General features: G+C 43.3%; 42 protein-coding genes and 3 pseudogenes. 32 read left to right on the forward strand and 13 right to left on the reverse strand.

Annotated elements, in window-relative coordinates:
* Positions 1-234: 234 nt before the first annotated feature.
* Positions 235-771, reverse strand: a complete 537-nt coding sequence (locus tag F6K64_RS30765) for a hypothetical protein (protein WP_008189846.1) — start codon at positions 769-771, stop codon at positions 235-237.
* A 195-nt stretch (positions 772-966) separates the two neighbouring features.
* Here F6K64_RS30765 and F6K64_RS30770 point away from each other — a divergent pair, with 195 nt between their 5' ends.
* The 9 genes from F6K64_RS30770 to F6K64_RS30810 all read left to right on the forward strand — a co-directional run bounded on the left by F6K64_RS30770 (position 967) and on the right by F6K64_RS30810 (position 11,280).
* Complete coding sequence (locus F6K64_RS30770; protein ID WP_502708088.1) at positions 967-1,926, forward strand: YihY/virulence factor BrkB family protein; 960 nt, start codon at positions 967-969, stop codon at positions 1,924-1,926.
* A 397-nt stretch (positions 1,927-2,323) separates the two neighbouring features.
* Positions 2,324-3,619, forward strand: a complete 1,296-nt coding sequence (iscB, locus tag F6K64_RS30775; RefSeq protein ID WP_071102596.1) for an RNA-guided endonuclease IscB — start codon at positions 2,324-2,326, stop codon at positions 3,617-3,619.
* Positions 3,620-3,712: 93 nt separating this feature from the next.
* Complete coding sequence (locus tag F6K64_RS30780) at positions 3,713-4,189, forward strand: DUF4112 domain-containing protein (RefSeq protein WP_287267366.1); 477 nt, start codon at positions 3,713-3,715, stop codon at positions 4,187-4,189.
* Between the two features lie 199 nt (positions 4,190-4,388).
* Positions 4,389-4,730 carry a CU044_2847 family protein gene (locus F6K64_RS30785; protein WP_287267368.1) on the forward strand — a complete coding sequence of 114 codons (342 nt, stop codon included), beginning with the start codon at positions 4,389-4,391 and terminating at the stop codon, positions 4,728-4,730.
* Positions 4,731-4,746: 16 nt separating this feature from the next.
* Complete coding sequence (locus F6K64_RS30790; RefSeq protein ID WP_287267369.1) at positions 4,747-5,604, forward strand: trypsin-like peptidase domain-containing protein; 858 nt, start codon at positions 4,747-4,749, stop codon at positions 5,602-5,604.
* A gap of 20 nt (positions 5,605-5,624) precedes the next feature.
* The gene (locus tag F6K64_RS30795; RefSeq protein WP_287267370.1) at positions 5,625-6,641 is read left to right on the forward strand and encodes a hypothetical protein; all 1,017 of its coding nucleotides are present in this window, start codon (positions 5,625-5,627) and stop codon (positions 6,639-6,641) included.
* Between the two features lie 3 nt (positions 6,642-6,644).
* Positions 6,645-7,610 (forward strand): AAA family ATPase, encoded by a 966-nt coding sequence (locus tag F6K64_RS30800; RefSeq protein WP_287267372.1) that lies wholly within the window; start codon positions 6,645-6,647, stop codon positions 7,608-7,610.
* A gap of 935 nt (positions 7,611-8,545) precedes the next feature.
* On the forward strand, positions 8,546-9,598 hold the full coding sequence (locus tag F6K64_RS30805; protein WP_287267374.1) for a VWA containing CoxE family protein: 1,053 nt from the start codon (positions 8,546-8,548) through the stop codon (positions 9,596-9,598).
* A gap of 5 nt (positions 9,599-9,603) precedes the next feature.
* Complete coding sequence (locus F6K64_RS30810; protein WP_287267376.1) at positions 9,604-11,280, forward strand: formylglycine-generating enzyme family protein; 1,677 nt, start codon at positions 9,604-9,606, stop codon at positions 11,278-11,280.
* 182 nt (positions 11,281-11,462) lie between these two features.
* Here the strand turns inward: F6K64_RS30810 and F6K64_RS30815 are convergent.
* Positions 11,463-11,960 (reverse strand): annotated as a pseudogene (locus F6K64_RS30815) (transposase family protein); the annotation flags it as partial.
* Positions 11,961-12,077: 117 nt separating this feature from the next.
* Positions 12,078-12,359, reverse strand: a complete 282-nt coding sequence (locus F6K64_RS30820) for a helix-turn-helix domain-containing protein (RefSeq protein ID WP_008190145.1) — start codon at positions 12,357-12,359, stop codon at positions 12,078-12,080.
* 229 nt (positions 12,360-12,588) lie between these two features.
* Here F6K64_RS30820 and F6K64_RS30825 point away from each other — a divergent pair, with 229 nt between their 5' ends.
* The 8 genes and pseudogenes from F6K64_RS30825 (at position 12,589) to F6K64_RS30860 (ending at position 18,391) form a co-directional block, all read left to right on the forward strand.
* Positions 12,589-12,762: a transposase family protein gene (locus F6K64_RS30825; RefSeq protein WP_287255204.1), complete on the forward strand. Its 174-nt coding sequence runs from the start codon at positions 12,589-12,591 to the stop codon at positions 12,760-12,762.
* Positions 12,763-12,824: 62 nt separating this feature from the next.
* Positions 12,825-13,672 (forward strand): annotated as a pseudogene (locus F6K64_RS30830) (ISAs1 family transposase).
* A 125-nt stretch (positions 13,673-13,797) separates the two neighbouring features.
* Complete coding sequence (locus F6K64_RS30835) at positions 13,798-14,133, forward strand: hypothetical protein (RefSeq protein WP_287255206.1); 336 nt, start codon at positions 13,798-13,800, stop codon at positions 14,131-14,133.
* Positions 14,134-14,247: 114 nt separating this feature from the next.
* Complete coding sequence (locus F6K64_RS30840; protein WP_502708090.1) at positions 14,248-14,748, forward strand: REP-associated tyrosine transposase; 501 nt, start codon at positions 14,248-14,250, stop codon at positions 14,746-14,748.
* Between the two features lie 137 nt (positions 14,749-14,885).
* Positions 14,886-15,068: a hypothetical protein gene (locus F6K64_RS30845; protein ID WP_287255209.1), complete on the forward strand. Its 183-nt coding sequence runs from the start codon at positions 14,886-14,888 to the stop codon at positions 15,066-15,068.
* Positions 15,069-15,277: 209 nt separating this feature from the next.
* Positions 15,278-16,171 (forward strand): formylglycine-generating enzyme family protein, encoded by an 894-nt coding sequence (locus F6K64_RS30850; RefSeq protein WP_287267397.1) that lies wholly within the window; start codon positions 15,278-15,280, stop codon positions 16,169-16,171.
* 324 nt (positions 16,172-16,495) lie between these two features.
* On the forward strand, positions 16,496-17,602 hold the full coding sequence (locus tag F6K64_RS30855; RefSeq protein ID WP_287267379.1) for a glycosyltransferase family 47 protein: 1,107 nt from the start codon (positions 16,496-16,498) through the stop codon (positions 17,600-17,602).
* 576 nt (positions 17,603-18,178) lie between these two features.
* Positions 18,179-18,391: a hypothetical protein gene (locus tag F6K64_RS30860; RefSeq protein ID WP_131826862.1), complete on the forward strand. Its 213-nt coding sequence runs from the start codon at positions 18,179-18,181 to the stop codon at positions 18,389-18,391.
* A 196-nt stretch (positions 18,392-18,587) separates the two neighbouring features.
* Here F6K64_RS30860 and F6K64_RS39205 read toward each other — a convergent pair.
* The 5 genes and pseudogenes from F6K64_RS39205 to F6K64_RS30885 form a co-directional block, all read right to left on the reverse strand.
* Positions 18,588-18,899 (reverse strand): annotated as a pseudogene (locus tag F6K64_RS39205) (type II toxin-antitoxin system RelE/ParE family toxin).
* Positions 18,896-19,126, reverse strand: coding sequence for an addiction module protein (locus tag F6K64_RS30870; RefSeq protein WP_287267380.1), 231 nt, complete (start codon positions 19,124-19,126; stop codon positions 18,896-18,898). The pseudogene F6K64_RS39205 and the gene F6K64_RS30870 overlap by 4 nt, the downstream one beginning before the upstream one ends.
* 412 nt (positions 19,127-19,538) lie before the next feature.
* Entirely contained in the window at positions 19,539-19,928 is a 390-nt protein-coding gene (locus tag F6K64_RS30875) for a type II toxin-antitoxin system death-on-curing family toxin (RefSeq protein ID WP_008189890.1), read from the reverse strand.
* Positions 19,925-20,431, reverse strand: coding sequence for a hypothetical protein (locus tag F6K64_RS30880; RefSeq protein ID WP_008189891.1), 507 nt, complete (start codon positions 20,429-20,431; stop codon positions 19,925-19,927). Before F6K64_RS30880 ends, F6K64_RS30875 begins: the two co-directional genes overlap by 4 nt.
* 172 nt (positions 20,432-20,603) lie before the next feature.
* Complete coding sequence (locus tag F6K64_RS30885) at positions 20,604-21,860, reverse strand: ATP-binding protein (protein WP_008189893.1); 1,257 nt, start codon at positions 21,858-21,860, stop codon at positions 20,604-20,606.
* 349 nt (positions 21,861-22,209) lie between these two features.
* On the opposite strand from F6K64_RS30885, the gene F6K64_RS30890 reads away from it, so the two are divergent.
* The 12 genes from F6K64_RS30890 to F6K64_RS30945 all read left to right on the forward strand — a co-directional run bounded on the left by F6K64_RS30890 (position 22,210) and on the right by F6K64_RS30945 (position 37,393).
* Complete coding sequence (locus F6K64_RS30890) at positions 22,210-22,545, forward strand: cation:proton antiporter subunit C (RefSeq protein ID WP_044495399.1); 336 nt, start codon at positions 22,210-22,212, stop codon at positions 22,543-22,545.
* Complete coding sequence (locus F6K64_RS30895) at positions 22,542-23,978, forward strand: cation:proton antiporter (RefSeq protein WP_287267382.1); 1,437 nt, start codon at positions 22,542-22,544, stop codon at positions 23,976-23,978. The genes F6K64_RS30890 and F6K64_RS30895 overlap by 4 nt, the downstream gene beginning before the upstream one ends.
* Entirely contained in the window at positions 23,975-24,364 is a 390-nt protein-coding gene (locus tag F6K64_RS30900; RefSeq protein WP_287267383.1) for a Na+/H+ antiporter subunit E, read from the forward strand. The genes F6K64_RS30895 and F6K64_RS30900 overlap by 4 nt, the downstream gene beginning before the upstream one ends.
* Positions 24,361-24,636, forward strand: a complete 276-nt coding sequence (locus tag F6K64_RS30905) for a hypothetical protein (protein ID WP_008189901.1) — start codon at positions 24,361-24,363, stop codon at positions 24,634-24,636. Before F6K64_RS30900 ends, F6K64_RS30905 begins: the two co-directional genes overlap by 4 nt.
* Before the next feature lie 183 nt (positions 24,637-24,819).
* Positions 24,820-25,896, forward strand: a complete 1,077-nt coding sequence (locus tag F6K64_RS30910) for an RRXRR domain-containing protein (protein WP_008189903.1) — start codon at positions 24,820-24,822, stop codon at positions 25,894-25,896.
* 408 nt (positions 25,897-26,304) lie between these two features.
* On the forward strand, positions 26,305-26,583 hold the full coding sequence (locus F6K64_RS30915; protein WP_008189907.1) for a monovalent cation/H(+) antiporter subunit G: 279 nt from the start codon (positions 26,305-26,307) through the stop codon (positions 26,581-26,583).
* Positions 26,576-27,250: a DUF4040 domain-containing protein gene (locus F6K64_RS30920; RefSeq protein WP_287267385.1), complete on the forward strand. Its 675-nt coding sequence runs from the start codon at positions 26,576-26,578 to the stop codon at positions 27,248-27,250. Before F6K64_RS30915 ends, F6K64_RS30920 begins: the two co-directional genes overlap by 8 nt.
* Positions 27,250-27,912: a Na(+)/H(+) antiporter subunit B gene (locus tag F6K64_RS30925; protein WP_071102633.1), complete on the forward strand. Its 663-nt coding sequence runs from the start codon at positions 27,250-27,252 to the stop codon at positions 27,910-27,912. Before F6K64_RS30920 ends, F6K64_RS30925 begins: the two co-directional genes overlap by 1 nt.
* Before the next feature lie 231 nt (positions 27,913-28,143).
* Complete coding sequence (locus F6K64_RS30930; RefSeq protein WP_071102634.1) at positions 28,144-28,593, forward strand: DUF29 domain-containing protein; 450 nt, start codon at positions 28,144-28,146, stop codon at positions 28,591-28,593.
* Between the two features lie 204 nt (positions 28,594-28,797).
* Positions 28,798-30,177: an RNA-guided endonuclease InsQ/TnpB family protein gene (locus tag F6K64_RS30935; RefSeq protein ID WP_287253910.1), complete on the forward strand. Its 1,380-nt coding sequence runs from the start codon at positions 28,798-28,800 to the stop codon at positions 30,175-30,177.
* Between the two features lie 524 nt (positions 30,178-30,701).
* Positions 30,702-32,078, forward strand: coding sequence for an ATP-binding protein (locus F6K64_RS30940; protein WP_287267387.1), 1,377 nt, complete (start codon positions 30,702-30,704; stop codon positions 32,076-32,078).
* 461 nt (positions 32,079-32,539) lie between these two features.
* On the forward strand, positions 32,540-37,393 hold the full coding sequence (locus F6K64_RS30945) for a WD40 domain-containing protein (protein WP_287267389.1): 4,854 nt from the start codon (positions 32,540-32,542) through the stop codon (positions 37,391-37,393).
* A 267-nt stretch (positions 37,394-37,660) separates the two neighbouring features.
* Here the strand turns inward: F6K64_RS30945 and F6K64_RS30950 are convergent, their stop codons facing one another.
* A complete protein-coding gene (locus tag F6K64_RS30950) occupies positions 37,661-37,912 on the reverse strand; it encodes a hypothetical protein (RefSeq protein WP_287267390.1) in 252 nt (83 codons plus the stop codon).
* Between the two features lie 452 nt (positions 37,913-38,364).
* Complete coding sequence (locus F6K64_RS30955; protein WP_287267393.1) at positions 38,365-38,772, reverse strand: hypothetical protein; 408 nt, start codon at positions 38,770-38,772, stop codon at positions 38,365-38,367.
* A 742-nt stretch (positions 38,773-39,514) separates the two neighbouring features.
* Between F6K64_RS30955 and F6K64_RS30960 the strand changes: the two genes are divergently transcribed.
* Entirely contained in the window at positions 39,515-39,745 is a 231-nt protein-coding gene (locus tag F6K64_RS30960) for a hypothetical protein (RefSeq protein WP_071102638.1), read from the forward strand.
* 151 nt (positions 39,746-39,896) lie between these two features.
* Positions 39,897-40,445: a hypothetical protein gene (locus F6K64_RS30965; protein WP_137985254.1), complete on the forward strand. Its 549-nt coding sequence runs from the start codon at positions 39,897-39,899 to the stop codon at positions 40,443-40,445.
* 147 nt (positions 40,446-40,592) lie between these two features.
* On the opposite strand, the gene F6K64_RS30970 is transcribed toward F6K64_RS30965, so the two are convergent.
* Positions 40,593-41,882 carry a glycosyltransferase gene (locus F6K64_RS30970; protein WP_287267396.1) on the reverse strand — a complete coding sequence of 430 codons (1,290 nt, stop codon included), beginning with the start codon at positions 41,880-41,882 and terminating at the stop codon, positions 40,593-40,595.
* Between the two features lie 330 nt (positions 41,883-42,212).
* On the opposite strand from F6K64_RS30970, the gene F6K64_RS30975 reads away from it, so the two are divergent.
* Positions 42,213-42,998 (forward strand): Uma2 family endonuclease, encoded by a 786-nt coding sequence (locus F6K64_RS30975; protein ID WP_008189940.1) that lies wholly within the window; start codon positions 42,213-42,215, stop codon positions 42,996-42,998.
* 319 nt (positions 42,999-43,317) lie between these two features.
* Here the strand turns inward: F6K64_RS30975 and F6K64_RS30980 are convergent, their stop codons facing one another.
* Together F6K64_RS30980 and F6K64_RS30985 are read right to left on the reverse strand one after the other, a co-directional pair.
* Entirely contained in the window at positions 43,318-44,385 is a 1,068-nt protein-coding gene (locus F6K64_RS30980; RefSeq protein ID WP_008189942.1) for a M42 family metallopeptidase, read from the reverse strand.
* A gap of 319 nt (positions 44,386-44,704) precedes the next feature.
* A complete protein-coding gene (locus F6K64_RS30985) occupies positions 44,705-45,775 on the reverse strand; it encodes an SGNH/GDSL hydrolase family protein (protein ID WP_008189944.1) in 1,071 nt (356 codons plus the stop codon).
* Between the last annotated feature and the right edge of the window lie 555 nt (positions 45,776-46,330).

The following is a 46,330-nucleotide window of genomic DNA, read 5'->3' on the forward strand; positions in this document are numbered from 1 at the left end:
TCAGCTATCAGCTATCAGCTATCAGCTATCAGCTATCAGCTATCAGCTATCAGCTATCAGCTATCAGCTATCAGCTATCAGCTATCAGCTATCAGCTATCAGCTATCAGCTATCAGCTATCAGCTATCAGTTTGTGAATGAAAGAGGTAACCATTTTTTGATCTGAGTGAAGTCACGAAGCTGACCGCTGACCGCTGACCGCACCTCAAGTAGCACCTCAAGTAGCGCATATACTTACCAACTATCTTCATTGTCGAAGCTGGGAAGATCGGGAGATGGGGAATACTCGCTGACGGTAACCTCCTCTACCTGGGACGGTTTACTCTTTCTTTCCTTAGCCAGTTGCTCAACAGTATCACTAATCACAACCGTTAAGTTTTCCCGGGTTTGAGCATGGTTGGCTTGCTCAGTCTTTAAGGCATCGATTAAGCGATCGCGTTCTGCCATGACTGACTTAAGGGTTGCCCTTAATTCCTCAACCGTTTGCAGTTGTTCCACATTCTGCTCAATACTCGAAACCGTCTCCAGTTGATCTGATTTGAGTTGAAATCCGTCTTGTTGTAATTGTTGCAGTTGAGCCTTGAGAGTTTCGATTTGCTCTTGAGCAAGTTGGCTTTCGATACGGCGTTGCTGAGCTTCAGTATTATATAACTGACGCCAATGAGCTGCACTTTTATCCGCAGCCTGGCACTCTTTAATGCTATCGGCCAGCTGCTGCTTCAGTTCCTTGATTTGGGCTAACCATTCGGTAAGCGACCCATTGTTGCTCATCAACAACTACTCCATCGGCTATAGCACTAATCAAATTTAATCAAATTTAATTATGGTTGAGGGGGTCGGGTTAACGGTAAACTGTCAATAAAATATTAAAGTGTGTCAATTGAACTACTGAACACTAGTAATGGGCAAACTACGGGTAAAATTGGCAAATTAATTTGTAGCAAGCCCCTGCTCACATCAGAACCTATGCTATCTAAGCGTTTTTTTCGTTTCTTCCGTTTCTTTGGTTACCTGAATCTGGTAACCCTCAGGAAGACTTTCAAGCGTGCGATGGAACGTCGCTTAATGGGTCTATCTGCTGAAATGGCATATAACGCCATGTTAGCGCTTTTTCCAGCAATTTTAGCAATTCTGACAGCGATTGGCTTGTTTGAATATTCCTTACAATTAACCTGGTACCACCACCCTCCCGAGCTGAGTGAAGTGGCACAGAATCAAGCTCTGAAAATGATGAAGGAAGTAGGTCCGGCTCAGGCGGTGCAGCCAATTCAGGAATTTACCGAGCAGATTCACCTCAGCACCAATAGCAGTCTATTTTCCCTGAGTTTTATCATAGCCATTTGGGTATCTTCTGGGGCACTGAGTGCAGCGATGAATGCCCTTGATCACATCCACCACATCCCCCGAGAGCAACAACGACCGTTTTGGAAAGCTAAGTTGATTTCTCTAGGCTTAACCATTGGTAGTATCATACTGCTAGTGATTGCATCTTTTTTGGTATTTATCAGTCACTGGGTGCTAAAAACAGTCGTTGATACGAGTGGAGCTTCCATCTTGTTGACACTCTGGAGTCTGTTGACCTGGCCCGTAGCCCTGAGTATGGTGGCAGCATCCTTTGCCTTTATCTATCGCTACGGACCAAGTCGTTGGCAGATCGGAACACCGATATTGCCAGGAGCAGTTTTAGCAGCCATTTCCTGGGCAGTGGCTTCAGGCTTGTTTCGGCACTACGTTACTGCCAATTTCAGCAATTACAACAAAGTCTATGGTACCGTAACAGCCGTGATTATCTTACAGCTTTGGCTTTACATGACTTCTCTGCTACTGTTATTAGGGGATCAGTTGAATGTGATAGTAGGAGAAGCAATGCAAGCATCCCATCGCAGACCTAGACCAAGAATAAAATTAGCTAAGGCCAAAAAATAATCACATTAGCTGAAACACTTTTGAGAATTGAGAATTTAGAATTGAGAATTTAGAATTGAGAATTTAGAACTCACCATTCTGCCTTCTGCCTTCTGCCTTCTACATTCTACATTCTGCCTTCAACCTTCAACCAAACAACCTATTTAAGCCCGTCACGAACCCACCGCCCACGCCTAACGGCTATAACGGGGGCTTGAAAAAGTCCATGACGTGACCAGCCTAAGACTATTGAGTCTACGTTTTTTGAGCTATCACACCTTTAGATGCGTCGCTAGTCTTCTGCTCTGTGGTTAATAGTTAAACAGTCATAAACGGGTTAAGACAGTGCTATTAACAAGACAAACTCAAAAAACATTGGCTAAGCGAACTCACCCTAGCAATAGGAGAAAACACAATTATGCGTGTATTTGTACTTGACAAAGACTTTAAACCATTAGACCCTTGCCGTCCGGCTAGAGCCAGACTATTGCTCAAGCAAGGTAGAGCCAAAGTGTTTAGAAGGTATCCATTTACAATTATCCTAAAAGATTTGGAGGTAGGAAACTGTACGACTCATAATCACCAGTTAAAAATTGACCCAGGCGCAAAAACAACAGGCTTAGCAATTCTACAAGACAACACTGTTATCTGGGGTGCTGAAATAATGCATCGTGGATTTAAAATTCGAGACGCTTTAACCTCAAGACGGCAATTAAGACGTTCTCGCCGTAACCGCAAAACTCGCTATAGAAAACCTCGTTTTCTTAATCGGAAACGTCCTTTGGAGTGGCTAGCACCCAGTTTAATGTCTAGAGTTCATAATATCCTGACTTGGGTTAAAAAGCTAATTCGGTTTTGTCCCATGACGGGTATTTCTCAAGAATTGGTACGGTTCGACACTCAAAAAATGGAAAACCCAGAAATCTCCGGTACTGAGTATCAACAAGGCACTTTGTACGGCTACGAAATTCGAGAGTACTTGCTTGAAAAATGGAACCGTAAATGCGCCTACTGTGGTGCAACAGATACCAGGCTAGAAGTCGAACATATTAAACCAAGATCTAATGGTGGTTCCGATAGGGTTAGTAACCTGGCAATAGCTTGTCACGATTGTAACCAAGCCAAAGGAAACCAGGATATCAAACAATTCTTATCAAGGAAGCCTGATGTATTGAAGCGAGTCCTGTCTCAATCTAAACGATCATTAGCTGATACCGCTGCGGTCAATTCGACTCGCTGGAAGCTGTACAAAGAACTCAAGTCTACTGGATTGCCAGTAGAAACGGGTTCGGGAGGCCAGACTAAATATAATCGACGTCGGTTTAACCTAGTTAAAACACATTGGCTTGATGCCGCTTGTGTGGGGAAGGTTGAAGCCATTTATGTCGAAAATTGCCAATTTTTATTAATTATGGCCAAAGGTCATGGAACTCGCCAAATCTGTCGAACAGATAAATTTGGGTTTCCGAAGCGTTATTGTTCAAGAACTAAGATCCACAAAGGTTTCCAGACCGGAGATATTGTCAAAGCAATTGTTACTAAAGGCAAAAAGATCGGAACTTATGTTGGACGTGTCGCCACTCGTAAAACTGGCTCGTTTAACATTTCGACTGCCAACGGATTGATTCAAGGAATCAGTTACAAGTACTGTACACCAATTCACAAAAAGGATGGATATTCATATCAAATTAATACCCTGTCCTCCCTTTCCTGAGTGCCTGTCACCTGGGGTTTCCCCAGGTGTTTATATGCCACGTCCTTTTGCTAACCTTTCAGGTATAGCGGGGGTCTCCAGGGAGGCGGAAAGATGAGGAATGATCGCAAAACATCGACCTTAAGGCGTGTACGTCGGGTAAGCTACCTACTGGACAATGCTATTCCTATCCCAGGAACACGTTATCGGATTGGTTTAGATCCCATCATCGGTCTGTTACCAGGGGGTGGTGATTTTGTGGGAACTATCATTTCATCATACATTGTCGTAGAAGCAGCACGACTGGGAGTGTCTCGATCTACCTTGGTGGAGATGGTGCTGAATATCCTTCTTGAGACAGTTACTGGGTCTGTACCGGTGTTAGGGGATCTGGTGGATGCGGCCTGGAAGGCAAATGTCAAAAATGTCGAGCTGTTAGAGAAAGAACTAAATGTATCATCATCAACACCACAAAAATCCGATTGGTTGTTTCTTATCTTACTGTTGGCAGGGTTGGCTGTAGTGTTGGTAGTTGCGGTTGGAATTAGTCTTGCGATCGTAGCGTGGGTGATCACGGCTATAACTAGCTGAGCAACAATGTCTGGCATTTGTGAATGGGACTTGTGTAGGGTGGGACATGAAACTGGCAAGATGCCAGTTCCACAGGGTGGGAAATGAAACTGGCAAGATGCCAGTTCTACTAAGATGCCTATTCCAGCCACGGCTCAAACAGCTAAAATAAGATTCACCCTGTCTGGAATTGGTGAATGGGAGTAAAAAGACACAAACAATGGAAGAAAAAAAATTAGCGCAATTTTCTCTAGCGGATGGAACTACATTTCTGGTAGAAGTGGAAGAACCAGAAAGCCGTGGTATTGAGCGAGTCTCCCTGGGATCGGGAAAAAAAGTCCTCAAGGCACGGCAGACCTTTGAAGAAGCTCTAGATCAAATCAAACCGGTGGCTTCTGCGGTGATCACCAAATTGCGTGACCTCAACCAACCTGCTGATGAAGTGGAGGTAAAATTTGGTTTGAAATTGACGGCAGATGCGGGAGCCGTCTTTGCCTCTGTGGGTGGCGAAGTGAGCTATGAAATTACCTTAAAATGGAGTAATAAGAATCAGAGCAAGTAGAGGATGAATTAAATAAATGGATTTTAATGTCCATAAGAGTTCAATTATTAGGCTCTTTTATCAAGACCAAGTAGTTGGTATTGGCTTTCTGGTATCCGAACACTATGCGTTAACCTGTGCTCATGTCGTGGCAGAGGCATTGTTAATTGATAGCAGGACACAGAGCTCACCTGAAGGAGAAATAAACGTTGATTTTCCTTTACTTAATGGGACTAAATTTTCGGCCAGGGTGGTTTGCTGGCATCCTGAATCTCCTTTAGAAGATTCTGAGGAAGCCATAGAAGATATTGCAGTTTTGAAACTTGATCACCTTCCTGCTTCTGCTAACGCGACTCGCCTGCTGTTATCAGAAAATCTTGCAAATAATCCATTTCAAGTATTTGGTTGTCCGGCAGGAGTTCCTAATGGGGGTTGGGCAACTGGGGTATTGTCGGAGCAAAATGCTAAACAATGGATTCAACTGGAAGATCCTAAGGTAACTGGATACAGGATTGAACCAGGATTTAGTGGTTCTCCGGTTTGGGATGAAAAATTGCAGGGAGTGGTGGGGATGGTAGTTGCTGCAGATACCAAGCGACAAACGGCAAAAGTTGCCTTTATGATTCCTGCACAAATTTTAGTCAAAGCTTGGTCACAGTTGGAGTCAATTGTTATCCGAACTCAGGAAATAGAAAAGCGAGTTAAGCCACGTTTGTCACCATTTAGGATAAGGTTTCTTGAAAAACAAAAGAGAGAGTGGGAGGAAAGAGTCGAAGAGGTGAGAAAGCAAATGGGTTTTGAGTCCAATTTAGCTAATTATCTAGATTTGGAAAAACGAGCGAATATTTATTTCGATAAGATCGAAAAAATTAAACGAGAACTTTCTGGTTTTTAGATGATGATGTGAATCGAAAGATGACAAGTAATACTCAAATTCGTAGACAAGCCTTTCTAGAACAACAAAAACGATTAATTAATGAACATATTGAAAAAATCAGTAACCAAATGAGTTACTCTATGTCAGATTTACCTAAGTATAGTGATTTACAAAGGCAATCTGAAGAATACTTTAAGAAGCTTGACAAAGTCGATAATGAACTCGATTTATTAAAAACTAAGAGCGATTCCTCCGTTAGTTCCAATCGAAAACCTACTATTGCTCAAAACTTATCTAAGATTAACTTCCGTAAACAAAAAAAAATAGTCAATTTTATTATTGAAAATTGTTTGGGTAAACAAGGAGGTTTGGCTTTATTTTTACTGCAAGATACCTCCTCAATGCGAGGAGATTTATGTGTTGCAGAAATTAAATACAATCTTAGTCGTAAAAGTTATGGTAAACTTAAGTATTGTCCCATAGATCCCTTGTTAAGACCTGATATTTCTGATGAGCGAAGTTTGCTAAATGCGATCGCGGATTATTTTAAGCCAATTGAAGCTCATCCCAATGACCAACAATACATCCAGAACATTATTAAAAAGATCGGTGACAGTGTACAGGGAGGAAGTGTTGTTTTTTTGGATTTTAGCAACTGGGATTCTATTACAGAAAATGATGATAGACTTTTATCTTGGTTTATTGATTCTTTTTGGAATCTTTTGAAACAAAAACATTACCAAGAAATTTCTAAAGATTATTGTTGGGTAAATTTTTTATTGTTTTGTTCTCTAAGTTCAACAATAACTAAATCTTATCAAAAGCTTAGTTATTGTTGTAGTTACAACGATTTTGATAGTTTAAAAATTATCAAATTGTCTTTGAGTAAATGGAAAGAAAGTGATATTGATGATTGGCTGCAACAAGTCTATGGATTACGTAAATTAAAAAGCCAAGAAATAGCCAAGAAAATTTATAAATTATCTAATCGCGGTATTCCTAGTACAGTTTGCTCAAAGTTAGAACAATATTTATCTAAATTAGTCAAGGAATAGTTGATGAATCCCCCTAAATACATCTTCCAGGGCAATCCAAAACATCGACCTAAACAATGTCATCCAGAGTCTCCCACAGAATTAGAACCCTATATTGCCGACAGCGAATTAATTGAAGCTGTGAATTTGGCAATTTTTATGAAAAGACCCCTGTTAATTGAAGGAGAATCGGGATGTGGTAAAACCCGATTAGCAGTGGCAGTGGCTTATGAATTAGGGTTGCCCTTTTATCGCTGGGATATTCGTTCAACCACCAAAGTCCAAGAAGGATTATATGAATACGATGCGATTTTGCGGTTGCATGATGTCCAAACCAAAGACTTAACCCCGTCAATTAATCCGAACACTGGACAACCGAGAAATCCTAAAGTACCAAACCATTACCGTGAACTAGGTCCCCTGGGAAAAGCGTTTCAATCCCACGACTATCCCGCAGTGTTGCTTATTGATGAAATTGACAAGGCTGATGTGGATTTTCCCAATGATTTACTGTCGATATTGGATAAACCTTGGAAATTTTTTATTCGAGAAACCGGAGAAACCATTGAGGCGAATCAAGAGCAATTACCAATTATCATTATTACCAGTAACAAAGAAAAAGGCAGTCTCCCCTCTCCCTTCTTACGTCGCTGTTTATATCACTATGTGCAATTCCCTAGTCAACCGGAAGAGTTAGAGAAAATTGTCGAGGTTCACTATCAACAGAAACAGAAACCAGAGACAATGGCAATGCCTAAATCCGATTTAGTGAAGACTGCGGTCGCTAAATTTTTAGAGATACGACAGGATAAAAGTCTATTTAAACTTCCGGGAACCAGTGAGTTTCTGGATTGGCTGGCTGCCTTACATCACTTTAAATCGGAACCCTATCCTGTGAGTGAACTGCAGCAAGACAATACAATTCCCTATCGAGATTTAGTATTTAAATTGCGGCAAGATTGGCAAAATCCTAATTATGCAGGTTCATGATACCAATTTCCTTTAATGAGGCTACAGATCAGATCCCCCCTAGCCCCCCTTGAAAAAGGGGGGAACTGGACTTAAAGTCCCCCTTGAAAAAGAGTGAAAGTCCCCCTTGTTAAGGGGGATTTAGGGGGATCCCCCCTAGCCCCCCTTGAAAAAGGGGGGAACTGGAGTGAAAGTCCCCCTTGTTAAGGGGGGAACTGGAGTGAAAGTCCCCCTTGAAAAAGAGTGAAAGTCCCCCTTGTTAAGGGGGATTTAGGGAGATCCCCCCTAGCCCCCCTTGAAAAAGGGGGGAACTGGAGTGAAAGTCCCCCTTGAAAAAGAGTGAAAGTCCCCCTTGTTAAGGGGGATTTAGGGGGATCCCCCCTAGCCCCCCTTGAAAAAGGGGGGAACTGGAGTGAAAGTCCCCCTTGAAAAAGAGTGAAAGTCCCCCTTGTTAAGGGGGATTTAGGGGGATCCCCCCTAGCCCCCCTTGAAAAAGGGGGGAACTGGAGTGAAAGTCCCCCTTGAAAAAGAGTGAAAGTCCCCCTTGTTAAGGGGGATTTAGGGGGATCCCCCCTAGCCCCCCTTGAAAAAGGGGGGAACTGGAGTGAAAGTCCCCCTTGTTAAGGGGGATTTAGGGGGATCCCCCCTAGCCCCCCTTGTTAAGGGGGGAACTGGAGTGAAAGTCCCCCTTGTTAAGGGGGATTTAGGGGGATCCCCCTAGCCCCCCTTGTTAAGGGGGGAACTGGAGTGAAAGTCCCCCTTGTTAAGGGGGATTTAGGGGGATCTCCTCGGTGTTGCCCCTTGAAAAAGAGTGAAAGTCCCCCTTGTTAAGGGGGATTTAGGGGGATCTCCTCGGTGTTGCCCCTTGAAAAAGGGGGGAACTGGAGTTAAAGTCCCCCTTTTTAAGGGGGATTTAGGGGGATCTTCTACGTGTTACACTGTCTTATGAAATTGCTATGAGTAACTTTAATCCCCGCCCTCTCTTAACTCGCCTCTTTTACCGCTTGCGCCGGGATGGGTTTGCTTTGGGAATTAATGAATATTTAGCTGCCTTACAAGCTATGGAGGGCGGCTGGGGAGTGCAGGATGCCAATGCTCTCAAAAAACTTTTGCGGACGCTTTGGTGTCATTCCCTAGCCCAACAAGACCATTTAGAAGTCATTTTTCGTTCCATTAGCGCAGAAGAGAGCCAAGAGCCAGCAAAACCAAGGGAATTTCCATCAGAATCACCCGAATCATCGTCCTCCCCTAAGAATCCTCCTGCTGTATCCTCTGAGGAACAAGTTACCTCAAGGGTAGACTCTCCGACTCCAGTTCCTGAATTATCCTTACTGCCGGTCAAATCATCAATCAATTTATTGGAACAGACAGAAGACAGGGATTTCCAAGGGTATTATCCCATTTCTCGCAGGTATATGGTTTATAGCTGGCGTTATTTACGGCGGATGGTGGCAGATGGTAGAGAAGATGTTCTAGATGTGGAAGGGACAATTGCCAAGGTCTGCCAACAGGGATTTTTTTTAAAGCCCAAATACAGCCGAAGGGAGCAAAATCACGCTGATTTGCTCTTGTTGCTGGATCACGAAGGCTCTATGACTCCCTTTCACCGCTTTACCCGAGATTTAGTGGAAACCGCCCAACACGACAGTAATATCGAACGGGTGCGGGTGGGCTATTTCCACAACGTTCCACCAGAGTATGTTTATAACGACCCTTATCTAACCGAAAAGGTAAAGTTTGAGTCAATTTTGGCAGAGTCCGATGGGGATACCAGTGTTTTAATTGTCAGCGATGGGGGAGCAGCTCGTGGCGATCGCCGTTCGGAAAGATTTTCAGCAACTGCTGAAGTTTTGTGGCACATTAAACAGCATACCAAGTTAATTGCCTGGTTGAATCCCGTTCCCTCTGAACGCTGGCAGGGAAGCACTGCCCAATTTATCGCTCATTTAGTACCAATGTACCCCCTCGATACTCATGGGTTAAATCAAGCGATCGCACAGATTCGTTAAGATCTATGACAACTTCCTCATCTGACCAATTAACGGGAGAATTAGCCAAACAACAAATTGAACGGTTTGTGGCCAGGTTTGAGCCCAACTATGGCTATCTAGCTTGTCATTGTGCCTTGCCCTTGGTTTTGACTCCGGAATTGGTGAATTATATCCGAGTGCAATTTTTACTGAACCAGGAAGTGCCTTGGATAGCAGAAGCGGATTTACTGTTATCGGAGTTATGCCGTCCAGTTGGTTATGAATTATATGCCATGACTCCGGCGATACGGTCTCATTTATTGGCACAATTTGAAACATCAGAATTTCAACACAAATTTGGCAGAAATCGCCTCAAATCGGTAGCCCAATTGCTGATGGATTACGTGACTTATTTAATGGGAACCCATCCCCCTAGCCGACAGGGAGAATTCCAGGCACAACAATGGGCAGCCATGGTGTATTTAGATCAACATCGCACTCAAGCAGAAGAAGAGATTGCCACAGCCCTACAAGGATTGGTTAACCGAGGAAAAAATGGACAGGCAGAATTAGCCCGATTACAGCGTCTAATTCAAGAATTTAGACCCCAGTTGAGTCAATATGACTCCTTAATGAAATTTGCTGAATCCCTGGGAATGTGGCTCAAAGGTAAAATTCCCCCTGATGCTAGTCAATCCTATGGTGTTCATGGGGTAAACCTTAGCCTTAATCCAGTCACTCAGCTTGAAGGTTTTCCAGCCATGGAAACCTTTGAATTTGAGGTGGTAACCATTGGGCTGGGAGCAGGGACAGAGATTGAGCTAGAACCTTTTGAGTTTGAAGTGACAACTATTGAGTTGAAACCAACAGGCTGGTTCAGAAGAAAACCAGAACTAATAATCAACCGTCATCAGCAACAAGCTTATGGTTTTACCGAAGACTTAGGGAATGGAGTTGAGTTAGAGATGGTTGCCATTCCTGAAGGGAGCTTTATGATGGGTTCCCCAGAAACCGAACAGGGGCATAGAGAGGAAGAAAGTCCCCAGCATCAAGTCACGGTTAAATCCTTCTTGATGGGCAAATACCCAGTCACCCAAGCTCAATGGCAAGCGGTGGCAGCCCTACCCCAAGTCAACACAGAACTTAAACCCAATCCATCCTATTTTAAAGGGGAAAACCGACCTGTAGAAAGAGTCTCTTGGTATGATGCGGTGGAATTTTGTGAGCGACTTTCCCAGTATACGAAACGCCAGTATCGCTTGCCCAGTGAAGCCGAGTGGGAGTATGCTTGTCGAGCAGGTACAACGACTCCGTTTCATTTTGGTGAGACAATTACAACGGACCTAGCTAACTATCATGGCAACTATACTTATGGCTCTGGTTCCAAAGGCAAATATGCCCAGGAAACAACCCCAGTGGGGAGTTTTGGGGTAGCCAATGAGTTTGGACTCTACGATATGCATGGGAATGTGTGGGAGTGGTGTGCAGACCATTGGCACTCAAACTATGAAGGTGCGCCGACAGATGGCAGTGCCTGGGAAGATGAGTCTAAAAATGATAATGACAATGATAATAATTGGCGGCTGTTGCGGGGCGGTTGTTGGGGCAACGTTCCTGGAAGCTGCCGTTCTGGGTCTCGCTTCATCTATGTTCCGGCCCTCTGGCACAACGTCTACACTTTTGGTTTTCGTGTGGTGTGTGGGTGTGCGTGGACTCTTTAGCCCTTGACCCTTTTGCCCTTTTGCCCTTTACCCTGTTTTTTTTATTCTTGTGGAACAGGCTTCTAGCCTGTTGCGGGCATAGCTTGCCTGTGTCAAGCTCAATCAACTAATAATATTGGTCACTGGCAAGATGCCAGTTCTACAATTAATAATAATATCACTGGCAAGATGCCAGGGCTATTTCATTCTAGATGAGACCTCTTGCAAAAGTAGCGATCGCTAAATTTTTTCTTTGTCCTTCGGACAGGCTTCGCCAACAAACAAAGTTCGTAGTTGTATATAGCAGCAATTAAATTAAAGCGCAAACCAAATCTTTTTCTTCTGTTACGATATCGCTCTGAAAATATTTTAAATATTTTGATATGCCGATAGACATGTTCAATCACAATTCTTTGTGAAGCTAGCTGACGATTCTCTTCTTTTTGGAGAGGTGATAATTTACTCTTGGGAGGTTTTTTATGAGGAATATGACTCATTTTATGTATTTTTTGAATTCCTTGATATCCCTGATCTGCCAGACATTTAGTTTTTACCGAGAGATTAGTTTTACTCTTTTTGAACAAATTCAAATCATGTTCTTTTCCTTTACCGTAAGCAATACAGATTATCTCTTTGCTATTTTCATCAATGATAACTTGAGATTTTAAGGTGTGCTTTTTCTTCTTACCACTGTAGGACTTTTTCGGTTTTTTTTTGGACGCTCAATCGGAGTTTCCGTTACATCAATAACTGCTATCTCGATTTGGTTACCTGATTTCAATAATTGTTTTTTTCCTGGAATTCTAAATTCGAAGGACTTAATTAAAATATTTTCTATAGACCCGAATTATTCGGTACACTGTTGATTCATTCAGTCCCCAATGTTGACCAATATGAAAGTAAGTTCTGTATTCTCGTAAGTATTCCAGGGTCATCAATACTTGATTTTCTAGACTCAATTTGGATGGTCTCCCGGTTTTTGTCTTCTGTTTTTCATTTTCTTCTACTAATTTCACCATCTGAGTAAAAGTCTCAATTCTTACCCCACAAAGGCGTTTGAACTCCTGGTTAGTTAAATCTTTAACTTTTTGATAGGTCATTATTTTCCCTTATACTGACCCATTTATATCTTTTTTATTGGACTTTTGCAAGAGGTCTATGGTAAGATAAGATGCTAAGGCACAAGAGGGAGGATGTCGCTTAGGCAGAACATTTGTACTAAATATAATGCCCCCTCATGGGTTTAAGCTTGCTCTGATGGTACATAGTTCATTTGTTCTGCAATGCCAGACCGGCTCCCGGCACAAGGGCACAAGAGAATCAACATCGATGGGTCAAATTGCTATTTTAGAAGCCTTTTCTGATTTACCAGATGCTCGTAGAGGGCAGGGAAGAAGACACTCAATGGCTCTATGTCTGGCTATCTTTACCCTAGCAGTCGCTGCAGGGAATAAAGGATTTTTAGCGATCGCTGATTGGATTGAAACAATCGTGAGGAGTTGAGCCAATTGTTTCAAGTCAACCGACTGCCATCATACAGCACAATCCGCCGAGTGTTACTGAATATGGATTACTCAGATTATTCAGCAAGGCTCGCTTGCTTTTTCGAGATCACTCCGGAAGCGGGAGAGACTTTAGGGGTAGATGGGAAAGTTTTGAGAGGGTCATTTATGGTCGAACAAGACAATCCACATTGCGATCGCCATCCCGCAATTATGTTAGTGAGTGCCTACTTGGTAGAGAGAGGATTAATTCTCAAGCCTGATATGGTTGTCAAAAAAACGAATGAGATTAAGGCAGTGCCAGAGTTGATCAAAGCACTAGCACTCAAAGGCGTGGTTTTTGCCTTTGATGCCATAAACACCCAAAAAAAACTTGTCAGCTGATCATCGATAGTGGGAATCACTATATAGCAGCCCTTAAAGGGAACCAACCAAAACTTTTTGCAGCCGCCCAACAGCAGTTCGTTCCTCAGCAATCTTTTGAACAGATCAATAAAGGACACGGTCGAATAGAAAAACGAAGTGTTAGTATTTGCCAAGTTACCCAAGGTTTGCCTTCTTGGCCTGGATTAGCTACCGTGATTCAAGTTCAGTCCCGACGGATTACTACAAATACTGATCAGACCCAGATCCGATACTATATCTCTGACTTGAAAGAAACGGCTGAACAATTTGCCAAGCGGATTCGAGGCTATTGGGGCGTAGAGAACAAAGTTCATTATGTCAGAGATGTCACTCAGGGTGAAGATAAATCTCGTATCAGGACAACTCCTCTGGTACAAATTTGGGCGATCGCTCGTAATTTAGCTCTGAATCTTTATCGAGATGCAGGGTTTGACAACATGGCTCAAGCACAAAGAAAATGCCAATTTGGGCTTAAGCATATTTTGGCACTTTTTAGAATGAAATAGCCCTGGGCAAGATGCTAGTTCTACAAGTAATAATAATATCACTGGCAAGATGCCAGTTCTACAAGTAATAATAATATCACTGGCAAGATGCCAGTTCTACAAGTAATAATAATATCACTGGCAAGATGCCAGTTCTACAAGTAATAATAATATCACTGGCAAGATGCCAGTTCCACCTTTATAATCACTGGCAAGATGCCAGTTCCACCTTTATAATCACTGGCAAGATGCCAGTTCCACAATTAATCATATTTTACTGGCAAGATGCCAGTTCCACAATTAGTAATATATCACGCGGCTTGATGTCAGTTCCACAATGGATATGTGAAGATAACTTAACTAAACCCAAGCCAGCTGATGAAGCACCAATCACCGGGAAGAGGCTTGGAGGCTGTCTTAACCCAATATTAATGATTCTAACTAGCAAGATGCTGGCAGTAACATACTCTGTAGAAATGTAACTAATGACTACCCCCAACCGTCCCTCCTCTGGGGCAAAGGCTTCGAGGCTGTCTCAATCCAATATTAATGATTATGACTGGTTTGATGCCAGTTCAATAAATTATACCAGTTATATCAGTTTCCTAAAGTCTCGAAATCTTAAAATTAGCCAAAGAAATCTTCCTCACTGGGAATTAGCAGGAGCAATTTACTTTGTGACTTTTAGTACTTGGGAAAAGCTAGAGTTGACCCCAGAAGCCAGACAAGTAGTGCTAGATTCCTGTTTATTCTTCAATAACCAAAGGTACAAAACCTATGCTGTTGTAATTATGCCGGATCATGTACATTGGTTAATGCAGCCTTTACCAAAATCAGCTCAGAAATATTGGACCTTAGCTAGTATTATCCACAGCATTAAAAGCTATAGTTCTAAACAAGTTACTAAAGTAATGAATCATATCGGTATTGTTTGGCAAGACGAGCGATATGATCGCATTATGCGAGATGAAAGAGAATTTTTAGAGACATGGAACTATATCAGAGAAAATCCTATAAAAGCTAATTTATCTGAGATTGCTGAAAGATATCCTTTCTTCTGGCAAATGGATAGTGTAGAGAAATATTCTGTAAAATAATCTATGGTGGAACAGGCTTCCAGCCTGTGTCAATAATTGTGTAGTGGAACAGGCTTCCAGCCTGTGTCAATGACTGTGTGGTGGAACAGGCTTCCAGCCTGTGTCAATAATTGTGTGGTGGAACAGGCTTCCAGCCTGTGTCAATAATTGTGTGGTGGAACAGGCTTCCAGCCTGTGTCAATAATTGTGTGGTGGAACAGGCTTCCAGCCTGTGTCAAGCTCAATCAACTAATAATATTGTTACTGGCTTGATGCCAGTTCTACACAAGATGCCAGTTCCACTTCTAGAACCACTGGCAAGATGCCAGTTCCACTTTTAGAACCACTGGCAAGATGCCAGTTCCACTTCTAGAACCACTGGCAAGATGCCAGTTCCACTTCTAGAACCACTGGCAAGATGCCAGTTCCACTTCTAGAACCACTGGCAAGATGCCAGTTCCACTTCTAGAACCACTGGCAAGATGCCAGTTCTACTACTAATAATATTATCACTGGCAAGATGCCAGTTTTACATCAGTTAAACCAAACAATGGTGATGCCAGAAAGAAGTAAAGAAGAACAGCAATCACAACTTAATATCACACGCCATCAGCGACAAATTCAGTACTTTGCTGAAGACTTGGGAAATGGTATCACCTTGGACATGGTTGCCATCCCCGGTGGCACTTTCGTTATGGGTTCCCCAGAAACCGAAGAGGGGCATACAGACAGTGAAAGTCCCCAGCATCAAGTCACCGTTAAATCCTTCTTCATGGGCAAATACCCAGTTACTCAAGCCCAATGGCAAGCCGTGGCTGCCCTACCCCAAGTCAACAGAGAACTTAAACCCAATCCATCCTATTTTAAAAAGGAAGACCGACCTGTAGATACAGTCTCTTGGTCTGATGCGGTAGAGTTTTCTGAGCGGCTGTCACAGTATACGAAACGCCCTTATTGCTTGCCCAGTGAAGCCCAGTGGGAGTACGCCTGTAGAGCCAAAACAACGACCCCGTTTCATTTTGGAGAGACGATTACAACAGAGTTTGCTAACTACAATGGAACAGATGATCAACACGGTGGTTGGAAAGGGTCTTATGGTAACGGGCCATCAGGGATTTATCCTAGAAAAACCACCCCAGTGGGGAGTTTTGGGGTAGGCAATGAGTTTGGACTCTACGATATGCATGGGAATGTATGGGAGTGGTGTGCAGACCATTGGCATGATAACTATGAAGGTGCGCCGACAGATGGCACTGCCTGGCAAGATGAACCCGATAGCAATAATGAAAATGATCATAAATATCGGGTGTGGCGGGGTGGTTCCTGCTACACCTTGCCTAAAAACTGCCGTTCTGGGTCTCGCGGCGTCTTTAATCCGGCCTTGAGGCACCTCGTCGGCAATATTGGTTTTCGTGTGGTGTGTGCCCAGGAGTGGACTCCGTAACCCTTTACCCTTTTCCCAATGTGGAACAGGCTTCCAGCCTGTGATAGGCGGGCAAAATTTTTGGTATGGCAGTTGTAGTAAAGGTTAAGATATATTTCTGCGTTGAAGCTTCCTACTCCCTAAGAATTTTTCAAACTAAATAATTTGGCAAAAAGGCATGGATATAGCCTAAAAGTGTGATTTAATGACGTCTAAAGTGTTAGAGGGTTTTTTTAGCTATTAGGTGAGCTTGACCTTGGCGAATTAAATTCACCACGGGTCGCACCTGAGGTACACAGGATTTTTTCCCTGTTCCCTATTCCCTGTTCCCTAGAGCCTAAAATTATGACTTTGAAAATTTTCTGTGACCAGAACTATCTGCCAGAGGGCATGACCTATGAGGCAATCCTATACCCCTTTTGGGGCAAGCCTCCCGAAAATCCTGAGGATCCCATTAGTAGTTGTTTTGACCACTATGTAGAGATTGGAAAGTCTCTATTTAAGATGTCGTCTCTGGAGGAAGCAGATTTTGCAATTGTACCAGTTAATTGGGCACTATGCAATTCTGAATTGGAACATAAAGCCAGACAATTAGCAGAAAACGTTAAATCAGCAGGCAAGCCCTTAATCAGTTTTTTTGGTGGAACTTCTTCCCATCTTAACTTACCGATTGAAAGTGATTTTGTATTCCGTAACTCCCTCTATCGATCCCTTAGAAAAAACAACGATTTTACCCTACCTCACTGGAGCGAAGACTTTGTTGAAAACTATCTGGACAACAAACTCAATATCCGCCAAAAATGCTTAAAACCGGTAGTTGGTTTCTGTGGTTATGCCGTCAGGAAAAATACCAAAACCCACTTAAAATTTTTATGGTCTAGAGTCAAAAAGAATGTCTTGAACTTGACAACTACTATTCCTCCCTATAATTGGGGACATGTGTTAAGAGGTCGAGCCTTAGATATCTTAGCCAAAGACCCTAACATAATCACCAACTTTCTGATTAGAGAACGCCCAGTTTTCTTCAATCAACCGGACTTCAAGTTGAAGCAAAAGCATCGGCTGGAATTTGTGTATAACCTAATAGACAGTGACTATATCTTCTGTTGCCGTGGCTCAGGTAACAATTCCTTTCGCTTCTATGAAGCATTGTGTTGTGGCAGAATTCCAGTTCTTGTAGATACCGATTGTGTGCTTCCCTACGACTTTGACATTGATTGGAAGAAATACTGTGTTTGGATAAAGGAGAATGAACTTCATTTAATTGGCGATAAAATTGCTGAGTTTCACGACAATCTATCATCCCGGGAATTTGTAGATTTACAGTATGAGTGTCGCCGGATTTGGAAAGAACGAGTATCCCCAGAAGGGTTCTTTCGTAATTTTCATCGTCATCTGCCTATAGCAAAGGGAACAGGGAACAGGGAACAGGCAACAGTAGGGTGCATCTGATATAGCGCTACGCGAAAGTCAGAAGTTAGAAGTCAGAAGTCAGAAGTAACCTAGGACTAGGTTTCGGAGTTTAAAAGCGATGCAGCGCGGTCTTGGGGAGCCAGTGCGGTCTTGGGGGTTTCCCCCATGAGCGACTGCATCAAGACAATGTCAAAAATCTAAATGCGTAGTGCTTTTTTTATAAAAAGAAGGGAACTGTGGGGCGGGGGCGCGGGAATTTTATTATAATTTTTGCTTAATTTCATAAACTAAAAAATATCAGGTCAGTTTGCACGATGAAAGTCACAACTAAACTAGCACAATTAAGGGCGTTGCTGAATTAAGGAATGAATGCGCGATAATCTGGTTTTATTAAAGCCCCCTAAATCCCCCAATTCTGGGGGACTTTGAGAGTTTTTCCCCCCAGAATTGGGGGGCTAGGGGGGCGAAACCATACTCAGAATCAGCAACGCCCAATTAAGAGCTAATTCCGGAAATATCAGTTACGAAGAAATTTCTGAATCTACGGGAATCGATCGGCAAGAATTAAGGGAACTTGAAAATGGGGAAGCGAATGCGATGAAGCGTTCGCAAAGCGTGGCCCAAAGGCCTCAGCTTCCGCTAAGAGCGATCGCTTTTACTACCCTCGCTCAACTCTGCGCCTTCTTTCACTGTAGTCCCAACGATTTATTGATTGTAGACTGGGAGGGGGAAGAAATAGAGAAAGCTTCACAGATAATGAAACAGACATTTACCAATGCTGAGGCGATGCCACCCCGTTATGCGGAGGAAATTTGGGATACTTTTTAAGGGACTATCTAGCTAGGGCAAACGCATCTAAATTCTAGAAGCCTTACTCAGAAGTGATGTAGTGCGGTCTTGGGGAAGCAGGGTCAAATAGCAAATATGAGATCCACCCACTTCGGATCAGTAAAATGTATTAACTTATAACCTTAGTGCTATAACAGCTTAGTTGTCCGAATGACGTACCAAACCTCAGATCATTTTATGCATCTGATGGTTTCTCCCTGACACGCTCTTTCCAATATCCTGGCTCACGACTACAGTGCATCACCGCCACAATTAAAATGTAATCTTCCTCAATAGTGTATAAAATCCCGTAGGGAAATTTACGTGTCAGACATCGAGGAATATCTTCATCAATAACAGCCCAACGAGTTGGTGACGCAACAATTCAGAAAATTGCATCCTCAACTACATTGATAAATGCCTGTGCCAATTCAACTCTACGTTCTGCGTAAAACTCGACTGCTTCACCATATTCAGTCAAGGCTGCTGGGTGAAAGACATATTTCATGGCTCCAGAAGTCGCCTCACTCTAGCTAACCCTTCCTCTCCAGGAATAGGCTGAACCATACTACTTCGGATTTCATCTCGACGCTTCTTAGCTTCACTTACCCAAAGTGCTTGTAGGTTTTCGTCTACATCAAACTCAAGACTTTCAACCAGCTTCTGAGCCAACAATGCTCTCCATGCACTGGGCAAAGATAAAGCTTCTTTAATTACTTGCTCAACAGAGACCATAACATTCGGGCATCATAGATAATACCCAGAGTCTAGCAAAAAAGTAGTAAACATAACACAGAATCAAAATGCGATTGGCCGTAAGCCACGCTACGCAATTGACCTTAGGTCACGCTCCTTGAGGTGCATCTACTGAATTTGAGATCAACTCAATCGCTGGCAAAGCCACAAAGCAAAGACTGGAATTGTGCTTGGGGCTCAACCAATTCAAATGGCGCTGATAAATCCAAAAGATTCACGGGCTTTTGCATCCCAATCCCAAGTGTAGACATCTTGCGGTGGTACACCTTCACTGTTCATGTTTTCTACAGCGTACTAATTTAAGCTTGTACCCATTATCCCCTCAATCGACACAGCAAAGCGCTAGAGCATCGGTTTAGTAATCAAAATCAAAAAATATTGTTATTATTACTTACACTTCCTGGGAGTTACCTGCAATCCAAGTAGCTATAGACTCTTGATTTTCTATTCCTTCTACTAAATTATTAATCTTGATCACGGCTTCTTCTTCTGCTGCCACTAACTCATATCCGTTTAAACGTAAAAAAACGTCGATGACAGCAAGGGCAATTCGCTTGTTACCATCGACGAAAGGATGATTTTTTGCCAAACTAAAAGCGTAGGCTGCTGTCAGATCAAACAGACTAGCACTATCACTGTAAGCAAATAAATGTTTAGGTCTAGCTAAACTACTGGAAAGTAAATTCGGATCTCTTAATCCAAAACATCCGCCATGCTCTAGGATTAACTCGTCATGGATAGCTATTACTGCTTGCTCTGGCACCCAGCGAGGCTCTTTCACTTAGCTAATTCCCGAAAAGCATTGCGATAGTTTTTGCGAGTTATCGCGAAAGCTTCCATTGCTGCCTCGAATTCAGAATTATCTGGAATACTAGCAGGATTTGACACTGTAATACTCATTTCCTTTTGAAGCTGAACCAGAAGTTGCTGAATTGGGACTGATTCTTGAGCTATTTCCTTAGCTGAAGCTACAGAGTCTGAGGCATTTAACACCGTAATAAAATTCCGAAGGTCTTCTTGATAACTCTCGGCTGCATCTTCAAAATCAGACCCAGCGCAATTGAGGCGTTCTCCTGGGTCAGCTTGCAAAATACCACGAGCCTTCTTGTAAGCCTCTTCCAAGGGAGCCAAACCCTTAGCCAAGAAATGAAGATTGGAAACACCGGAGGGAAACTCCTTCCCAAGGGCATTTAACTCACCCTGAAGTTCCGCTGAGAGTGAATCCTCTAGCTGAGTTAGGGCGACCAAGAAGGCTTTGAGGGTGATTGCATCTAGGGAGTTCATGGCTTGAAGTGTGCGTTTATTAGCTCAGGCAAGTCAAAAAGGATAAAGCGTCTTTCATTGGGCATCATAGATAATACCCAGAGTGTAGCAAAAAAGTAGTAAACATAACACAGAATAAAAATGCGATTGACCTACAGTCACGCTACTTGAGGTGCATCTACTGAATTTGAGATCAACTTAAACGCTGGCAAAGCCACAAAGCAAACAGAGGTAAAGCCAGTCGGTAGCCTTGCTCGGAGCCATAAATCAAACCTTTGTGCTGCAACCCAGCGATCGCTCCTTGGAGAGAACCCCCTCTCGATAGGTAATGCTTTTGAATGTAATCTCGACTTTGTGGCTTGTCGGTAGGGTCTAGGGCCAGGGATTCTAAAAGATGGGCTTGATTAGCTGGAAGCAGCATCAGTAATGACTCGAAGACCATGGATAAGTCCGCTAGCAGTTCTTGGATGGCCTGCTGAACATGGCCATCACGAATTAGCCCATCAGAAACTCGTACCGACTTGAGGCGTCGCACCAGTGCCGAAGCATCACCGAAGTGTCCTTGGACGGCATTGACAAAGATTTCCAGTGCTTGCGATCGCGGATCGAAGGTCAGCCGTTGCGTATGCAAAACTTCAGTTACCCAAGCCGCAACCACATCATTAGCTAAAGGAGCCAGCTGCACGATTTCCAAATTATTCCCTGGTTCATGGGGATAAATACTAGTTTCTGCAATCGTTGCCACTAGTACATAACTTACCTGAGTCTGACCCTCGATCTGTTCCCTCAAAAATTTTTCCCACACCCCATGACGATCCCAAGAGCGGATGTGGGGGAAACTTTCCAAAATCAACACTACCCGTTCCCCCTCAGATTCAGCTAACCTTTGCAGGAGATCGAGTAATGCTTCAAATGCTTTCCGTTGCAGCTCTTTGCTCTGGATCCGAACTGGTTTAAGTCCCTCTGTGCCACTGGCTTCATCCTTCAGGACAAATAATTCCGCTGCCTTACCTTCAATCCAATCTGCCATTAGAGCTTGAACCGTTGCCATTGGAAAGGTCTGGTTTATGCTCTCCCACAGCAGTTGCACAAAGCGCTGACCATCCGTAACCCGGATGCAGTCAACCTCCAGGATTTTAACTCCAACTTCCCGTGCGGCCCGCCTTACCAAAGTCCGCCGTCCGCTTCCGGGCACTCCCACAATCAGCAGATTGCCATCACGGGCTAAAACTTGAGTGATGCGCTGGAATTGTGCTTGCCGCCCAACCAATTCAAATGGTACTGATAAATCCAAAAGATTCACGGCTAATGCATCCCGATCCCAAGTGTAGACATCCTTCGGCGGCACACCTTCACTAGTTGGCAACCCCCCAATTGTATCGCTAACTGTATCGCTGACATCCTCAGGGCTGAGGTTAACCATTGATTTGCCATCAGTCGATTCTGTCATCTGCTATTGCCCGTGTTTTTCCCAATTCCAAGCTCAAACCAAAACCTTGGTGTGGCATGAGTCTATAGTTTACCTTGGAACTTTTCAATAGTGCCAATAGTTCCTAGCACTATTAAAACGTGCTATATATTTTATAGCACTGTTCGACAGTATCATTCTTTAATGATCAGGACTTACGCAAAGCCCCCTAAATCCCCCAATTCTGGGGGACTTTGACATCATTACCCCCCAATATTGGGGGGCTAGGGGGGCGAAATCCCCAATTTTGGGGGGCTAGGGGGGCGAAATCCACTTAACCGCTTAAGTCCTGCATAATTACCACCAACCCTTACCCAATAGGCAAAAACCCGTGTTAGAAGCATTCATATTTGCCACAATATTGTGCGGATTTTTCGGCATCATCCTGAAAAAGAACCTGGTTATGAAAATCATCTCTATGGATATCATGAGCACGGGGGTGATTGCCTATTACGTGTTGGTTGCATCCCGAGATGGTTTATTCACACCCATTCTTTCAAACGTCGAAAATAGGGCTTACGCAGATCCAGTTCCCCAGGCAGTGATCTTGACAGCGATTGTGATCGGCTTTTCGATTCAAGCCTTGATGCTAGTAGGTGTTATGAAACTGGCACGGGACAATCCCACCCTGGAAAGCAACGAGATCGAGAATAATAATACCCCATGAGTACCATTACCATTGCCTGGATTGCCCTACCGCTATTTGTGGGATTCAGCATTTATCTGATCCCCAAACTTGACCGATACCTCGCCCTAGGCGTTGCCATGGTTTCGGTTGAATATGGGACACAGCTATTTCTTCGAGCAAAATCGCCATTAACCTTACAGCTGCTAGATAATTTCGGTGTCACATTACTAGTTGATCAATTAAGCGCCTTTTTTATCTTGACCAATGGGCTGGTAACGGCAGCAGTCATCCTCTACTGTTGGCAAAGTGGTAAAACAGCTTTTTTTTATACCCAAACCATTATTTTACATGGCAGTGTCAATGCCGTATTTATCTGTGCAGATTTGATCAGTTTATACGTAGCATTAGAGGTAATCAGTATTGCTGCGTTTCTGTTGATTGCCTATCCCCGAACCGACCGATCAATTTGGGTAGCCTTGCGCTATCTTTTGATCAGCAATACAGCCATGCTGTTTTATCTGATCGGCGCAATTTTAGTCTATCAGGCCAATCATTCCTTTGCCTTTGAAGGCTTGGGCGGAGCAACTCCAGAAGCTCTTGCCCTGATCTTTCTGGCACTGTTAGTCAAGGGGGGAATATTTGTATCAGGATTGTGGTTACCCTTGACCCACTCCGAATCTCAGAGCCCAGTGTCGGCCTTGCTATCGGGAGTTGTGGTCAAAACGGGAGTCTTTCCACTGTTGCGTTTTGCTCTGATTGTGGAGGAACTTGCTCCCATCGTCAGGATATTTGGAGTGGGGACAGCGCTTCTGGGAGTAGGCTATGCCGTCTTTGAAAAAGATACCAAGCGTATGCTGGCTTTTCATACCATTTCCCAGTTAGGCTTTATCCTCGCCGCACCAGAAGTCGGGGGCTTTTATGCCCTGACCCACGGCCTGGTGAAAGGGGCGCTCTTTTTAATCGCGGGTGTTTTGCCCAGCCGCAACCTCAAGGAACTGCAACATCAGCCGATTAATACCCAAATCTGGATTGCCCTGGCTATAGCTAGCTTCTCAATTTCCGGCTTTCCCTTGTTGTCTGGTTTTGGGGCGAAGGTGTTAACCATGAAGAATCTAGTGCCCTGGCAAGTTATCGGTATGAATATTGCTGCCCTAGGAACAGCCATATCCTTTGCTAAATTCATCTTTCTGCCCCATGGGGATGGCAGCCAAGGGCAGGTAAAGGTCGGTTTTTGGTTAGCGATGATACTGTTGCTCGGTGGGCTGATTGCTGCCAATGGTGTGTACTACCAAGCATATAATTTTGCCAATATTATCAAACCCCTGGCAACCATTGGTCTGGGATGGTTGGCATATTTTTTGATTTTCAAACGATCTGTACTCAAGCTACCCCGTGTGCTTGAGGAATTTGACCATCTCATTGGGGTGATGAGTTTAATGTTAGTCTTATTGTTCTGGATGGTGTTTGCATGATTGGGCATCTAAATCTAATCTTACGACTGGTTATCTGGTTTTTGCTCACTGCCAATCTGAGTCCGTCAAATATCATGATTGGGATTGCGATCGCATTCCTATTACCAGGACGCCCCAAAACCCCAGAAGCCTTAAAGGATTGGCTGCGGGTGCTGGGTGAAGTGATAGTGGCGATTCCCCAGGCATATATTGAGGCATTTGAAATCATGCTCCGTCCCCATAACCACGAAGATGTGATCATGGAAGGAGTCAAACCCCAACGGACCCCTGGGCTAATATTCCTGGATATATTCCTGATCACCTTTACACCAAAAACCATTGTGTTGAAATACCACAAAGATGGCAGGTACGAAGTACACCGGGTTCGACGGAGGAAAAATCGATGACACTAATCCTGATTGCCATGATTCTGGCTTTGCTCATCCCCATTTATGAGGCTTGGCAAGATGATGATATTTGGCAAAAAATGTTGGCATTTGCCAGTATTGCCACCAAAACATCCATCATGATCCTAGTGGTATCTGTTTTGCGCGATGATTGGATGATCGGTGTTGTCGGGGTGATCATCCTGAGTGTGGGGAATGCTGGATTAATGCTACTGGCACATGTAATTAAACGAGTCAATAACCCCAACCTAAGAGGATGGGGCGAGGGATGACGACCAACTGTCCGTGTTTGACTAGACCATTGAGCCGAATTTTGGTACGAACATCCGGATGCTTCCCCAGTCCGGATCTCTTCAAAACTGTGTCGTCAGTTGCTCTTAGACAGGACATCTTAGATTCGGTGGTCGAGGGGACGGGTAATCAACCCAAATACTTTTCTCGTGAGGTTTATCACCATGCTACGAGTTCCAGTTATTTCACCTGATGGCAAACCATTGATGCCTACAAAAGCCTCTCGTGCTCGGCGTTGGCTTAATCAAGGTTTAGCTGTTATTTACCAAAACGATCTAAATGTTTTTGCTGTTCAGTTAGTCAACCAACCGTCTGGAGAACAAACTCAGGACATTGCTATTGGGATTGATCCTGGAAAGATGTTTTCTGGTATTGCTGTTCAGTCAAATAATGCCACTCTTTGGACAGGGCATTTAGTGTTGCCGTACAAAAAAGTCCGCGTACGCATGGATACTCGACAAATGATGCGAAGAACTCGTAGAAGCCGTCGAATAAACCGCAAGGTACCTTACTCGCAAAGGTCTCATAGACAAAAACGATTCTCAAATAGAGTAAGCAAAAAGGTACCTCCTTCAATTCGAGCAAACCGCCAGTTAGAGCAAAGAGTAGCCAAAGAACTTAGCCTTTTGTACCCAGTAAAAGCCATCGTTTATGAAATAGTCAAGGCTAGAGGAAACAAGGGTTTTTCTCCTGTTATGGTAGGCCAATATTGGTCAATATCTCAGCTAGAAAAAATAGCCCCAGTCACTCAAAAACAAGGCTGGGAGACTGCTCTAAAAAGGGAAGCGTTAGGACTAGTCAAGGACAAAACCGACAAAAGTCGGCAGTCAGTCAACACTCATGCGGTAGATGGGATAGCTTTAGCTGCTACTCATTTCTTCCGGCGCAAGAATTACTATCACAGCAAAGGCAAATTGAGTGTTCCAGAAAACTGCAATATAACTAACACTTTGATCTTTGTGATTAGACGTGCTCCTATAAGTCGTCGTCAATTACACCTGTTGCAATTTTCTAAAGGTGGAAAACGGCGCAAATACGGTGGAACAACTACTAGTCATGGTTTTCGCAAAGGAGATTATGTTGAAGCTGTTAAAGCCGGAAAAGTAACCCGTGGTTGGGTAAGCGGTGAAACAGCAAGACAGGTTTCTGTGAGCGATATCGATTGGAAGCGGATAGGACAATTCACCGCCCGGAAAGTCCGACTCCTAAAACGTTCAACGGGCTTAATTGTAAACTACTAATTGGAGGCGCGGCTTTCCTCCCCACCCTGTAGAGGGATGGGGTATCCAGCCGCGAAGACTGATGAGTGATGTATAGACTTCTTTCAGAAGTAGGGAACAGGGAACAGGGAACAGGGAACAGTGGACAAGAATTCACGAAAAGCGATGCAGTCGGCCAAAGGGGGTTACCCCCACTCGCGCTTTGCATCAAGAACAGTATCAGAAAACTACTTTTTCAAGAGGTCTTATAGCAATTTGCATATAAGTTAATGATGAAAATGGGGCAAACACAATAAAATTTACTTCTTAATTGGCAATAATAAATAACTTATGTTGGATGCAAAATGCTCTATTTACTGTTCCCTATTCCCTGTTCCCTGTTCCCTAAAAAACTATAAATATGTACTTAACAAAGTCGCAAAACGCTATATGATTAATGCACTGAGTTACACTTGCATAGGTGTCGGAATCCTATTCTGGTTTTGGGGAACCTTTCCCCTAATCGGTCACCGATCAGTATTATTCAAGCTGCATAGTCTTTCAGTGGCAGATACCCTGGGATCGATGAGTATCATCGTCGGGCTGCTCCTGAAGATACCCAGTGAATGGCCGCTGCTGATTCTCGCCATTATCTCCTTGGCGATCTGGAATACAGTGTTGGGATATGTGTTGGCTTACTGTTCCAGTAGTGGGGGTGACAATGACTGATAGCTATATTTATGTCATAACCGCCCTACTGCCTTTGTCCGCCTGCATGCTGGTATTTCAGGTCAATCCATACCATGCTCTGGTGATCCGAGGCATACTGGGAGCGGTGGCGGCTTTGGTCTATGCAATGTTTGGGGCAGCGGATGTGGCTTTGACTGAAGCGTTGGTGGGTACAATGCTAGCCATTACCCTCTATGCGGTTGCGGTGCGTTCATCCTTAACCATGCGTCTGGGAGTAATCCAAGACTGGGAAGAAGTTGAGGCAGATGGGGAGTCTTTAGCAGAGGGCAAGACCAAACCGGATTTTGGGGAACTGATGGATGACTTACGGACAATTCTGAGCAAACACTATATGCGCCTTGAGCTGGTAACCTACACAGATAGGGAGACCTTGCACCGGGCGCTGATAGAAAAAGAAGTCCATGGGACCTGTACCGAAGATGAGGGATGGCTGTTTGAGCAAGACCAGAGGGGATTAGCTCAAGGAGCTACCCAGAAGGCATCACCACAGGATGATCAAGACCAGGTAGGGCAAGAGTATGAAACCCTACCTTATCACACCCAGACCAGGGTTCAACGCCTCTATGAGATCATGCAAAGTGAACTTTCATTATCGGCGACAAGCTTGAGTTATGTAAATGTACCAGAGGCAGGGGGAGATCATTAATGAAATGGATTTACATTGCAGCAGGGATAGCGCTGTACGTCAAATTTATGGTTTTGCCCAATCCAGCGGCAGACTTATCAGATCTCTCTATCGTCGAATCCGTTGTACAAGATACTGGAGTGCCCAATGCGGTTTCGGGTATCATATTCCGGAATCGGCTCTATGACACCATCTTTGAAGTGGTGGTATTTACGATCGCGATCATGGGAGCTAAATTTCTACTGGCGGATGAAAAGCCGTTCTGCACGATCTATCAATTTACCGATAAACCATCCATTGTTCTAGCCCGTCTGGGAGCGACGATTGCTGCGTTGGTAGGTATCGAACTAGCGATTCGGGGGCATCTGAGTCCAGGAGGTGGCTTTGCGGCTGGGGTGGCGGGGGGAACCGCAATCGGTCTGGTTGCCATTACCTCATCATTCCAGTGGATGCAGGCAGTCTACAAGCGTTGGCAAGCTGCTAGGTGGGAGAAGATTTCAGTTTTGATTTTTATTGTACTAGCGGTTATAACCTTGACGGGAGTAGAATTACCCCACGGGGAGTTGCAGACACTTGTCAGCGCTGCCGTCATCCCCATACTCAACATCTTGGTTGCAGTAAAAGTTGCTTTGGGTTCGTGGGCAGTTATTTTGGTTTTTATTCATCATCGGGGATTGCTATGATCGATTACAGCGGTTTTCAATTCAGGGAACAGGGAACAGCGGATCACTGGAACAGAACAAAAATTATGTGTACCTTATAGTTATGAAAAACGGTGCGCTTGACCCGTAATTAAATTCGCCACGGGTCGCACCTCTGCATCGCTTTCTTATCCCCCACACCCCACACCCCACACCCCACACCCTACTCCCTACTCCCTACTCCCTACTCCCTACTCCCTATTCCCTTTGCTGATGAAATCTCAGATACGTGACTTAAAACAACTTTATGAAACTGAGTACGATCAGTGGTTAACTGAAACAGTTAAGCGACTGAAAAATCGTCAATTAGAAGAATTAGATTATGACAACTTAATCGAGGAATTAGAAGCCTTGGGACGCAGCGAACGAAATGCTGTTAAAAGTTTACTGTTGCAGATAATCATTCATCTAATGCTTTACCAATTTTGGGAAGCAGAGAGGGGTAGAAATGCTAATCACTGGGCGGGGGAAATTATTACCTTTCGAGTTCAACTAGAGGATAAACTTACCACTAATTTACGAAATTACTTAGCCGAGGAATTACCCAAGATCTACCAAAATGCTTTATTGATTGTCCAGAAGAAAACTCAGCTTAAGTCTCTACCAGAACAATGTCCTTATTCCTTTGAGGAATTACTGGATAAGGATTGGTTTCCCAAGTGATATAGCAGTCTCCAATCTTGTTCCTCAACGACGGGACTGACCAAATCCCCCAAAGTTCTACCAAAATATCCAGAAATGTGAGAGCCCTGCGTCTTTAGACCGGGGATGAAACAGAGCGACGGGATTAATCCCGTCGTATCCATAAACTTGGGAACTCTTTTAGTTTTAAATATGTCATAATATGTATAAGGAGGTGATAGCAAAATGTATAGGACAATTCCAGTAAAAGCAATATTCACAGATGAAGAAAAAGCTTTTTGGCTATTTCAAGGCGAACAAGCGAATAGCTTATGGAATTGTGCTACCTATTACTCCAAGCAAAAACATTATACTTGGCTAAAACAGCAACCAGAAGCTTTTACTACTTACTGGAAAGAAGATGTGCTGCGTTATGGTTGGAAGACGTATAAGTGTAATGTTAATTACGCGGAACTTTGTAAAGAGCTAAAAGATAATCCTCATTACAAAGCGATGGCGGCTCAATCAGCACAGCAAACTTTAAAGTCTGTGGCTGAATCAATTACAGGTTATAACCAATTAGTCGGACTTTATTATAAAGGCCAGGTAGATAGACCAAGACTTCTTAGATATCGCCAAAAAGGCGGGTTGACTGGTGTGACTTTCCCGAGACAAGCTCTTACCTATAAAAAAGGCTTATTTTATCCCTCTGTCAGCAAAGAGAGTAAACCAGAACTGCTAACAGAAATTGTACTAGAAGCTCCAGATTTTATAGATCCAGATTGGGTCAAAGAGGTGACAATTCGCCCGTACCTGGGAGAATTATGGATTGATTGGGTGATCGACGACGGGAAGCAACCAGTCGAGAACAACCCCAATCTTGATTATTCACAGGCTTGGAGCTTCGATCATGGTGGGGATAATTGGCTAACCGGAGTTTCGACCCATGGAAAGAGCCTGATTATTGATGGTCGGAAACTCAAATCCATGAATCAGGGGTACGCCAGATTGGTTGCCAAATATAAAGCCGGTAAATCAGATTTTTACTGGGATAGCAACCTGGATCGTGTCCAACGGAAACGCAACAATCAGATGCGAGATGCGATCAACAAGGCAGCCAGATTTATAATTAACAGATGCCTCAATGATCGTATTGGAAACTTGATAGTTGGATGGAATGAACGTCAAAAAGATTCATCAAAGATGGGGAAACGGGGAAATCAGAACTTTGTAGTTATTCCCACTAAGAGGTTAATCGAAAGACTAAAGCAACTAGCCTGCGAATATGGAATAAAACTAACGATTACCGAGGAAGCGTACACCAGTAAAGCGTCTTACCTTGACGACGACAGCCTCCCAAAACATGGCGAAAAACCCAAAGGATGGACACCGTCGGGCAAAAGGGTAAAACGTGGATTATACAAGTCTTCTGAAGGGCACCTAATCAATGCTGACTGTAACGGGGCAGGCAATATTGCTAGGAAAGTAGCTGCACAGTTAGGAATTGACTTAACCAAGGCAGGTAGGGGATCAATGACAGTCCCACACCGGTACGATCTGTTTAACTCTCTTTCTAGATCGTACAGGACAAGAAGTGAAGTGGCACGGGTTCACCCTGCCACGTAACAACATTGTAGAATCCCCCGTGCTTTAGCCGGGGGAGATGTCAACTTTACCCGCAATCGACGCAAGGGGAGTCCGGCGCAATACTTTTGGTTCAGTATCGGAAATATAGCGATTTCTATCCTAATGAGGTAAACAAGATTTTTCCCTGTTCCCAGATCCGCTGTTCCCTGCTCCGAAGTCCCTGCTCCCTGCTCCCTAAAACCAAGGTACCCGATCGGGTACTGCTTCTAGTCTGACTGATGAGCCACACTAGGAGTAGGGAGTGTGAAGGGAGGATAGCATTTATGAAATTTCAGGCAACTTTCTGCGCAGCTACGGCATCATATACCATCAGGATTGAGAATAATGTTACGTTTTATTGCAGTTAATGGAAAATGTCAATTGCATAATGTGTAGCTATTAAGTCGATAAATTATATAGAGGCTGTATATCCGTTTGCAGCGTAAATTGGTCAGCGATGTCGATCTGGCAGATATCGGGGTGTAATCTGACAATAGTCAATTCGTCTACCGGGGGGAAGTTTAATGACAGTGAATTTCAGCAGATTTTTTCGGGTCTGTAATCCCAGTAAAACCCTGAATGTGGGGAGGGCTGAAGACCAACAATATTACATTGATTTTTCCAAGGTGCGGGGCAGCAATATTATTCGAGAACTCAGACGCACCATTACCTTCTCAGAAGACGAACCCACCTGTCAGTTGTTTACCGGACACATGGGCTGTGGCAAGTCTACCGAGTTATCGCGATTGAAACGGGAATTAGAACAACAGGGATTTCATGTCGTCTATTTTGAGTCCTCTAATGACTTGGACCTGGCAGATGTAGAGATCAGTGATATTTTGCTGACCATTGCTCGTCAGGTGATTCAAAGTCTGGAGGACGCTAAAATTAGACTCCAACCCACCCGCTTCCGAGGGTTAGTGCAAGGGGCGGCTAAGTTGTTAAACTCCGAGGTGACCGGGTTGAAATTCAAAGTTCCTGAGTTTCAGGCCGCTGGTGTAGGGGTTAACATACCTGATGAGATTGGCATCAGCTCACAAGAGGGGGAGTATTCCCTAGCCTTTGGGATTGGGGAAATTACCACCAAAGCTAAGAATTCTAAGGACATTCGCTCCCTATTGCGACAACATCTAGAGCCACGGGTCAACAATATTGTAGAAGCGATTAATACAGAACTGATTGAACCAGCTCAACAGCAGCTGCAACAGCAGGGTAAAGCTGGACTAGTGGTGATTGTGGATAATCTTGACCGGATCCATAATAAACCTAAGTCAGGGCAACGCAATCAGCCAGAATATTTGTTTGTAGACCAGGGGGAGTATCTTAATCAACTCAAATGCCATGTGGTCTACACCATTCCCCTGATTTTGGCATTTTCCAATGACCAAGAAAACCTCAGGAATCGCTTTGGTTGTGAGCATTTACTGTTACCGATGGTACAGGTACAAGAACCAGATGGTAGTCCCAGTGATGCCGGAATTGCTTTGCTGCGAGAGATGGTCTTAGCCAGAGCCTTCCCAGATGTGGAGCCAGAGCAACGGATCGGTTTAATTACAAAAGTGTTTGATAGCCCACAGACCTTGGATCGGCTGTGTCTAGTTAGTGGGGGTCATGTCAGGAATTTGTTGGTGCTGCTCCGTAACTGCCTCAGGAAAGACGAACCGCCTTTATCTCGTAACTTGGTAGACAGTGTGATTAGTCAGCGTCGCAATGAATTGAGCAGGGCAATTACACCAGATGAGTGGGAATTGCTCAGACATGTGGCTGAACACAAAACTGTCAGGGGTGAGGAGGAATACCAAATCCTGTTGAAGAGTTTGTTTGTGTTTGAGTATTGTAATGGTCACGGATGTTGGTATGATATCAATCCGGTGTTAGCTGATGCCAAAGAGTTGAATTAAAGCTAAATATAATATCAGCTATCAGCCGTCAGCTGTCAGCTATCAGCTATCAGCCGTAAGCTATCAGCTATCAGCATTCAGCATTAACCTCTACCTGAAATTACTCAGTTCCATGACTCCCTGTGTAAGCATTCAGCTATCAGCTATCAGCTATCAGCTTTTAAATAACACAATTAAGCATTCGTTTAATCTTTGTTACGTCAGCTGAATGCTGACGGCTGACGGCTGAATGCTGAATGCTGAATGCTGAATACTTACCTCCCTGTCCGGTTAAAGGGCGTGAATCAAGGGATAAAATATCATGCTCATGAGGTACACATAGTTGTTTACCACTCCCTCCCTTAGCCGCGCCCAGTTTAATCCCTGCTCCCTGCTCCCTGCTCCCTGCTCCCTGCTCCCTGCTCCCTGCTCCCTAAAACCCAAGACTTTGTGCCTCACCCAATTGAGAAATACTATAAGTCATGCTAGATACAACCGCAAATCACAACCAAGATTCCTTGAGAGAACTAATCCGACTGATTACTTTTTCTCAGGGAGAATTTTCGTTGATTTTGGCGGTTGGTAACTATGGGGTATTGAGGACACAAATTATTGAGCAGTTGCAGGAGCAATGTTCTATTCCGATCAGGGAGCTGGTCTTAGAGCAATCGGTTAAAACTCTCTATACCACTATTGTGGAAGAGCTAGGTCCGGAACAGCCAGAGGCGTTGATGGTATCTGGGATAGACTCAGTAAGTTGCATAGAGGAAGTGCTGACAGCAACTAACCAGATTCGGGAAGAGTTTCGGAACTTTCGGTTTCCACTGGTGTTGTGGGTGACGGATAAGTTGCTGCAAATGCTAATTCGGTCAGTGCCAGATTTCCACAGTTGGTCAAGCTGTGTTGAGTTTGTGATTAGCAGCGGTCAATTAATTCAGTTTATTGAGCAAACCACTGATCAGGTGTTTGCCAAGATGGTAGCTTCCCGTGAAACTGAGTTTTTGCAGAGTTGTACTCTTAATTTAAACAAAGACTCTGGATCCTATGTGGAATTACACTCAGCACGACAGGACCTGGAAAAGCGGGGAGTGGCCTTAGCCCCTGAGTTAGAAGCAAGTTTGGAATTTGTGCTTGGTCGAGTGGCTGATAATTCTCAAGAAGAGTCTCGACAGCATTATGAGCGCAGTTTAGCTCTGTGGAAACAAACCGATAACCTGGAACGCCGTGGACATGTACTATTCTGTTTAGGCTTGTGGTGGGCTGGTTATGCACTGTGGCATCAAGCTGAGAAGGAGCAAGCTTGTGAACAAGCAAAAGTTTATTTTCAGGAATCGGTTGAGGGTCTTGAGCAGGCTAACCGCCTCGACTTAGCTGCCAAATATATTAATTTTTGGGCAGAGGCACTTCGGCACCAGTCAAATTGGGAGGAGTTAGAGAAAGTTGCCAACAAAGCCTTGGCGCTCCATCAAACCTATTCTGATCCGTTCAGAATGGCACAAGCTTATGGCTTTTTGGCTGAAGTAGCCCTAGCCAAATCAGCCTTTAAAAAAGCGCAACAGTATTCCAAACAAGCGCTTTTTCTGCAATCAACGGCATCAGCTAAGATAGTCAATCCCTCACCGGAACAAGAAACTTTTTTAGACTGGAACAAGTCTTTTGCCAAGGGTTGGTATTTATTTTCCTTGGGGCGAGCACTGCTTGGGGCTATGCGATCGCAAAAACATGTTGGTCAATTACAAGCAGCACTTTATAACTTGGAAACCGCGAGAGCAGAAACCAAACCCCACTATGATCCAGAACTTTATATTGGTATCTTGAAGGAATTACATCAGGCCTATTGCCAACAAGGGCACTATCTCACTGCCTTTAAGATTAAACAAGACCAACAGGGGATTGAGAGCCGGTTTGGGTTTCGGGCATTCATTGGTGCTGGTCGATTGCAGCCTAAGCAGCAGGTAACTAACCCAGTTTTAGCAACGGTTGAGTGCTCAGAAAGGATAGCGCCAGAAATTGCGGCTTCTGGCAGGGAACACCATGTTAATCGTCTGATTGAGCGCATGGAACAGGAGCGCTCTAGACTAACTGTGATTCATGGACAGTCCGGGGCGGGGAAAAGTTCGATGATTGAGGCGGGATTAATACCAGCATTAGAACGGAAAACCATTAATACCCGTTGGGTATTGCCGGTTTTGCAGCGAGTTTATAGGAATTGGATTCAAGCACTAGGCAAATCCTTAAAAAAGACGCTGAAGAAGAGACTAAATTTAGCATCTGTATCTACTAAGCTTGATTCAACCGCCCTCATTCTTGAGCAGTTGCACAATAATGCTAGGCAAAATTTGCTTACTGTTTTAATATTTGACCAGTTTGAAGAGTTTTTATTGGTTTGCTCAAACCCCAAGCAGAGGCGAGGTTTTTATGAATTTTTGCGAGACTGTCTGAATATTCCTTATGTAAAGGTAATCTTGTCTGTGCGAGAGGATTATTTACATTGCCTGTTGGAATGTAATAAGTTTGGAATCGATTTAGAGGTTATTAATAACAATATTTTAGATAAAAGGATTCTGTTTGACTTGGGGAATCTTACCCCACCAGATGCCAAATTATATCTTGAAGGCTTAACGGAGCAAACTCAGTTTCCCCTAGAGCAAGCACTGATTGATAAATTAGTGGAGGATTTAGGCAAAGAATTAGGGGAGATTCGACCAATTGAGTTGCAAGTGGTAGGGGCGCAACTGGAACGAAACCAAATTACCACCCTACAACAGTATCAACATCTAGGAAATCACCCAAAAGCTGAATTAGTCAACCAATACTTAGAAGAAGTAGTGGAAGCCTGTGGTGCTGAGAACAAACGGGCGGCTGAATTAGTGTTGTACTTACTAACGGATGAAAACAACACCCGCCCTCTCAAAACTCGCCATGATTTGGAAAAAGAATTAAAAGCCTTGGCAGCTGATGTAGACACAGAGCTAAAACGATTAGATTTAGTGTTGGAAATTTTTGTTAAATCTGGCTTAGTGCTGCTGTTACGAGAGATTTATAGCGATCGCTATCAATTAGTCCATGATTATTTAGTAGATTTCATTCGACAACGACAAGGGGCTGATATGAGAGCAGAACTTGAAAAAGAGCGAGAAGCCCGACAACGGCTTCGGAAACGGTTGCTGATGGGGTTAGGGGGATTTAGCCTGGTGATGACTATATTAGCAGCTATCGCCATCGGGCTGTGGCAATCGGCAGAATTCCACGAAAAACGGGCAACCCTTGCTAAACTAAACGCTAAATATCAGCTATCTCTTCTTGTAAATAAAAATCAGCTTGATGCCCTTTTAAGCAGTATCAAGGGAGGGAAAGGATTAAACCATAAAATAGCCAAATCAGAAATTGGAAAAGAGACTGTATCTAACCTCTGGGAAGCAGTCAACTTAACCCAAGAACGCCATCGTTTAGATGGACATCAAGGTAGTGTCTTGAGTGTTAGCGTCAGTCCTGATAATCAGCTAATTGCTTCAGCTAGCTCTGATCAAACCATCAAACTGTGGAGTCGTGATGGCAAATTCATTAAAGACTTAAAAGGACATGAGGATAGAGTGTGGTGCGTCAGTTTCAGCCCTGATAATCAAATCATTGCCTCTGCCAGTAAAGACAAAACCGTTAAACTTTGGGGTCGGGATGGAAGGTTAATTAACACCTTGACAGGACATGATAAGGGGGTGAAGTGGGTAAGTTTTAGCCCGGATGGTAAGACCATTGCTTCAGCCAGTGGTGATCAAACTATTAAACTCTGGAACCGTGATGGGACTTTGCTCAAAACCTTGAGAGGACATCAAGATGCTGTATTGAGCGTTAGTTTTAGCAATGACGCAGAGTTAATTGCTTCAGCTAGTAAGGACAAAACGGTAAAACTCTGGAGTAGTGACGGTACATTCATCAAAACTATAGAAGGGCATAACAAGGCTGTTTGGAGTGTAATTTTCAGTCCGGATAGTCAGACCATTGCTTCAGCTAGTGATGATCAGACCGTGAACCTTTGGAACCGTGATGGAACGTTAGACAAAACCTTGGCAGGACATGATCATCCTATCAACAGCGTCAGCTTTAGTCCTGATGGTGAGTGGATTGCCTCAGGGAGTAGTGACGGAAAAATAAAACTCTGGACTAGTAATGGTACACCAATTTCAACCCTTCCTGGTCATAAAGATATTGTCAATCAGGTTAGTTTCACTCCGGACAGTAAGATGCTAGCCTCAGCTAGTGTTGATTTCACTGTCAAACTTTGGAGTCTTGACCAAACCTTGCCTAAGGTTTTCCAACCTACCTATAAAGTATATGGTTATGGTGCTAGTTTTAGCCCGGATGGTGAAATAATTGCTTCTGGTAGTCGGGATGATAACACGGTCAAACTCTGGAACCCCAAGAAGCAGATTAGAGAACTCACCCTCGAGGGACATCAGGGTTTTGTGAAGGGGGTTGATTTCAGTCCCGATGGTCAGTTAATTGCCACCGCCAGTGATGACCAGACGGTGAAACTCTGGAATGGCCAGGGGAAAGTGCTACATACTCTAGAGGAGCATAGCGCTCCAGTTAATAGCGTTAGTTTCAGTCCTGATAGTCAAATCATTGCCTCTGCGAGTGAGGATAGCACAGTGAAACTCTGGACCAGGGAAGGGAAATTGCTACGTACTTTAGCGGGAGATAAAGGACATACAGATGCGATTAATCGGGTTAGTTTCAGCCCCGATGGTCAGTTAATTGCCTCTGCCAGTAATGACAAGACAGTGAAACTCTGGAAGCAAGACGGAACTTTCATGACTACCCTTAATGGGCCTAGCCAGTTGTCCTCCCTTAGTTTCAGCCCCGATGGTAAGCGCATTGTGGCAGGTGCTGCCCGTGGTTTTATCGTAATTTGGAGTCGTAACGACATCTCCTGGCAGCAATTCGAGCCTAAAGAAGGAGTAGGGGATAAAAAAATTGTTGTAGGGCATACAAAAACTGTTCATGATGTCAGTTTCCACCCCAAAGGAGACATTATTGCTTCTGCTAGTGCGGACGGCACAGTTAAACTATGGGACCCCAATGGAATTTTAATCGCAACGTTAACCCAGGGTTCTAAACGTGTGGAGTTTGTGAATTTCAGTCCAGACGGTGAAACCCTAGTCTCGATTAACGCACCTAATCGAGTGAGTATTTGGAATTTAGATTACAGTCAATTCAACGATGTGAATTCTTTACTGAAGCGTGCTTGTGATCAGATCGGTAATTATTTGAACAATAATCCGAATGTGAAGACAGAAGACAAAAAAATATGTCAGGGAATAGAGGAGCAAGAGTAAATTAGCTTTTAAGGCAAAAGGCAAAAGGTATGCATACTAAAGGCAATACTAAAGAAGGTTTTATAGCAATGTTTATCCTTAATAAGGGGCAGGGGAATAGGGAACAGAAATATGTTTTAACCTTTACTTCGACTGCTATAAGGAAAGCATCGCTAGTTGATTAACTCTTGCCTCTTGCCTCTTGCCTCTTGCCTTTCCTTAAGGGAGTACCTTCACCTATCAAATAAGAATGCTATGGATATGATCAATCTCTAGCTGGAGCGGACTCTACTGAATTCCCGATTGTGGGCTGTCGTAGCGTGGCGGGATAGGATCTTGATCTCCGGGCTCTCTAGCGCTAGCAGCGGTATCAAATATAGTGTATTTAAGGAATGAAACATCCTCCAATAGACTATTGCCAGTAGAGTCAGGTTCGGTGATTAAGTTCCAGGAAGCTGTATCCATAGCTAAAACCTGAGTAGCAGTGATTGTCGATACTGCTGTTATCCCTAGTAGGGAAAGAATTTTGTAACGTTTCATAAGTGGACTCCGTGGGTTCTCTGCTAATTCCAACTAGATTAATATATACATTTTTCCCAGATTGATGGCTCAGATCAGGATATTTTCCAGGTTTATGGATCAGATCAGGAAAGTCTCTGAGTGTAGAATATCGTAGCTTTGGCGGCTTTGACGAATCTGCGGATAAAAAGTTCCCCATGAAGAATTTAGAATGTAGAATTAAGAATTTAGAATGTAGAATTAAGAATTTAGAATGGTGAATTAAGAATTTAGAATTGATAAGTCTATATTAGGTATTATTCTTTATACATTATACATTATACATTATACATTATACCTTCAGCCTTCAGCCTTCAGCCTTCAGCCTTCAGCCTTCAACCTTCAGCCTTCAGCCTTCAGCCTTCAGCCTTCTACATTCTCAATTCTACATTCTTAATTCTACATTCTTAATTCTACATTCTACATTCTTAATTCTAACAACTTTTAACCTTAGAGCAGAGCTGATTTAATAACTCCTTTGGAATGGCCTCGAAATTTTCTAGCAGGAAATCCATTAAGGCCAGATGATGCAAAGAATCGGAAGAGGGAGTTTTATAGCGAGCACCTTGAGCCAGCCAGCTGTTGACAGCGTAAGTTGAGCGGCAGCAGATGTTAGCGATGTCTTCTTGGTTAACTTGCCATTTCCAGTAAAACTCCTGGGGGGTCATGGATAGTCGGCAGTTGCTGTATAGGTAGATCAAGATTTCTTCTCGCTCGGTGATGGGACCAGGAATTGAATGTGGCTGTGTGGATTGGCTCCTGGCAATTTGGGCAAGGCGGTCTAGGGCTCGCTGACAGTTAATCAGATGATTCAGATGGTCATTTGAGCGATTTGTTGGCATGATGTAATTACCTCACACATAGCTTGTGACTGGGGACATAAGCCGCGCTTCTTGGTTGACGTGAAAAGCGCGGCTTTTTGTCCATAAATATTATGGAAATATCGGACATTTTCATTATTACTAATATTTTGGCAAATGTCAAGGATCTTTTTAGATTTTTGCAACATTTTTTTACAAATTTAAAAATTGATTAGCTTGGGGGTTTGATATATAACAAATATCAATTTTATGATGTATTTTTGGATTATATTTTAGGGAGCAGGGAGCAAGGAGCAGGGAGCAGTAGGAAAGAGCTTGGAGGATTGTTTGATGTTATGTTAAATTAACAAGATTGTTAATAACCTATTGATAAAGCGGCTTTGATATTAATCAACTTACAGATTTACCGCCAACAAACACACAGAGAAGCACGCTAGCACTAAGGTATTTGTTGGTGGGTATCTGCTCAAAATGCGATCGCATTTCCCTAGGTTTAAATTGTAAATTAATTATAAATAGTCAGTTTACGGACCTGGGACTAGGGCGTGTTGTCAAACTGGTTGTATCCTAAACAATAAGCGATGGCAGAGTGCATTAATGAATCGAGTCAACTTAAGTAATCAGCCCTGGGAGAGGTGACCAGAACACTATGGAAAGTGGGTGCATCGTGGGAACATGGTTTTATCGGTGGCAAAAAGCCGGGATAGCGATCGCTCCAGCGTAACGCACCGAACCTGTAAAGACACCCACAGCATAAGGATAGATGACTGAATTCCAGATTCGCTTAGCTCAAATTTCAGATGTAGAACCTATCTTGGCATTCTGTCAATATACCTGGGAACATCAAAAAGATTACATGCACTTAGTGTTGGATAAACGGATTAACAATCCTGAAAATAAAGTTTTTGTAGTTACTCTTGATGATATCCCTGTGGCAATGCAGCAAGTAGTTATTTTGTCAAAACAGGAAGCTTGGCGAAGTTCTTTGTCTTGATGCAGTCGCTCATGGGGGAAACCCCCAAGACCGCGCTGCATCGCTGAGAGTAGATCGTCGCTATCGAAGGCGAGGTTTATCTAAATTATTAGATTCACATATAAATAATTATTTATCTCAAGTCAATATTCCTATATTACGTTACTGTGTCTTGTCTGACAATGAAATAATGTTGAAAATTGTCTCTCGTCGAGGAGATAACAAAATCGCTAATTATAGTATATATAAAGCTAATATTTTGGCTTCAAAAATCAACAAATTGTTTAAATTAGAATTGAAAAACTTTGATGATATTTGGTCTTTGGTAGTTAGAGAAAATTTATTAGATCATAAACAAAGTTTGTACACAGAAAATATTGGCAAATGTCAAACCCTTACTCCTGAGTTATTAAAAGAGTGTTTGATTGCTGGAAAAGTTTTCGGATTAATACAAAATGAACGTTTACGAGGTATAGCTATTCAAAGTTACTCGGAAATTTCAGAGGAAGATTTTTATATTGGTTATCTTCATGGAGAGCCAGAAATCTTAACAGAGCTTCTCTGTGAATTATGTAAATTAGCCTATTCTTTAGGTAAGTCAGTGGTTAAAGGTCTTTTTCCGTTGAATGATAGTTTCGGCGATGCTCTTTCCCAAGCTGCTTTTCAAAAAATAAATCAAGGTGAAATAGGGATATATCGCTCTTCTTTCAAACCGGGTTGATTCCTTGGGTGCATCTCATTGTTGCTGTTTGAACCGGTGGGTGGAATGGGCATCAGGCGTGGAACGGGCATCAGGCCTGGAATGGGCATCTTGCCCGTTACAATGTGAGCACCATAAGACATAAAATTATTCCTTGTAATAATTCTATTATTGTTTTGTTGAAGCCAAAACTGGTTTACCTGTATCCACCACTTGTTCTACAATATCAGCCGCTCGACTCACTCCCCCTGCTCGTTTAATTGCCTCTTGTAGCCTCAAGGCATTCTTTTTATAGGAATCTTCCGTTAAGACCAGTTTGATAGCCTTTTGTAGCTTATCCACGCTCAATTTTTTCAAAGGTATGACTTCTCCTGTTCCTGTCCAAGCGATCCGGGCTGCTATTCCAGGTTGCTCGTTGGTAATGGGAATAGCTACCATTGGTACTCCATTACTTAAAGAGTGTAAAGTCGTATTCATTCCGGCATGAGTGATAGTCATAGTCGCTTTTTGTAATAGTTCTAACTGAGGTGCATAGCCAACAACTATGGGATTGCCTGGAAAGTCTGGCAAATAGTCTGGATTAACTCCCCAACCTAAAGTTATTACTAATTGAGCATCCAATCCCACACAAGCTTCTGCCATCATTTTAAAAACCCAAAGGAGCCGATTTTGCAAAGTTCCCAGAGAAGCATAAATTAAGGGTTGTCCAGTTAATTTTTCATAAGGAAAGGGAATTGATTCTTGACTAACTGAATTTGGATAATGATACGGACCTGTGAAATGAAAACAAGACGGTAGTTCTTTTCTGGGAAATTCAAATTCAGCAGGCTGTTGACTAATTTGAGCCAACTGTGAAGAGTATTGATTGGCGTTATTATAGGTAGATAAATTCCAATGCTTACGATGATAATTAATAACTTTTTTCAGGGATTCACCTATAATATTAAACAGTTCATAACCCACTCGGTTGCGTAGAACTCCCCGCCATGAAGGGTCATAATTCCAGGACATGCTAAAGGGAGGAACGCTCATTTCCCGATTGAACATTAAGGCACTGCATACAGTTACAAAAGGAATGTCTAGATACTCAGCGATAGTTCCTCCTGCTGGAGAAGCTTGATCTACTAATAACAGCTCTATATCTGCTGCTTTAATTACGTCTGGAGCATCCCGAAGAGACATTTTTGCTACATTGACAATCCAATTGATTGTATACTGGAATGCCTTAAATCCACTGAGATTACCTAGTTGAGTAAATAAGTCTTTTGTGGCTCCTTTGGGAAAATCCGACTTGCCAATCAGCTGAAATTCTAATCCTGCAGCTAGAGCTTTTGGTTGAGCGTCTTCAATGCCGAATACAGTGACGCGATGACCACGCTGTTTCAGTTCGTAACCTAACGTAGTCATAGGGTTAAGATGACCAGAAGCAGCAGGACAAATGATGCCAAAATGAGTCATGATAGTTGCTCAGTAAAAGACGTTACCCCGATTTAATGGGACTTAAGCCAAAAGTCAACTCAAATTTAACATAAACTGGCTTGCTAAGGGATGAATAGGTACCGAGACTTGTCTAAGCAGTAGAATGTAGAATGTAGAATGTAGAATGTAGAAGGTAGAAGGTAGAAGGTAGAAGGTAGAAGGTAGAAGGTAGAAGGTAGAAGGTAGAAGGTAGAAGGTAGAAGGTAGAATTTAGGATACAGACTTCAATTATAAATTCTAAATTATAAATTCTAAATTCTAAATTAGTAAGATAGAATAGGATGATCAGCTCTGGTAACAGTATTTCCTATGGTTCAGCAGCTTACTCCCAGCACCGATGACATCTTATATCCCGAAAGTGACGGCAAACCCTTGGCGGACAATACCCTTCAATTTGAACTAATTACTACCATTAAGTATGGCCTGGAAGCCCTATTCAAAGATGACCCCAATGTATTCGTTGCCGGGGATTTGTTGTGGTATCCAGAACTTGGAAAACCCAAAATCAATCAAGCCCCGGATGTGATGGTGGTTGTGGGTAGACCGAAAGGGCATCGGCGTTCCTACAAAACCTGGGTTGAAGATAACATGAATCCCCAGGTAGTATTTGAAATAGCCTCATTAACGAATACCATCAAGGAATTAGAAGAGGATAAACTCAAGTTTTACCAGAACCATCAAGTAGAAGAGTACTATCTTTTTGATCCAAATCGGACAAAACTAAAAGGCTGGTTGCGTTCAGCCGAAAAACTAGAACCAATCCCCCAGATGCTGGGTTGGGTTAGTCCCCGTTTAGGAATTACCTTTGAGTTAGTAGGCTCGGACTTGGTGCTGTATTATCCCAATGGCGAGCCTTTTGCTACGTATTTGGAAATTATTGAGCTCAAAGAACTTGCTCAACAACAGGCAGAGCTCGAAAGGCTAGCAAAAGAACAAGAACGCCAACGGGCAGACCAAGCGGAGGAAGCTTTAGAGCTTGAAAGACTCGAAAAAGAACAGGAACGTCAACGGGCAGAGCAAGCAGAAGCTTCCTTGCAAGCCTTGCTAGAGCAATTAAAAGCAAAGGGCATAGATCCAGAACAGTTCGAGCTATGAACCCCACCATTTGGATATAACCCTACTAAGAATGTAGAAGGTAGAAGGTAGAATGAAGAATGAAGAATGTAGAAGGTAGAAGGTAGAAGGTAGAAGGTAGAAGGTAGAAGGTAGAAGGTAGAAGGTAGAAGGTAGAAGGAAGAATGTAGAAGGAAGAATGTAGAATGTAGAATGTAGAATGTAGAATGTAGAAGGAAGAAGGTAGAAGGTAGAAGGTAGAAGGTAGAAGGCAGAAGGTAGAAGGCAGAAGGTAGAATTCAATTCTAAATTCTAAATTCTAAATTCTAAATTCTAAATTCTAAATTCTAAATTCTAAATTCTAAATTCTAAATTCTTCATTCTTGATCACTGAGGAAATATAGGTTTCAAGAATCTCGATACAATTTGCGATCGCACCCAAATGAGAAATTTCAAAACCATGGGTATTTTGGGTAGGAAAACTCAAGCAAGCAGCGCGAGCAACATGACCAAACTTCATGGCGATGGAAGCATCAGAGCCAAAACCATCAATAACAGCTAACTGAATCGGGACCTCACAACTGTCTGCCGCTTGTTGCAATTCCCGATTTAGCCCTTCATCGTAGATGCCATAATTATCTTGAGAGAGCAACACTGGTGCTGGTCCATCTTCGATGGGATACTCCGCAGACAACGGACAAATTTCCAGAGCAATCAAAGCATCTAGAGATTGATTCTGAGTAAAATACAAAGCCCCAATTGCCCCTACTTCCTCCTTTGCTGATGCCACCAAATAAGTATCAACTGCGGGAGTTTTCAACCGTTGGGCTAAGGTTAGCAAAATCGCGATGGATGCTTTATTATCCAGAGTATAGCTAGCAATATAATCCTTAAGCCGCACAGGTCTCTTACGATGTTTACCAACCACCATACGAGTCCCTGGACGCACCCCAGCCTCTGCCAATTCTGTAGCACTACATTTCGTTTCAATCCAGGCATCTTGCCAACGTAGAGGAGCATCATCCTGCAACGCTTTTTGGGGAGATTCATGGGAAACATGACGTGAGCCAAAAGATAGAATACCACTAATGGTATAGTTATCCCCCAACAGATCCACCACACCCTCACCATAAACCCAAGGAAAAGAACCCCCCAACCGGCGCACTTCCACCCGTCCTGCTTCAGCAATCCGTTTAACAATGGCACCAATTTCATCTTTATGAGCAGTAATCGCAATGGGACTAGCACCAGCATCCTTACCAGGGATTTTCGCAATGACATTTCCAGCCCGATCCTGCCAAGTTTCCACCCCTAAAGCTTGAAACCGATGCAGTAACAATTGGTCAATTTCCTCTTCCGCACCACTGGGGGAATGGTGCATAACTAACTCTTCTATAGTTTTGAACAGTTGGTCGTAATTGTTAGTCATTGTTGGGAATAGGGAACAGGGAACAGGGAACAGGGAACAGGGAAGAAGAATTGACGAAAAGCGATGCAGAGGTGCGACCCGTGGCGAATTTAATTACGGGTCAAGCGCACCTAAGCTGTCTTGGGGAGCCAGTTGCTCATCTGATATCATATCGAGATAATTACCCTTAATAACAAACTCCCCAAACTCCCCACACTTCCCACACCTCCCACACTCCCCTGTCTTTCCCGATTCCCGATTCCCGATTCCCGATTCCCAATTCCCGATTCCCGATTCTAAATTCTAAATTCTAAATTCCCTATTCCCGATTCCCTATCCCCTATTCCTTCTTCCTGATTCCCTTAGAACCTATCCCTAAAGCCCCCAAGGCGAATAGACCTAAAGCCGTTGCTGGTTCAGGAACATTAGCTGGGTGTGAATTGTTATTATCTGGGTTTGGATCGTTCAATGCTGACAGGGCTAAATCCGCAATGATTCGATAAACACCAGTAGTTGGATGTTGTAAATCCCAGAAGAAAAACTCCTCGGGATTCTCACATACAAATTGTGCTGGTATATTCAAACAAGGACTAGTTACATTGGTGAAACCAAATTCCGTCGGCTGAGCCAGAATTTCCCTAAATATAGAATTAACATCAACCGGGATGATATTGACATCTGAGTCGGGAGTCTGACTGAATTGATCGAGTAGTTCAGACAAACCAGAGTTATGGTCTTCTGTCAAAGTGTTGAGGGCATCGCTAGTACCAGGAACACGCCCATCAACTCCCAGAGCAATGGGCGTATTGCCCAAATCTGGCAAGTTAACTACCATAATATTCTTAGCCCCAACCTCAGTCAGGTCTTGCAGTGCATCTGACAAATTTGCCAGAGTGGTGTCAGTTTCTGTAAATGGTTCAAAACTGCCTTGGTTGGGTAGATAATCATTAGCACCAGCCCACACTATATACAGAGCATCTGGGTCAGCCGACTGACCGGCTTGTATCAGGGGAACAGTAAAGGCATCAATCTGTGGTTGCAATCCTGGTAAAACTACCAATCCAGAGGAGGTAACAGGGGCAGTTTGTCCAGTGCCTGTAGTAGAACCACCAAAAGCGAAGTTAATGCCAACAGTCGGGATAGCACCTGAGCCAATAGTGGTAAACAGAGTGGGGTTTAATTCCAAATCCCCTGCGAGATAATCCACCCAGTTGGGACCATTGGAAAAACGTCCCTCAAAATAAGGTGGACTGGGGGGAATTCGCTCTGCGGTGGCATTGAATAAATTGCCTTGATCAGAGAGGCTGTCTCCAAAGATATACATCTTGCTAAACAACTCGATAGCATTTGCCTTGAGGGGCAACATTAAAGAGAAAAAGACTAATCCTGTAGCAGCAATTTGTGTCTTCATGATAGTTTTTTACCTTAATTGCAGATAATTATCTCAGATCATGTCCGATTTAATACTTATCCTTCTTGGTTGATAGTAAATTGAACCTTGAAAATTAACTAACCATAAGCAATTAGCAATTCAAAATTCAAAATTCAAAATTCAAAATTCACAGGCATCGGATCAACCATTTTAGACGTGATTAACCGGACTTGATATCATGTCTGGCATTGACACACTTTACCAATCACCACTAATTACTAACCAATGACAATACCTGTTAGGAATTGTGCTTAAGCACAACTAAAAGCTGTTTTCAACTGTTTTTTAGTGAGCATTCAGCCCTCAGCGGTCAGCTATCAGCTTATTTTATTCAAAGGTGCGCACCTAAAAGCACCGATTGCGCTACGCACAAGCTGCGCGAACAGTAGCACCTCAAGTAACCCATAAGCTGATAGCTGATAGCTGATAGCTGATAGCTGATAGCTGATAGCTGATAGCTGATAGCTGATAGCTGATAGCTGATAGCTGATAGCTGATAGCTGATAGCTGATAGCTGATAGCTGATAGCTGATA

Origin of the sequence: Moorena sp. SIO3A2, from assembly GCF_010672265.1 — a bacterium.
Taxonomy (GTDB): Bacteria; Cyanobacteriota; Cyanobacteriia; order Cyanobacteriales; family Coleofasciculaceae; genus Moorena; species Moorena producens.

Excerpts from the sequence above, each read along its gene's own strand:
- F6K64_RS30970 (WP_287267396.1), bottom strand. The coding sequence starts at position 41,882 with ATGACTCATTTTGGCATCATTTGTCCTGCTGCTTCTGGTCATCTTAAC.
- F6K64_RS30880 (WP_008189891.1), bottom strand. The coding sequence starts at position 20,431 with ATGAACTCCCTAGATGCAATCACCCTCAAAGCCTTCTTGGTCGCCCTA.
- F6K64_RS30950 (WP_287267390.1), bottom strand. The coding sequence starts at position 37,912 with ATGAAACGTTACAAAATTCTTTCCCTACTAGGGATAACAGCAGTATCG.
- F6K64_RS30945 (WP_287267389.1), top strand. The coding sequence starts at position 32,540 with ATGCTAGATACAACCGCAAATCACAACCAAGATTCCTTGAGAGAACTA.
- F6K64_RS30885 (WP_008189893.1), bottom strand. The coding sequence starts at position 21,860 with ATGACAGAATCGACTGATGGCAAATCAATGGTTAACCTCAGCCCTGAG.
- F6K64_RS30925 (WP_071102633.1), top strand. The coding sequence starts at position 27,250 with ATGAAATGGATTTACATTGCAGCAGGGATAGCGCTGTACGTCAAATTT.
- F6K64_RS30765 (WP_008189846.1), bottom strand. The coding sequence starts at position 771 with ATGAGCAACAATGGGTCGCTTACCGAATGGTTAGCCCAAATCAAGGAA.
- F6K64_RS30930 (WP_071102634.1), top strand. The coding sequence starts at position 28,144 with ATGAAATCTCAGATACGTGACTTAAAACAACTTTATGAAACTGAGTAC.
- F6K64_RS30825 (WP_287255204.1), top strand. The coding sequence starts at position 12,589 with ATGGGTCAAATTGCTATTTTAGAAGCCTTTTCTGATTTACCAGATGCT.
- F6K64_RS30820 (WP_008190145.1), bottom strand. The coding sequence starts at position 12,359 with ATGACCTATCAAAAAGTTAAAGATTTAACTAACCAGGAGTTCAAACGC.
- F6K64_RS30855 (WP_287267379.1), top strand. The coding sequence starts at position 16,496 with ATGACTTTGAAAATTTTCTGTGACCAGAACTATCTGCCAGAGGGCATG.
- F6K64_RS30910 (WP_008189903.1), top strand. The coding sequence starts at position 24,820 with ATGCTACGAGTTCCAGTTATTTCACCTGATGGCAAACCATTGATGCCT.
- F6K64_RS30940 (WP_287267387.1), top strand. The coding sequence starts at position 30,702 with ATGACAGTGAATTTCAGCAGATTTTTTCGGGTCTGTAATCCCAGTAAA.
- F6K64_RS30800 (WP_287267372.1), top strand. The coding sequence starts at position 6,645 with ATGAATCCCCCTAAATACATCTTCCAGGGCAATCCAAAACATCGACCT.
- F6K64_RS30835 (WP_287255206.1), top strand. The coding sequence starts at position 13,798 with ATGCCAGTTCTACAAGTAATAATAATATCACTGGCAAGATGCCAGTTC.
- F6K64_RS30795 (WP_287267370.1), top strand. The coding sequence starts at position 5,625 with ATGACAAGTAATACTCAAATTCGTAGACAAGCCTTTCTAGAACAACAA.
- F6K64_RS30770 (WP_502708088.1), top strand. The coding sequence starts at position 967 with ATGCTATCTAAGCGTTTTTTTCGTTTCTTCCGTTTCTTTGGTTACCTG.
- F6K64_RS30955 (WP_287267393.1), bottom strand. The coding sequence starts at position 38,772 with ATGCCAACAAATCGCTCAAATGACCATCTGAATCATCTGATTAACTGT.
- F6K64_RS30790 (WP_287267369.1), top strand. The coding sequence starts at position 4,747 with ATGGATTTTAATGTCCATAAGAGTTCAATTATTAGGCTCTTTTATCAA.
- F6K64_RS30810 (WP_287267376.1), top strand. The coding sequence starts at position 9,604 with ATGACAACTTCCTCATCTGACCAATTAACGGGAGAATTAGCCAAACAA.
- F6K64_RS30915 (WP_008189907.1), top strand. The coding sequence starts at position 26,305 with ATGATTAATGCACTGAGTTACACTTGCATAGGTGTCGGAATCCTATTC.
- F6K64_RS30850 (WP_287267397.1), top strand. The coding sequence starts at position 15,278 with ATGGTGATGCCAGAAAGAAGTAAAGAAGAACAGCAATCACAACTTAAT.
- F6K64_RS30900 (WP_287267383.1), top strand. The coding sequence starts at position 23,975 with ATGATTGGGCATCTAAATCTAATCTTACGACTGGTTATCTGGTTTTTG.
- F6K64_RS30975 (WP_008189940.1), top strand. The coding sequence starts at position 42,213 with ATGGTTCAGCAGCTTACTCCCAGCACCGATGACATCTTATATCCCGAA.
- iscB (WP_071102596.1), top strand. The coding sequence starts at position 2,324 with ATGCGTGTATTTGTACTTGACAAAGACTTTAAACCATTAGACCCTTGC.
- F6K64_RS30935 (WP_287253910.1), top strand. The coding sequence starts at position 28,798 with ATGTATAGGACAATTCCAGTAAAAGCAATATTCACAGATGAAGAAAAA.
- F6K64_RS30785 (WP_287267368.1), top strand. The coding sequence starts at position 4,389 with ATGGAAGAAAAAAAATTAGCGCAATTTTCTCTAGCGGATGGAACTACA.
- F6K64_RS30870 (WP_287267380.1), bottom strand. The coding sequence starts at position 19,126 with ATGGTCTCTGTTGAGCAAGTAATTAAAGAAGCTTTATCTTTGCCCAGT.
- F6K64_RS30780 (WP_287267366.1), top strand. The coding sequence starts at position 3,713 with ATGAGGAATGATCGCAAAACATCGACCTTAAGGCGTGTACGTCGGGTA.
- F6K64_RS30980 (WP_008189942.1), bottom strand. The coding sequence starts at position 44,385 with ATGACTAACAATTACGACCAACTGTTCAAAACTATAGAAGAGTTAGTT.
- F6K64_RS30960 (WP_071102638.1), top strand. The coding sequence starts at position 39,515 with ATGACTGAATTCCAGATTCGCTTAGCTCAAATTTCAGATGTAGAACCT.
- F6K64_RS30920 (WP_287267385.1), top strand. The coding sequence starts at position 26,576 with ATGACTGATAGCTATATTTATGTCATAACCGCCCTACTGCCTTTGTCC.
- F6K64_RS30985 (WP_008189944.1), bottom strand. The coding sequence starts at position 45,775 with ATGAAGACACAAATTGCTGCTACAGGATTAGTCTTTTTCTCTTTAATG.
- F6K64_RS30905 (WP_008189901.1), top strand. The coding sequence starts at position 24,361 with ATGACACTAATCCTGATTGCCATGATTCTGGCTTTGCTCATCCCCATT.
- F6K64_RS30805 (WP_287267374.1), top strand. The coding sequence starts at position 8,546 with ATGAGTAACTTTAATCCCCGCCCTCTCTTAACTCGCCTCTTTTACCGC.
- F6K64_RS30895 (WP_287267382.1), top strand. The coding sequence starts at position 22,542 with ATGAGTACCATTACCATTGCCTGGATTGCCCTACCGCTATTTGTGGGA.